This is a genomic window from Streptomyces iakyrus, from assembly GCF_000717055.1.
GTDB lineage: Bacteria > Actinomycetota > Actinomycetes > Streptomycetales > Streptomycetaceae > Streptomyces > Streptomyces iakyrus.
Map to the genome: position 1 here is coordinate 1 of NZ_JNXI01000027.1, position 57,671 is coordinate 57,671.

43 protein-coding genes, 1 rRNA gene and 1 pseudogene (1 of these 45 running past the window's edge) are annotated in these 57,671 nt (G+C 71.6%); 14 read left to right on the plus strand and 31 right to left on the minus strand.

Annotated elements, in window-relative coordinates:
* From OO68_RS33655 to thyX, 4 genes are all read right to left on the minus strand, one after another.
* A 16S ribosomal RNA gene (locus tag OO68_RS33655) occupies positions 1 to 96 on the minus strand; the annotation flags it as partial.
* A gap of 462 nt (positions 97 to 558) precedes the next feature.
* On the minus strand, positions 559 to 2,244 hold the full coding sequence (locus OO68_RS33660) for a ribonuclease J (protein ID WP_033313012.1): 1,686 nt from the start codon (positions 2,242 to 2,244) through the stop codon (positions 559 to 561).
* Between the two features lie 155 nt (positions 2,245 to 2,399).
* A complete protein-coding gene (dapA, locus tag OO68_RS33665) occupies positions 2,400 to 3,299 on the minus strand; it encodes a 4-hydroxy-tetrahydrodipicolinate synthase (RefSeq protein WP_033313014.1) in 900 nt (299 codons plus the stop codon).
* A 217-nt stretch (positions 3,300 to 3,516) separates the two neighbouring features.
* Positions 3,517 to 4,257, minus strand: coding sequence for an FAD-dependent thymidylate synthase (gene thyX, locus OO68_RS33670; protein ID WP_033313015.1), 741 nt, complete (start codon positions 4,255 to 4,257; stop codon positions 3,517 to 3,519).
* A gap of 176 nt (positions 4,258 to 4,433) precedes the next feature.
* Between thyX and OO68_RS33675 the strand changes: the two genes are divergently transcribed.
* Positions 4,434 to 4,673 carry a hypothetical protein gene (locus tag OO68_RS33675; RefSeq protein WP_033313016.1) on the plus strand — a complete coding sequence of 80 codons (240 nt, stop codon included), beginning with the start codon at positions 4,434 to 4,436 and terminating at the stop codon, positions 4,671 to 4,673.
* A gap of 112 nt (positions 4,674 to 4,785) precedes the next feature.
* Positions 4,786 to 5,334, plus strand: a complete 549-nt coding sequence (locus OO68_RS33680) for an SCO5741 family PH domain-containing membrane protein (protein WP_033313017.1) — start codon at positions 4,786 to 4,788, stop codon at positions 5,332 to 5,334.
* Positions 5,335 to 5,395: 61 nt separating this feature from the next.
* On the opposite strand, the gene OO68_RS33685 is transcribed toward OO68_RS33680, so the two are convergent.
* The 5 genes from OO68_RS33685 to rpsO all read right to left on the minus strand — a co-directional run bounded on the left by OO68_RS33685 (position 5,396) and on the right by rpsO (position 10,826).
* On the minus strand, positions 5,396 to 5,851 hold the full coding sequence (locus OO68_RS33685) for a tetratricopeptide repeat protein (RefSeq protein ID WP_033313018.1): 456 nt from the start codon (positions 5,849 to 5,851) through the stop codon (positions 5,396 to 5,398).
* A gap of 13 nt (positions 5,852 to 5,864) precedes the next feature.
* A complete protein-coding gene (dapB, locus tag OO68_RS33690) occupies positions 5,865 to 6,617 on the minus strand; it encodes a 4-hydroxy-tetrahydrodipicolinate reductase (protein ID WP_033313020.1) in 753 nt (250 codons plus the stop codon).
* Positions 6,618 to 6,659: 42 nt separating this feature from the next.
* A complete protein-coding gene (locus OO68_RS33695; protein ID WP_033313022.1) occupies positions 6,660 to 8,039 on the minus strand; it encodes a M16 family metallopeptidase in 1,380 nt (459 codons plus the stop codon).
* Complete coding sequence (locus OO68_RS33700) at positions 8,036 to 10,252, minus strand: polyribonucleotide nucleotidyltransferase (protein WP_033313023.1); 2,217 nt, start codon at positions 10,250 to 10,252, stop codon at positions 8,036 to 8,038. The genes OO68_RS33695 and OO68_RS33700 overlap by 4 nt, the downstream gene beginning before the upstream one ends.
* Before the next feature lie 286 nt (positions 10,253 to 10,538).
* Positions 10,539 to 10,826 (minus strand): 30S ribosomal protein S15, encoded by a 288-nt coding sequence (rpsO, locus tag OO68_RS33705; protein WP_003993372.1) that lies wholly within the window; start codon positions 10,824 to 10,826, stop codon positions 10,539 to 10,541.
* A 268-nt stretch (positions 10,827 to 11,094) separates the two neighbouring features.
* Between rpsO and OO68_RS33710 the strand changes: the two genes are divergently transcribed.
* The 7 genes from OO68_RS33710 (at position 11,095) to OO68_RS33745 (ending at position 21,770) form a co-directional block, all read left to right on the plus strand.
* Positions 11,095 to 11,391, plus strand: a complete 297-nt coding sequence (locus OO68_RS33710) for a DUF397 domain-containing protein (RefSeq protein WP_033313025.1) — start codon at positions 11,095 to 11,097, stop codon at positions 11,389 to 11,391.
* A 456-nt stretch (positions 11,392 to 11,847) separates the two neighbouring features.
* Positions 11,848 to 15,603, plus strand: coding sequence for an SCO5717 family growth-regulating ATPase (locus OO68_RS43225; RefSeq protein ID WP_106974485.1), 3,756 nt, complete (start codon positions 11,848 to 11,850; stop codon positions 15,601 to 15,603).
* Between the two features lie 296 nt (positions 15,604 to 15,899).
* Positions 15,900 to 17,753, plus strand: a complete 1,854-nt coding sequence (locus OO68_RS33725) for an ABC transporter substrate-binding protein (protein WP_033313030.1) — start codon at positions 15,900 to 15,902, stop codon at positions 17,751 to 17,753.
* An 18-nt stretch (positions 17,754 to 17,771) separates the two neighbouring features.
* Entirely contained in the window at positions 17,772 to 18,821 is a 1,050-nt protein-coding gene (locus OO68_RS33730; protein ID WP_033313031.1) for an ABC transporter permease, read from the plus strand.
* Entirely contained in the window at positions 18,818 to 19,729 is a 912-nt protein-coding gene (locus tag OO68_RS33735) for an ABC transporter permease (protein ID WP_033313033.1), read from the plus strand. The genes OO68_RS33730 and OO68_RS33735 overlap by 4 nt, the downstream gene beginning before the upstream one ends.
* Positions 19,726 to 20,745 carry an ABC transporter ATP-binding protein gene (locus tag OO68_RS33740; RefSeq protein WP_033313034.1) on the plus strand — a complete coding sequence of 340 codons (1,020 nt, stop codon included), beginning with the start codon at positions 19,726 to 19,728 and terminating at the stop codon, positions 20,743 to 20,745. Before OO68_RS33735 ends, OO68_RS33740 begins: the two co-directional genes overlap by 4 nt.
* Positions 20,742 to 21,770 (plus strand): oligopeptide/dipeptide ABC transporter ATP-binding protein, encoded by a 1,029-nt coding sequence (locus OO68_RS33745; RefSeq protein ID WP_033313035.1) that lies wholly within the window; start codon positions 20,742 to 20,744, stop codon positions 21,768 to 21,770. The genes OO68_RS33740 and OO68_RS33745 overlap by 4 nt, the downstream gene beginning before the upstream one ends.
* A 66-nt stretch (positions 21,771 to 21,836) precedes the next feature.
* Here the strand turns inward: OO68_RS33745 and OO68_RS33750 are convergent, their stop codons facing one another.
* The 9 genes from OO68_RS33750 to rimP all read right to left on the minus strand — a co-directional run bounded on the left by OO68_RS33750 (position 21,837) and on the right by rimP (position 33,595).
* The gene (locus tag OO68_RS33750; RefSeq protein WP_033313037.1) at positions 21,837 to 22,790 is read right to left on the minus strand and encodes a bifunctional riboflavin kinase/FAD synthetase; all 954 of its coding nucleotides are present in this window, start codon (positions 22,788 to 22,790) and stop codon (positions 21,837 to 21,839) included.
* Between the two features lie 179 nt (positions 22,791 to 22,969).
* On the minus strand, positions 22,970 to 26,377 hold the full coding sequence (locus tag OO68_RS33755; RefSeq protein WP_033313038.1) for a trypsin-like peptidase domain-containing protein: 3,408 nt from the start codon (positions 26,375 to 26,377) through the stop codon (positions 22,970 to 22,972).
* Between the two features lie 261 nt (positions 26,378 to 26,638).
* Positions 26,639 to 27,544, minus strand: a complete 906-nt coding sequence (gene truB / locus OO68_RS33760; RefSeq protein ID WP_033313040.1) for a tRNA pseudouridine(55) synthase TruB — start codon at positions 27,542 to 27,544, stop codon at positions 26,639 to 26,641.
* Entirely contained in the window at positions 27,541 to 27,993 is a 453-nt protein-coding gene (gene rbfA / locus OO68_RS33765) for a 30S ribosome-binding factor RbfA (RefSeq protein ID WP_033313042.1), read from the minus strand. Before rbfA ends, truB begins: the two co-directional genes overlap by 4 nt.
* Before the next feature lie 32 nt (positions 27,994 to 28,025).
* A complete protein-coding gene (locus OO68_RS33770; RefSeq protein ID WP_030853207.1) occupies positions 28,026 to 28,319 on the minus strand; it encodes a DUF503 domain-containing protein in 294 nt (97 codons plus the stop codon).
* 133 nt (positions 28,320 to 28,452) lie between these two features.
* The gene (gene infB / locus OO68_RS44635) at positions 28,453 to 31,548 is read right to left on the minus strand and encodes a translation initiation factor IF-2 (protein WP_078625619.1); all 3,096 of its coding nucleotides are present in this window, start codon (positions 31,546 to 31,548) and stop codon (positions 28,453 to 28,455) included.
* A gap of 145 nt (positions 31,549 to 31,693) precedes the next feature.
* A complete protein-coding gene (locus OO68_RS44640; protein WP_078625620.1) occupies positions 31,694 to 31,990 on the minus strand; it encodes a YlxR family protein in 297 nt (98 codons plus the stop codon).
* Positions 31,991 to 32,093: 103 nt separating this feature from the next.
* Entirely contained in the window at positions 32,094 to 33,092 is a 999-nt protein-coding gene (gene nusA / locus OO68_RS33785; RefSeq protein WP_033313045.1) for a transcription termination factor NusA, read from the minus strand.
* Positions 33,093 to 33,094: 2 nt separating this feature from the next.
* A complete protein-coding gene (rimP, locus tag OO68_RS33790) occupies positions 33,095 to 33,595 on the minus strand; it encodes a ribosome maturation factor RimP (protein ID WP_033313046.1) in 501 nt (166 codons plus the stop codon).
* Between the two features lie 217 nt (positions 33,596 to 33,812).
* On the opposite strand from rimP, the gene OO68_RS33795 reads away from it, so the two are divergent.
* The 3 genes from OO68_RS33795 to OO68_RS33805 are packed head-to-tail and all read left to right on the plus strand — an operon-like array spanning position 33,813 to position 35,754.
* Positions 33,813 to 34,346 carry a hypothetical protein gene (locus OO68_RS33795; RefSeq protein WP_033313048.1) on the plus strand — a complete coding sequence of 178 codons (534 nt, stop codon included), beginning with the start codon at positions 33,813 to 33,815 and terminating at the stop codon, positions 34,344 to 34,346.
* A complete protein-coding gene (locus OO68_RS33800) occupies positions 34,343 to 34,807 on the plus strand; it encodes a ferritin-like domain-containing protein (RefSeq protein ID WP_033313049.1) in 465 nt (154 codons plus the stop codon). Before OO68_RS33795 ends, OO68_RS33800 begins: the two co-directional genes overlap by 4 nt.
* 47 nt (positions 34,808 to 34,854) lie before the next feature.
* A complete protein-coding gene (locus OO68_RS33805; RefSeq protein ID WP_033313050.1) occupies positions 34,855 to 35,754 on the plus strand; it encodes an aminoglycoside phosphotransferase family protein in 900 nt (299 codons plus the stop codon).
* Between the two features lie 83 nt (positions 35,755 to 35,837).
* Here OO68_RS33805 and OO68_RS33810 read toward each other — a convergent pair whose 3' ends face one another.
* The 7 genes and pseudogenes from OO68_RS33810 to OO68_RS33840 form a co-directional block, all read right to left on the minus strand.
* Entirely contained in the window at positions 35,838 to 37,538 is a 1,701-nt protein-coding gene (locus tag OO68_RS33810; protein ID WP_033313052.1) for a proline--tRNA ligase, read from the minus strand.
* A gap of 69 nt (positions 37,539 to 37,607) precedes the next feature.
* Positions 37,608 to 38,138 carry a GNAT family N-acetyltransferase gene (locus tag OO68_RS33815; protein WP_033313053.1) on the minus strand — a complete coding sequence of 177 codons (531 nt, stop codon included), beginning with the start codon at positions 38,136 to 38,138 and terminating at the stop codon, positions 37,608 to 37,610.
* Positions 38,139 to 38,231: 93 nt separating this feature from the next.
* Positions 38,232 to 39,080 carry a GNAT family N-acetyltransferase gene (locus OO68_RS33820; protein WP_033313055.1) on the minus strand — a complete coding sequence of 283 codons (849 nt, stop codon included), beginning with the start codon at positions 39,078 to 39,080 and terminating at the stop codon, positions 38,232 to 38,234.
* Positions 39,081 to 39,257: 177 nt separating this feature from the next.
* A pseudogene (ispG, locus tag OO68_RS42605) lies at positions 39,258 to 40,256 on the minus strand (flavodoxin-dependent (E)-4-hydroxy-3-methylbut-2-enyl-diphosphate synthase); the annotation flags it as partial.
* 161 nt (positions 40,257 to 40,417) lie between these two features.
* Entirely contained in the window at positions 40,418 to 41,722 is a 1,305-nt protein-coding gene (locus OO68_RS33830) for a site-2 protease family protein (RefSeq protein ID WP_033313057.1), read from the minus strand.
* Positions 41,719 to 42,975, minus strand: a complete 1,257-nt coding sequence (dxr, locus tag OO68_RS33835) for a 1-deoxy-D-xylulose-5-phosphate reductoisomerase (RefSeq protein ID WP_033313058.1) — start codon at positions 42,973 to 42,975, stop codon at positions 41,719 to 41,721. The genes OO68_RS33830 and dxr overlap by 4 nt, the downstream gene beginning before the upstream one ends.
* A gap of 96 nt (positions 42,976 to 43,071) precedes the next feature.
* Entirely contained in the window at positions 43,072 to 45,012 is a 1,941-nt protein-coding gene (locus OO68_RS33840) for an acyl-CoA dehydrogenase family protein (RefSeq protein WP_033313060.1), read from the minus strand.
* 348 nt (positions 45,013 to 45,360) lie between these two features.
* Between OO68_RS33840 and OO68_RS33845 the strand changes: the two genes are divergently transcribed.
* Positions 45,361 to 46,374, plus strand: a complete 1,014-nt coding sequence (locus OO68_RS33845) for a LacI family DNA-binding transcriptional regulator (protein WP_033313062.1) — start codon at positions 45,361 to 45,363, stop codon at positions 46,372 to 46,374.
* Positions 46,375 to 46,498: 124 nt separating this feature from the next.
* Positions 46,499 to 48,541, plus strand: coding sequence for a glycoside hydrolase family 31 protein (locus OO68_RS33850; protein WP_033313063.1), 2,043 nt, complete (start codon positions 46,499 to 46,501; stop codon positions 48,539 to 48,541).
* A gap of 130 nt (positions 48,542 to 48,671) precedes the next feature.
* Here OO68_RS33850 and OO68_RS33855 read toward each other — a convergent pair whose 3' ends face one another.
* The 6 genes from OO68_RS33855 to OO68_RS33880 form a co-directional block, all read right to left on the minus strand.
* Complete coding sequence (locus tag OO68_RS33855; protein WP_033313064.1) at positions 48,672 to 49,385, minus strand: glycoside hydrolase family 12 protein; 714 nt, start codon at positions 49,383 to 49,385, stop codon at positions 48,672 to 48,674.
* 36 nt (positions 49,386 to 49,421) lie between these two features.
* The gene (locus OO68_RS33860; RefSeq protein ID WP_033313065.1) at positions 49,422 to 51,611 is read right to left on the minus strand and encodes a glycosyl hydrolase family 95 catalytic domain-containing protein; all 2,190 of its coding nucleotides are present in this window, start codon (positions 51,609 to 51,611) and stop codon (positions 49,422 to 49,424) included.
* Positions 51,608 to 53,575, minus strand: coding sequence for a beta-galactosidase (locus OO68_RS33865; protein WP_033313069.1), 1,968 nt, complete (start codon positions 53,573 to 53,575; stop codon positions 51,608 to 51,610). Before OO68_RS33865 ends, OO68_RS33860 begins: the two co-directional genes overlap by 4 nt.
* Entirely contained in the window at positions 53,575 to 55,779 is a 2,205-nt protein-coding gene (locus tag OO68_RS33870; RefSeq protein ID WP_033313071.1) for a sialidase family protein, read from the minus strand. The genes OO68_RS33865 and OO68_RS33870 overlap by 1 nt, the downstream gene beginning before the upstream one ends.
* 109 nt (positions 55,780 to 55,888) lie before the next feature.
* Positions 55,889 to 56,839, minus strand: coding sequence for a carbohydrate ABC transporter permease (locus tag OO68_RS33875; RefSeq protein WP_033313072.1), 951 nt, complete (start codon positions 56,837 to 56,839; stop codon positions 55,889 to 55,891).
* Positions 56,836 to 57,671, minus strand: the 3' portion of a protein-coding gene (locus OO68_RS33880; protein WP_033313073.1) for an ABC transporter permease. The gene runs 199 nt beyond the window's last position; only the last 836 of its 1,035 coding nucleotides appear in the window; its start codon lies off the right edge, out of view; its stop codon occupies positions 56,836 to 56,838. The genes OO68_RS33875 and OO68_RS33880 overlap by 4 nt, the downstream gene beginning before the upstream one ends.

The following is a 57,671-nucleotide window of genomic DNA, read 5'->3' on the forward strand; positions in this document are numbered from 1 at the left end:
GCCACTAATCCCCACCGAAGTGGTTCATCGTTCGACTTGCATGTGTTAAGCACGCCGCCAGCGTTCGTCCTGAGCCAGGATCAAACTCTCCGTGAATGTGTACCGGTAATCCGGTGCAACACCACGAGAGCGGAACAGTCAGGCGGAATAGGCCCGACCGTTCACAGCGTCCTCGCTGTGTTATTTCAAAGGAACCTCGACCATCGGTTGTCCGATCTGTTGAGTTCTCAAGGAACGGTCGCTTCCTTTGTACTCACCCTCTCAGGCTTTCCTCCGGGCGCTTCCCTTCGGTGTTGCGTTTCCGACTCTATCAGATCTTTCCGACCCGATTTCCTCGGCGCTTTCCAGGTTCCCGCTTTCGCGTTTCCCTTTCCGGCGGTTCCGACTTTATCAGAAGTTCTGAGTCGGATTTCCCGCCCCGGCCGGGCATGGTCCCTGGTGCCTGAGTTGGCCCGGGTGCCCCGTCGGGAGGAGTTGTAAACCTACTGGAGCGGGGCGCCTCGATGCAAATCGAGGCGCCCCGCTCCCAGTTGGCGTCGGCTCAGACCCGACGGGCCGTCAGACCTCCACCACCACAGGCAGGATCATCGGGCGGCGCCGGTAGGTGTCCGAGACCCACTTGCCCAGCGTGCGGCGTACGAGCTGCTGGAGCTGGTGGGGTTCGACCACGCCGTCCTGGGCGGAGCGTTCGAGCACCTCCGTGATCCTGGGGATCACGTCGGCGAAGGCGGAGTCCTCGATGCCGGAGCCTCTGGCCTGGATGTGCGGGCCGCCGGTGATCTTCCCGGTGGAGGAGTCGATGACCAGGAAGACCGAGATGATGCCCTCGTCGCCGAGGATCCTGCGGTCCTTCAGGGCCGGCTCGCCCACGTCACCGACGGAGAGGCCGTCGACGTAGACGTAGCCCGCCTGGACCTTGCCGGAGATCTTGGCCTTGCCCTCGATGAGGTCGACGGCGACGCCGTCCTCGGCGATGACGATGCGGTCGTGCGGGACGCCGGTCAGGGCGCCCAGCTCGGCGTTGGCCCGGAGGTGGCGCCATTCGCCGTGCACCGGCATCAGGTTCTTCGGGCGGCAGATGTTGTAGAAGTACAGCAGCTCGCCCGCGGAGGCGTGGCCGGAGACGTGGACCTTGGCGTTGCCCTTGTGGACGACGTTGGCGCCCCAGCGGGTCAGGCCGTTGATCACGCGGTAGACCGCGTTCTCGTTGCCGGGGATCAGGGACGACGCCAGGATGACCGTGTCGCCCTGGACGATGCGGATCTGGTGGTCGCGGTTGGCCATGCGGGACAGGGCCGCCATCGGTTCGCCCTGGGAGCCCGTGCAGACCAGGACGACCTCGCTGTCCGGGAGGTCGTCGAGCGTCTTTACGTCCACGACCAGGCCCGGGGGGACCCTCAGGTAGCCCAGGTCCCGCGCGATGCCCATGTTGCGGACCATGGAGCGGCCGACGAAGGCGACGCGGCGGCCGTACTCGTGCGCGGCGTCCAGGATCTGCTGGATGCGGTGCACGTGGCTGGCGAAGCTCGCGACGATGATGCGCTTGCGGGCGCCCGCGAAGACCTGGCGCAGGACGTTGGAGATCTCCCGCTCGGGCGGGACGAAGCCCGGTACCTCGGCGTTCGTCGAGTCCGAGAGGAGGAGGTCGATGCCCTCCTCGCTCAGGCGTGCGAATGCGTGGAGGTCCGTGAGCCGGCTGTCCAGCGGGAGCTGGTCCATCTTGAAGTCGCCGGTGTGGACCGCCATGCCCGCGGGGGTGCGGATGGCCACGGCCAGCGCGTCCGGGATGGAGTGGTTGACCGCGATGAACTCGCAGTCGAAGGGGCCGATGCGCTCGCGGTGCCCCTCCGCCACCTCCAGCGTGTAGGGGCGGATGCGGTGCTCCTGGAGCTTGGCCTCGATGAGGGCGAGGGTCAGCTTGGAGCCGATCAGCGGGATGTCCGGCTTCTCGCGCAGGAGGAAGGGGACACCGCCGATGTGGTCCTCGTGGCCGTGCGTGAGCACGATGCCCTCGATGTCGTCGAGGCGGTCCCTGATGGACGAGAAGTCCGGCAGGATCAGGTCGATGCCGGGCTGCTCCTCCTCGGGGAAGAGCACTCCGCAGTCGACGATCAGGAGGCGGCCGCCGAATTCGAAGACCGTCATGTTCCGGCCGATTTCGCCGAGGCCGCCGAGCGGAGTGACGCGCAGGCCGCCCTCGGGGAGCGGCGGGGGCGTACGGAGTTCGGGATGCGGATGACTCAAAAGACTCTCCTCACCACGCACGCCACGTACCGGTGGGGCACGTGGCGCGCGTGACGTTCGTGCAGAAGCAGTTGTCTGTGTGGGGTGTGCGGGCACCGGTGGCCCGCTTATTCAGTTGTGAAGCAGTTGCGCGGGGATCCGCGCGAAGTCTGATGTCAGAGCTGTACCCCGCCGGCGGCAAGATCGATCTTGAGTTGTTCGATCTCCTCGGGCGCGCACTCGACCATGGGGGCGCGCAGCGGCCCGCCGGGCAGCCCCTGGAGGGCGAGTGCCGCCTTGGTCGTCATCACGCCCTGGGTGCGGAACATACCCGTGTACACGGGGAGCAGCTGCTGGTGGATCTCGGTGGCCTTCTGGACGTCGCCCGAGGTGTACGCCTCGACCAGGGCGCGCAGCTCGGGGGTGACGACGTGGCCGACGACGGAGACGAAGCCGACCGCGCCGACCGAGAGCAGGGGCAGGTTCAGCATGTCGTCGCCGGAGTACCAGGCGAGGCCGGAGCGGGCGATGGCCCAGCTGGCGCGGCCGAGGTCGCCCTTGGCGTCCTTGTTGGCGACGATCCGCGGGTGCTCGGAGAGGCGGACGAGCGTCTCGGTGTTGATCGGGACGCCGCTGCGGCCGGGGATGTCGTAGAGCATCACCGGGAGGCCGGTGGTGTCGGCGACCGCCGTGAAGTGCCGGTAGAGGCCCTCCTGCGGGGGCTTGTTGTAATACGGGGTCACGACGAGCAGGCCGTGCGCGCCGATGCGCTCTGCTGCACGGGCGAGTTCCATGCTGTGGTGCGTGTCGTTGGTGCCGACTCCGGCCACCACGTGGGCGCGGTCTCCGACCGCCTCCAGGACGGCCCGCACGAGATCCGCTTTCTCCGCGTCGCTGGTGGTCGGGGACTCGCCGGTGGTGCCGTTGATGATCAGGCCGTCGTTGCCTGCGTCCACCAGGTGGGCGGCGAGCCGCTGCGCGCCGTCGAGGTCGAGTGCGCCGTCCGCCGTGAAGGGCGTGACCATGGCGGTGAGGACCCGCCCGAAGGGGGTCTGCGGAGTCGAGGTCGGAGCCATGGGTTACACGCTACTCGTTGCTCAGGACCGGGTCTGCCCGCGGGGCAGGTGACAAGTCGCGACAAAAGTGGAGCCCGGCACTGCCTGCTCGGGGGTTCAAGCAGTGCCGGACCCGTTTGATCAGGCTAGATGAACTTCTCCAAATGCCGCAATACGGACACTTCGCGCGGCTGAACCGTACATCTGTACCTGGCCGGGGGCCTGGGGCCCCGGCCCGTTACGGCGCCACTCGTCCGTTCGCGTTGAAGGCGGCGTACGTGAGCGGCATGAGCCGGGACCACTCGGCCTCCATCTTCTCGCCGACCATCTCGATCTCGCGCTGCGGGAAGGACGGGACCTTCGCCAGCTCGTGCTGGGTGCGCAGGCCGAGGAAGTGCATCAGCGAGCGGGCGTTGCAGGTGGCGTACATCGACGAGTACAGGCCGACCGGGAGGACCGCCCGGGCCACCTCGCGGGCGACGCCGGCGGCGAGCATCTCCTGGTAGGCCTCGTACGCCTGCCGGTAGGAGTCCTCCATCACACGGCCGACGAGCTCCTGCTGGGCCTGGGTGCCCTCCACGAAGACGTACTTGCCCGGGCGGCCCTCCTGGACCAGTTTGCGGGACTCGTCCGGGACGTAGAAGACGGGCTGGAGCTCGCGGTAACGGCCGCTCTCCTCGTTGTACGACCAGCCGACGCGGTGCCGCATGAACTCGCGGAAGACGAAGATCGGGGCGCTGATGAGAAAGGTCATCGAGTTGTGCTCGAAGGGGCTGCCGTGCCGGTCCCGCATCAGGTAGTTGATCAGGCCCTTGGAACGCTCGGGGTCCTTCTTCAGCTCGTCCAGGGACTGCTCGCCCAGGGTCGAGACGCGGGCGGCGAAGAGGACGTCCGCGTCGGACGCGGTGTGCTTGACCAGCTCGACGGTGACGTCGCTGCGGTAGCTGGGCTTGAGGTCGTCGGCGGGGGTGTCGGTCACGGTTGGCAGGGCCTTCCCATCTCGTCGTGTGGCGACGCCACTCTACGGCCCGGCCAATTCAGTGCGATCGGTGGCGTGCCGCAATGAAGTTGGTGAAACAGGGCACCTCTGAGGGAGTTCGTTCGTCTCTACAGACGAAAGTGATCCGTTCCACCCTTGAAGGAGACGTACCCCTGATGTTCGGTCGGCGTGAACCCGTACCGTTTGCCTTCGTCGCCGAGGCCGACAGGTTCCGCAGCAATGTCACTCCCCCACCGCGCGAGCGGTCGTCCGTCGGTGAGGTGGCCGGCCGCTGGCTGCTGGGGGTCACCCTCGTGGCGGGGCTCGTGGGGTCCCTGCTCATCGGGACTCCCGCGCTGACGCCCGACAAGACGGCTGATCAGCCTCAGCAGTCACAGGCGTCCGAGAGGCGCTGAACCGCACCGCACCGGCGGTGACTCCATCCGGCCCCCCGCCAGTGGTGACCGGGGACACAGATCGGTAGCCTCACCGGGCACAGCCCACGCATGGATCGAGTGAGGACCAGCCGTGCCCCTGCCCTTCCTGACGGCCGACCGCGTTTTCGAGGCGGCGGACGACGTTCCGCTGCCCCACGACGACCGTGACCGCTGGCGGCGGCCGTACCGGCCCGGGCCGTGGCGCGTCGCCGTCGCGGCGCTGGCGCTGCTGCTCGCCTCGTTCGTGCTGTTCGCCGCGGTCATCATCGCCGCGACGGCCGAACCGACGTCGGCCGGGATCGTGTTCGCCCTCGCGCTGCTCGTCATCGCCGCGGCGCTGCGGCTGCTGCGCATGGGCGTGTGGGTCAGCGCCCGCGGGCTGCGGAACGTGGGTTTCCTCACGACACGTACGGCGCCCTGGGCGCAGGTCGTCTCCGTGCGTACGGTGCAGCAGCCGGTGCGCTGGCTGGGGCTGCCGCGGACCGTGCAGGGGCAGGCGCTGCTGCTCGGACGTCAGGGAGCAGGCGGCATGCCGCCCCTGATGACGACGCACAACGCGGACTTCCTGGGCCGCGCGGTGGCTTTCGACCGGGCGGCGGACTCGGTCGAGGCGTGGGCCGAGGAGTACGGCCCGCGCTGACCTCCTCCCTGTCATGGCGGCGGGGCCGGACCGTTTGCACGGTCCGGCCCCGCCGTCATGTTCAGGCCGCTTCCGGCTGCTTGCCGTCGTGCAGGGCGATCGCGCGCTGCATCGCCTTGCGGGCACGGGGGGTGTCGCGGGCGTCATGGTAGGCGACGGCGAGGCGGAACCAGGTGCGCCAGTCGTCGGGGGCGTCCTCCGTCTCGGCCTTGCGCTTGGCGAAGACCTCGTCGGCGGAGTCGCGGTCGATGCGCCCGCTGGGGGTGCGCCGCAGTTCGTCGACGGGCAGACCGCCCTCGGCGTCGAGTTCGGCGGCGAGTTGGCTCGCCTTGCGGGCGAACTGGGTGTTCTTCCACAGGAACCACAGGCCGATGACCGGCAGGATCAGCACCGCGACACCGAAGGTGACGGTGAGGGGCGTGCCGGTCTCGATGAGCAGGACGCCGCGGCTGCCGACCAGGACGAAGTAGACGACCAGGACGGCGGCCGTGAGGGCGTAGGTGAGCTTCGCGCGCATGACGGTCAGAGACTCAGTTCAGGTCCAGGAAGTGTTCCAGGCCAAAGGTCAGGCCCGGGGTGCTCACCACGCGGCGGACGCCGAGCAGGATGCCCGGCATGAAGCTGCTGTGGTGGAGGGAGTCGTGGCGGATGGTGAGCGTCTCGCCCTCGCCGCCCAGGAGGACCTCCTGGTGGGCCAGCAGGCCGCGCAGGCGGACGGAGTGCACGGGAATGCCGTCGACGTCCGCGCCCCGCGCGCCGTCCAGAGCCGTCTCCGTGGCGTCGGGTGCCTGGGCCGCACCCGCCTCGGCACGAGCCGACGCGATGAGCTGGGCCGTGCGCGTGGCGGTGCCCGATGGCGCGTCGACCTTCTTCGGGTGGTGGAGCTCGATGACCTCCACCGACTCGAAGTACGGTGCCGCGATCTGGGCGAACTTCATGTTCAGTACGGCCCCGATGGAGAAGTTCGGCGCGATGAGCACGCCCGTCTCCGGGGAGGTGGACAGCCAGCCGTTCAGCTGCGCGAGGCGCTCGTCGGTCCAGCCGGTGGTGCCGACGACCGTGTGGATGCCGTGGCCGACGCAGAATTCGAGGTTGGCCATGACCGAGTCGGGCGTGGTCAGTTCGACCGCGACCTGGGCGCCCGATTCGGTCAGGGTCTCCAGCTTGTCGCCCCGGCCGAGGGCGGCGACCAGTTCGAGGTCGTCGGCGGCTTCGACGGCTCGTACGGCTTCGGAGCCGATCCGGCCCTTGGCGCCGAGGACCGCCACGCGCAGCTTGCTCATCTCTTGTGCTTCCTTCCCCAGGGATCGGTCAGGAGGGATTGGTCAGGCGACGGCATCGTTCAGGCGGGCCGCCTGTTTGTCCTTCAGCGGGCCGATGACCGACAGGGAGGGCCGCCGTCCCAGGATCTCGCGGGCGACCTCGCGGACGTCGTCCGGGGTGACCGACGTTATCCGGGCCAGCATGTCGTCGACGGACATCTGCTCGCCCCAGCACAGCTCGCTCTTGCCGATACGGTTCATCAGCGCGCCGGTGTCCTCCAGGCCGAGGACCGTGGAGCCCCGGAGCTGGCCGATGGCCCGTGCGATCTCGTCGTCGGAGAGGCCGTGCTCGGCGACGTGGTCGAGTTCGTCGCGGCAGATCTTCAGCACGTCGTGCACCTGCGAGGGCCTGCAGCCGGCGTAGACGCCGAACAGGCCGCAGTCGGCGAAGCCGGAGGTGTACGAGTACACGCTGTAGGCCAGGCCGCGCTTCTCGCGGACCTCCTGGAAGAGGCGGGAGGACATGCCGCCACCGAGGGCGGTGTTCAGCACGCCCAGGGCCCAGCGACGCTCGTCCGTGCGGGACAGGCCGGGCATGCCGAGCACGACGTGCGCCTGCTCGGTCTTGCGGTCGATCAGGTCGACGCGGCCCGCGGTGCGCAGGGCCCGCTTGCCGCTGCGCGGGGCGACGGGGTCGGCGGCGAGGTCCTTGAGGGCACCGGCCTCCTCGAAGGCGGTGCGGACCTGTCGTACGACCTTGGCGTGGTCGATGTTGCCGGCGCAGGCGACGACCAGGTGCGTGGGGTCGTAGTGCTTCTTGTAGAAGCGGCGGATGCGGTCGGCGGTGAGGGCGTTGACCGTGTCGACCGTGCCGAGGACCGGGCGGCCGAGGGGGTTGTCGCCGAACATCGTGTGCGCGAACAGGTCGTGCACGCAGTCGCCCGGGTCGTCCTCGGTCATGGCGATCTCTTCGAGGATCGCGCCGCGCTCGACGTTGACGTCCTCTTCGAGGATGAGGGAGCCCGTGAGCATGTCGCAGACGACATCGATGGCGAGCGGCAGGTCGGTATCGAGCACGCGTGCGTAGTAGCACGTGTACTCCTTCGCCGTGAACGCGTTCATCTCGCCGCCGACCGCGTCGAGCGCGGCGGAGATGTCCAGGGCGGACCTGTGGCCGGTGCCCTTGAAGAGCAGGTGCTCCAGGTAGTGGGTGGCGCCGTTCAGGGCTGGGGTCTCGTCGCGGGAGCCGACGTGCGCCCAGATGCCGAAGGTCGCGGAGCGGACCGAGGGCAGGGTTTCGGTGACGATGCGCAGGCCGCCCGGGAGGGTGGTCTTGCGGACCGTGCCGATGCCGTTCTGGCCCTTGATGAGGGTTTGGGTACGGGCGACGGCCCGCGCCTCCGAAGAGGTGCGGGCCGTCGCCTGGAAGCCGCGGGACGTCACTTGTCGCCGTCGTCCTTCTTCTCGTCGCCTTCTTCGCCCTCGATGACCGGGATCAGGGAGAGCTTGCCGCGGGAGTCGATCTCGGCGATCTCGACCTGGACCTTGTGGCCCACACCGAGGACGTCCTCGACGTTCTCCACGCGCTTGCCGCCGGCGAGCTTGCGGATCTGCGAGATGTGCAGCAGACCGTCCTTGCCCGGGAGCAGCGACACGAACGCGCCGAAGGTGGTCGTCTTCACGACCGTGCCCAGGTAGCGCTCGCCGACCTCCGGCATGGTCGGGTTGGCGATGCCGTTGATCGTGGTGCGGGCGGCCTCGGCGGACGGTCCGTCGACCGCGCCGATGTAGATCGTGCCGTCGTCCTCGATCGTGATGTCGGCGCCGGTGTCCTCCTGGATCTGGTTGATCATCTTGCCCTTGGGGCCGATGACCTCGCCGATCTTGTCCACGGGGATCTTGACGGTGATGATCCGCGGGGCGTTCGGGGACATCTCGTCCGGCGTGTCGATCGCTTCCATCATCACGTCGAGGATGTGGAGGCGGGCGTCACGGGCCTGCTTGAGGGCCGCGGCCAGGACGGAGGCCGGGATGCCGTCCAGCTTGGTGTCGAGCTGGAGGGCGGTCACGAACTCCTTGGTGCCGGCGACCTTGAAGTCCATGTCGCCGAAGGCGTCCTCCGCACCGAGGATGTCGGTGAGGGTGACGTAGTGCGTCTCGCCCTCGATCTCCTGGGAGATCAGGCCCATGGCGATACCGGCGACGGGGGCCTTCAGCGGCACACCGGCGTTCAGCAGCGACATGGTGGAGGCGCAGACCGAGCCCATGGACGTCGAGCCGTTGGAGCTCAGCGCCTCGGAGACCTGGCGGATCGCGTAGGGGAACTCCTCGCGCGTCGGCAGGACCGGCACGAGGGCGCGCTCGGCGAGGGCGCCGTGGCCGATCTCGCGGCGCTTGGGGGAGCCGACGCGGCCCGTCTCACCGGTGGAGTAGGGCGGGAAGTTGTAGTTGTGCATGTAGCGCTTGCGGGTCACCGGGGAGAGGGTGTCCAGCTGCTGCTCCATGCGGAGCATGTTGAGGGTGGTGACGCCCAGGATCTGGGTCTCGCCACGCTCGAACACGGCGGAGCCGTGGACCCGCGGGATGGCCTCGACCTCGGCGGCCAGGGTGCGGATGTCGGTGACACCGCGGCCGTCGATGCGCTTCTTCTCCTTGATGACGCGCTCACGGACCAGGGTCTTGGTCAGCGAGCGGTACGCGGCGGAGATCTCCTTCTCGCGGCCTTCGAACTCCGGCAGGAGCTTCTCGGCGGCGAGCGCCTTGACGCGGTCCAGCTCGGACTCGCGCTCCTGCTTGCCGGCGATGGTCAGCGCGGAGGCGAGCTCCGGCTTGACGGCGGCGGTGAGCGCCTCCAGGACGTCGTCCTGGTAGTCGAGGAAGATCGGGAACTCGCCGGTGGGCTTGGCGGCCTTCGCGGCGAGGTCGGCCTGGGCCTTGCACAGCACCTTGATGAAGGGCTTCGCGGCCTCCAGACCGGCGGCGACGACCTCCTCGGTGGGCGCCTCGGCGCCGCCCTTGACCAGCTGGATGGTCTTCTCGGTGGCCTCGGCCTCGACCATCATGATCGCGACGTCGCCGTCCTCCAGGGTGCGGCCCGCGACGACCATGTCGAAGACGGCGTCCTCGAGCTCGGAGTGCGTCGGGAAGGCCACCCACTGGTTGCTGATCAGCGCGACGCGGACGCCGCCGATCGGGCCGGAGAAGGGCAGGCCGGCCAGCTGCGTGGACGCGGACGCGGCGTTGATCGCGACGACGTCGTACAGGTGGTCGGGGTTGAGCGCCATGATCGTGGCGACGACCTGGATCTCGTTGCGCAGGCCCTTCTTGAAGGACGGGCGCAGCGGGCGGTCGATCAGGCGGCAGGTGAGGATCGCGTCCTCGGAGGGACGGCCCTCACGGCGGAAGAAGCTGCCGGGGATCTTGCCGGCGGCGTACATCCGCTCCTCGACGTCCACCGTGAGGGGGAAGAAGTCGAGCTGGTCCTTGGGGTTCTTGGAGGCGGTGGTGGCCGACAGCACCATGGTGTCGTCGTCCAGGTACGCCACGGCGGAGCCGGCGGCCTGCTTGGCCAGGCGGCCCGTCTCGAAGCGGATGGTGCGGGTGCCGAAGGCGCCGTTGTCGATGACGGCCTCGGCGTAGTGGGTCTCGTTCTCCACTAGTGTTTTCTCCTCGTCCTCGTCGCCCTGCCCGTGTGGCAGGGGGACGGTTGCGGAGAAGCGCGCCGTGCTGTGCGGGCCGGTCTTCGATCGAAGCACCCGGGGTTCACTCTCCCGGGGGCCACTACCGAGGACCGGCGGCGGCTGGGTGCGCCTCTCCTCTTCTTGTCGTGCTGTGTCGTCCGTATTGCGTTGTGCTACCACACTACAAAGCAGTGGTGACACTCCGCACGTACAGCAAAGGGAGCGGCCCCGATTTCCCGGGAACCGCTCCCCTCACGGCGTCTTACTTGGCGCCCGCCGCACCGCGGCGGATGCCGAGGCGGTCGACCAGCGCGCGGAAGCGCTGGATGTCCTTCTTCGCCAGGTACTGGAGAAGGCGGCGGCGCTGACCCACGAGGATCAGCAGACCACGGCGGGAGTGGTGGTCGTGCTTGTGGGTCTTGAGGTGCTCGGTCAGGTCCGAGATGCGGCGCGAGAGCATGGCGACCTGGACCTCGGGGGAGCCGGTGTCGCCCTCCTTCTGGCCGAACTCGGTGATGATCTGCTTCTTCGTAGCGGCGTCGAGCGGCACGCGTACTCCTCGTAGTCTGTGATGGCCACCGAGTGCCCCCGGTCGGTGTCTCGGGGGAGCTTCCATGACTCGGAAGGCGGGGATCCGCTGGGCGCGGCCTCCAGAGCGGTGAGCTCCGGGGGTGCGTACACAAACGGCCGTCGACCAGCGTACCAGGCGGCCGGGGGCCTCTTTGCCCTGGTCCTTCGAACCCCCCAGCCGGAGCGGAGGGGGCCACTAGGGTGAGCAGATTCGGATCGTTCGTACGTCGGGAAGGGGTCGCTGCGGCATGGCGGAGACGGCTGAGGAGATCAAGGCACGCAAGGAGCGGGAGCGGGACGAGCTCTACGCCCTCGACATCTCCGGTGTCGAGTGGCACAGCGCGCCGGGCACCGAGGGGCACGAGGAGCGGGTCGAGATCGCCTACCTGCCCGAGGGGGCCGTGGCGATGCGGTCGTCGCTCGACCCGGACACGGTGCTGCGCTACACGGAGGCGGAGTGGCGGGCGTTCGTGCTGGGGGCCCGGGACGGGGAGTTCGATCTTGAGCCGGGGGCGCGCGACGGAGTGCCTGACGCCGGGCAGTAGGCGTCACGATGGACGACGAGGGGTGAGCCGGTGAACGGCCGCCCCTCTTCGCATGTCTCCTCCGCCGCAAGGCGACTGCTTCCTCATGGCCTCAAGGCGGCTGTTCCGCAAGGCGGTTCACGACTCTTCACATATGTCGTCCCTTTTCTTCACCAAAGTGCGTGCCGTATACGTCACTTCCGGGCACCTTCTGGGCAGGTTGTGACGCGGCGGACGGCTGCTCGGGGGTGGACGGGCCTGCCGTGGCGGGGCTTGTGGTGATTAGGCTGGGACGGGGCGCGCCGTCAGAACCCGTGGTAGGCGTCGGCGTCCCAGGGGGGAAGGCGGGGGAGCCTGTGGAGCGGACGACCTCGGACGACCTCGATACGCCTCAAACGACTTCGCACGACGTCGGACGACAAGCAAGGGTCGCCCCAGCACGGCATGAGGGTGCTCGACCACACCAGGAGGAACACTGTGAGCAGCGATCGGGACGGGATCCGCGGGGGCTGGGCGACACCCGGCGATGACCAGCCCGACGCGGAGTCCGCAGCGGAGGTGACGGGCGAGTTCACCATCGACTACGCGCCGCCCGCCTGGTACACGCAGAACGCCTCGGGCAACGCGAGCTCGGGGCAGGGGGCGGGGGCGTCCGAGGACTCCAGTGCTTCGGGGGCGCCCGGTTCCGGGCCGGGGGGTTCCGGTGTGCCCGGGGGTTCCGGGGCCGGGGCTTCCGGAACTCCGGGGGCCGCCGGGACGCCCGGTGTGCCCGGGAGGCCGAAGGGGCCGGTGCCGCCGCTGCCCGGGCTGACTCCGCCGCCGCACGCCAACCCTTCCGGTGGGCCTTCGTCCCTTCCGACGTCCCTGCCGGGGCAGGCCTCCGCACCGGTTCCGGCGCCGGCTCCCGGGGCGCCCTTCACCCCGCCCGCGCCGGCGCCCGCGCCGGGCGCTCCGTTCACGCCTCCCGCGCCCGCGCCGGGTACGCCCTTCACACCGCCGACGCCGCCCGCGCCTTCTTCGGGGGGTCCCTCGGCCGTGCCCAGGCTTCCGATGGGGAGCGGGTTCGAGCCGCGGGGCTCGCAGCCGGAGGCCTCGCAGCCGGAAGGCCGGCCTCAGGGGCAGACCGAGGCGCCCGCGGGTGGCGCGGCCTCTCCTACGGCTGTGCCGAACATCCCGGTCGCCGGGTACCAGTCGCCGTGGACGCCGTCGGCTCCACCGGAGGCACCGGCCGCTCCCGAGGCTCCGGCGACTCCGCCTGCCGCTCCGGCGACTCCGCCTGCCGCTCCGGAGACTGCGCCTGCCGCTCAGGACGCTCCGGGCGCTCCCGAGGCCGCGGCGGCTCCCGTCGATGCCGCGGAGCCGGAGAACGGCGATCTGGAGAGCGGCGCCACCATGCGTTTCTCCGCCGTCGCCCTGAAGCGCGATATCGAGGAGCGTGCCGCTGCGGAGGCGGCTTCCGCGACCGAGGCGCCCGAGGAGCCCGAGGAGCCCGAAGCCACCGGGGCGGAGGACGCCGACGGGGCCGACGGCGCTGCCCGTGCCGATGCCCCGGAGGACGAGGATCCCGGTGTGGAGGGCGACGACTCCGCGGTTTCGGAGTACGCGCTGGACGCGGACGCCTTCACCGACGTGCCGTCGGCCGAGGAGGCCCGGCCGGAGGACACCCGGCCGGAAGCCGAGGACGTCCCTGAGCCGCAGGTTGCGGCACCCGAGGACACCGAGTCCGACGGCAGCGAGGCCCAGGACGCCGGGCCGGAAGACGCCGCGGCCGACGAGACCGAGGCCGAGCAGGCGCAGCCCGAGGACGCCCTCCTCGACGCCGACGCCCCCTCCGACGAGCCTGCGGACGCGGTGCCGGCCGGGGCCGAGCAGGAGCGCGAGGACTCGGTGGCGCCCGCTGCCGAGCCGGCCGAGGCGCCCCCCGCCGACAGCGCGCCCGCGCAGGACGAGCCGGAGGACGCCGTACCGGCCGCGCCCGATGCCCGGCCGAGCGCGCCGTCCGACTCCACTCCCCCGCCCCCGCAGGGCATGCCGCCGCTGCCGCCGTCGTACCAGCCGGCCGCTCCGGCCCCGGCGAGCGAGTGGCCCGCCCCGCCGCCGCAGCAGCCCCCGGCGCAGCCCTCGGACGCGCACCCGCCCGTTCAGCCGCAGCCGACGGCCGCCCAGGGGCAGCCTCCGGTGCCGCCGCAGCCCTACGTGCCGGCCCAGCAGCCGCCGTTCCAGCCCCAGGCGCCGCAGCCCGCGCCGGCCGCGTGGAACCAGCAGCCCGCACCGACGCCGCCCGCCCAGCCCGTTCCGCAGCCCGGCTACGGCTTCCCGCACCCGGGAGCCCCGGCCCCGGCCGCGCCGAACGCGCAGGGCGGCTACGGCTTCCCGCACCCCGGTGCCCCCGGCCCGGCCGCACAGCCCCCGGCCCAGCAGCCGGACGGCCCGCACATGCCGAACGCCCAGGGCGGCTACGGCTTCCCCCAGCAGGGCGCCCCCGCCCCGGCCGCCCATCAGCCCCCGGCCCAGCACCCCGCGACTCCGCCCGCCCCCGCACCGGCCCCGCAGGACGGCTACGGCTTCCCGCAGCCCGGCGTCCCCGACGCCCAGGGCGGCTACGGCTTCCCCCAGCCGCCGGCCCAGCAGCCACAGCCCCAGGCGCAGCCCGGCGTACCCCCGCAGGCCCAGCCGCAGCCCGAGGCCCGGCCTCCGCACGCCGGGCAGCCCGACCCGTCGGGGCAGCCCCACCCCGGGCAGCAGCCGCCGCAGCAGCCCGTGGATCCCCGTACCGGTGCCGCCTGGCCGCAGCCCATGCAGCACGACCAGCGGCAGCCGACCAACCCGGGGGCGGCACCGCTCGGTTACACCGCTGCCGTGGAGCTGTCGTCCGACCGGCTGCTCAACAGCAAGAAGCAGAAGGCGAAGAGCAGCCGTCCGGCGGCCGGTGGCGGCCGGTTCAAGATCGGCGGAAAGAAGGAGGAGGCCGAGCGGCAGCGGAAGCTGGACCTGATCCGCACGCCCGTGCTGTCCTGCTACCGGATCGCCGTGATCAGCCTCAAGGGCGGTGTCGGCAAGACGACCACGACCACCGCGCTCGGCTCCACGCTCGCCACGGAACGGCAGGACAAGATCCTCGCGATCGACGCCAACCCGGATGCCGGCACCCTCGGGCGCCGCGTGCGGCGCGAGACCGGGGCGACCATCCGGGACCTCGTCCAGGCGATCCCCTACCTCAACTCGTACATGGACATCCGGCGGTTCACGTCCCAGGCGCCCTCCGGTCTGGAGATCATCGCCAACGACGTCGACCCGGCCGTGTCCACGACGTTCAACGACGAGGACTACCGGCGCGCGATCGACGTGCTGGGCAAGCAGTACCCGGTGATCCTCACCGACTCCGGTACCGGTCTGCTGTACAGCGCCATGCGCGGTGTGCTGGACCTCGCCGACCAGCTCATCATCATCTCGACGCCGTCCGTGGACGGGGCGAGCAGTGCGAGCACGACGCTGGACTGGCTGTCCGCGCACGGGTACGCCGACCTCGTCTCGCGGTCCATCACCGTCATCTCCGGGGTGCGCGAGACCGGCAAGATGATCAAGGTCGAGGACATCGTGGCGCACTTCGAGACGCGCTGCCGGGGCGTCGTCGTCGTGCCCTTCGACGAGCACCTGGCCGCCGGCGCCGAGGTCGACCTCGACATGATGCGGCCGAAGGTGCGGGAGGCGTACTTCAACCTCACGGCGATGGTCGCCGAGGACTTCATCCGCCACCAGCAGGCGCACGGCCTGTGGACGTCCGACGGAAACCCGCCGCCGGTCGCGGCCCCGCCGCTGCCCGGCCAGGCCATGCCGGGTCAGCCCGTGCCCGGTCAGCCCTACGCCCAGCCGGGACAGCCGCAGCCGTACCCCGGGCAGCAGCAGCCGGCGCCCGGCCAGCCGGGCCCGTATCCGCAGCAGCCGCAGCCCGGACAGCCGCATCCCCAGCCCGGCCAGCCGTACGCCCAGCCCGGTCAGCCCTACGCCCAGCCGGGGCAGCCGCAGCCGTACCCGCCGCAGGCCGCGGGTCAGCCGCCCTACCCGCAGCCCGGGCAGCCGGGCCATCCGGGGCAGCAGCCCGGGCAACCGGCGGCCCACCCCGGCCAGCCGTACCCGCAGCCGGGGCAGCCCCCGGCCGCTCCCCCGCAGCCCGGCTACGGCTACCCGCAGCCCGACGGGCAGACCCCGCCGCCCCCGCCTCCGACGCAGTAATCGCCTCACCCGATCGGCCCCTTTCCCGGGGCCGATCCCCGCCCGGCCCGCGCCGTTCCGACTCGGCGCGGGCCTCGGTGCGTTCAGGGGCGAATTCCGTTGCCAGGCCCTGGCCAGGAGCGCGTCAGTGGTCTCCACCAATGAGTGCGAAAAGCTCGCCAATTCGTTATTTCCGCAGGCCACAAGGGGTGAACACGCCGTTGACGGGCGGAGACGGCCGCTGGTACACACACATCACGCATCTGACTGCTGATCAACCCGTCCTTCCCGTCCGAGCGATGACGCGAGGTCCGACCATGGGCACGAACGATCAGAAACGCAGCCTCCCGCACGGCCTCCGGCTCGTCGCCCTGGCCGGGGCCGCCGCGCTCACCCTCACCGCCGGTCTCGCGACCCCGCTCGACCCGGCGCCCCAGCAGGCCCGCGCGGCCGACGACGGCAAGAAGGTGCTGACCGTCGCCGTGGCGCAGAGCGTGGACTCGCTCAGCCCGTTCCTGGCGGTCCGGCTGCTCAGCACGAGCATCCACCGGCTCATGTACGAGTACCTGACGAACTACGACCCCAAGGACAACCACGCCATCCCGGGCCTGGCCACCAAGTGGGAGCCGTCGCAGGACAAGCTGAAGTGGACGTACACGATCCGCGACAACTCCACGTGGTCGGACGGGCAGCAGGCCACCGCCGAGGACGCGGCGTGGACCTTCAACAAGATGATGACCGACACCGGCGCGGCCACGGCGAACGGCAGCTACGTCGGCAACTTCAGGAAGGTGACGGCCCCGAGCCCCACCAAGCTGGTCATCGAGCTGAAGAAGCCGCAGGCCACGATGGCCGCACTGGATGTGCCCATCGTGCCGAAGCACGTGTGGGAGAAGGTCTCGGACTTCTCCGAGTTCAACAATGACAAGAGCTTCCCCGTCGTGGGGAACGGGCCGTTCGTGCTGAGCGGCTACAAGGCCGACAGCTATGTCCGGCTCAAGGCCAACAAGAGCTTCTGGCGCGGGTCGCCGAAGTTCGACGAGCTGGTCTTCCGCTACTACAAGGACCAGGACGCCGCGGTCTCCGCGCTGCGCAAGGGCGAGGTGTCCTTCGTCGCCGGGTCCCCGTCCCTGACGCCCGCTCAGGCGGAGTCCCTGAAGGGCGCGGACAACATCCAGGTCAACGACGCCCCCGGCCGCCGCTTCTACGCCCTGGCCACCAACCCGGGAGCGAAGGCGAAGAACGGCGAGAAGTTCGGCGACGGCCACCCCTCGCTGCTGGACCAGCGGGTGCGCAACGCGCTGTTCCGGGCCGTGGACCGCGAGGCCATCATCGACAAGGTCTTCCGGGGCCACGCCGTCGAGGGCGCGGGCTACATCCCGCCGCGCTTCCAGGACTACTTCTGGAAGCCGTCCGCGAACCAGAAGCTGGCCTACGACCCGGCCGAAGCGGCGCGGCTGCTCGACCAGGCCGGGTACAAGAAGAACGGCGACGGCAAGCGCGTCGGCAAGGACGGCAAGCCCATCACCTACCGCGTGCTGTGCCACGCCACCGACCCGAACGACAAGGCGGTCGGCAAGTACCTCCAGGAGTGGTGGGGCAAGCTCGGCATCGGCGTCCGGCTCAACTGCCTGGACAACGTGACCGACCCCTGGCTGGCCGGCAAGTACGACCTGGCGTTCGACGGCTGGTCGGTCAACCCCGACCCGGACTTCGTGCTGTCCATCCACACCTGCGGGGCCCTTCCGGCGACCCCCGAGGAGACCGGCGCGACGGACAACTTCATCTGCGACAAGAAGTACGACGAGCTCTACGCCCGGCAGCTCACCGAGTACGACCCCGCCAAACGGGCGGACATCGTCAAGCAGATGGAGTCGCGGCTGTACGACCTCGGGTACATGAACGTCATGGCGTATCCGAACGCGGTCGAGGCCTTCCGGACGGACCAGATCAAGTCGATCACGACCATGCCGGCGAAGGCGGGCAACATCTACGGCCAGGACGGCTACTGGAGCTGGTGGTCGGCGGTGCCCGCGGACTCCGGCGGGTCCTCGGACAACGCGTCGTCGACGGGAGTCGTGGTCGGGATCGTCGCGGGTGTGGTGATCCTCGGCGGGCTCGGCGCCTTCGCGGCGATGCGGCGGCGGGCCACCGCCGAGGAACGCGAGTGAAGCGGCGAGCGGGTACCCATGACCGCTGACGCGACCCCCGCGCTGGTCGAGGACGAGCAGCGGACGGCGGCCGGGCCACGGGTGCGCAGGGGTTCCGCGTACCCGCGGTACCTGGCGGGCAAGGTGGCCGGCGCCGCCGTGTCGCTGCTGGCCGTCCTCGTGACCAGCTTCTTCCTCTTCCGGCTGATCCCCGGCGACCCGGTGAAGACCATGACGGGCGGCCGTCAGGTGTCGGCGGAGCAGCTGGCCGCCTACCGCGAGGAGTTCGGGCTCGACCTGCCGTTGTGGCGGCAGTTCACGGACTACTGCGGCAAGGCGCTCACGGGTGACTTCGGAACGTCGTACCAGTTCCGCGCCCCGGTCGTCGACAAGATCACCGAGGCGCTGCCGAACACCCTGCTGCTCACCGGGACCGCCTTCGTCCTCTACACCGCGCTGGGCATCTTCCTCGGCACCCGGTCGGCATGGCGGCACGGGAAGCTGGGCGACCGCGTCAACACGGGCCTCGCGCTGACGCTGTACTCCATCCCGTCCTTCTGGCTCGGACTGCTGCTGATCATCGTGCTGTCCGTGGGCATCGGCCCGCTGCCCGGCATGTTCCCGACCGGCGGCATGGAGTCGGGCGGCGAGGAGGGCTTCGCCTACGTGCTCGACGTGGCGCACCACCTGGTGCTTCCGGTGGTGACGCTGGTGGCCGTGGAGTACGGGCAGACGCTGCTGGTCACGCGGTCGGCGCTGCTGGACGAGATGGGGAGCGACTACCTGACGACCGCGCGGGCCAAGGGGCTGCGCGACGACCTCGTCCGCCGTCGGCACGCCGTGCCGAACGCGCTGCTGCCGACCGTGACGCTGATCTTCATCAACCTCGGCCGGACGGTGGCGGGCGTGATCCTCGTGGAGACGGTGTTCTCCTGGCCCGGCCTGGGCGGGCTGTTCTACCAGGCGCTGAGCGTGCCCGATCTGCCGCTCGTGCAGGGGCTGTTCTTCGTGTTCGCCGCCGCGGTGATCCTGATGAACACCCTCGCCGACCTGGTCTATCCGCTGCTGGACCCCCGGGTGGCCCGATGACGACGACCGAGACCGCCCCCAGCCCGCGCGCCCTGGCCCGGCAGCGACGCCGGGCCTCCGTCGCCCGCTTCTGGCGGCAGTACCGCTCCGAACGGGCGGGGCTGTACGGCCTGACCGCGCTCTCCCTGTGCGCGCTGCTGGCGCTGTTCGCACCACTGTTCGTCGGATCCGACGTGAGCAGCGTGACGGACGCGCCGGGGCGTCCGATGCAGAGCCCGAGCACCGAGTTCCCGCTCGGCACCGACCAGTTCGGGCGGGACCTGCTGGGCCTGGTGATCTGGGGCTCGCGGGTGTCGCTGCTGGTGGGGCTGCTCGCGGCCGTGCTGTCGGTCGCGATCGGCACCCTGATCGGGGTGACGGCGGGGCACTTCAAGGGCTGGTACGCGACGGTGATGATGCGGATCACCGACTGGTTCCTGGTCATGCCGACGCTGGTGCTGGCGATCGCCCTGGCGACCGTGATGTCCCGCTCCCTGACCACGACCGTCGTCGCGATCGGCGTCACGACCTGGCCGACCACGGCCCGGCTGGTGCGCGCCCAGACCCTCGCGGTGGAGACCCGGCCGTACATCGAGCGGGCGCAGGCGCTGGGCGGCGGGCACTGGCACATCATGTCCCGGCACGTGCTGCCCAACGTGATGCCGCTGGTCCTGGCCCAGACGACCCTGATCATCTCCTCGGCCATCCTCGCGGAGGCGACCCTCGCCTTCCTCGGCCTGGGCGACCCCACGGTCGTGTCGTGGGGCGGGCTGCTCCAGGACGCGCGCGAGGCGGGCGCGGTCAGTTCCGGGGACTGGTGGTACCTGGTGCCGCCGGGCATCGCCATCGCAGTGGTGGCGCTGGCGTTCACGCTGTGCGGGCGGGCCGTGGAGTCGGTCCTCAACCCCAGGCTGGGGGTGTCGCGTTGAGTCTGCTCGACGTCAGGAACCTGACTGTGACGTACGCGGGTGGGGCGGCCGCCGTGCGCGGGGTCGATCTGCGCCTGGAGGCGGGGCACAAGCTCGGCCTCGCCGGGGAGTCCGGCTGCGGCAAGTCCACGCTGGCGCTGGCCCTGCTGCGGCTGCTGCCGGCCGGGACGCGGATCACCGGGGAGGTGCTCCTCGACGGCGAGGACGTGCTGACCATGAAGTGGGGCCGGGTCCGGGCGGTCCGCTGGGCCGGGGCCTCCGTCGTCTTCCAGGGCGCGATGCACTCCCTCAACGCGGTGCACCGCATCGGCGACCAGATCGCCGAGCCGATCCTGCTGCACAAGAAGGCGACCCCGGCAGGGGCGAAGAGCAAGACCGGCGAGCTGCTGGAGCAGGTCGGGCTGCCCGCCGCCCGCGCCGGCGCCTTCCCGCACGAACTGTCCGGCGGCCAGCGCCAGCGCGTCATGATCGCCATGGCCCTGGCCTGCGATCCCCGGCTGATCATCGCCGACGAGCCGACGACCGCACTCGACGTGATGATCCAGGCCCAGATCCTCCGGCTCATCGAGCAGCTCGTCACGGACCAGGACCTCGGTCTGATCATGATCAGCCATGACTTGGCGGTCCTCGCCGACACCTGCGACCGGCTCGCGGTGATGTACGCGGGCCGGGTGGTCGAGGAGGGCCCGGCCGCCCAGGTGTACGCGGACGCCCGGCACCCGTATGCCCGGGCCCTGTCGGCGGCGTTCCCCCGCATCGGCGACCCGGCGTCCCGGTTCGCGCCGCAGGGGCTGGCGGGCGACCCGCCGGACCCGGCCGCGCTGCCGTCCGGGTGCACGTTCCATCCGCGCTGCCCGGTGGCGCTGGAGTCGTGCCCGGAGGAGGACCCGCTGCTGCGCACCGCGGGGCCGGAACGCCGGGCGGCGTGCGTGCTGGCCGGGCCACCGGCCGATGCGCCCCTCGGCGCCCGAGAGGAACCAGAGCCCCTGGAGGAAGCGAGGCCCGGCACGCCATGACCACATCGCCCACGGCACCCGGGGTCACCACGGCCCCGCTGCTGAGCGCCCAGGGCCTCTACGTCACCTTCCCCGGACGGCATGGCGGCCCCCGGGCCCGCGCGGTGGACGGCGTCGACCTCGACATCCGCCCCGGCGAGATCGTCGCCCTGGTCGGCGAGTCCGGCTGCGGCAAGACGACGCTGGCCCGCAGCCTGCTCGGGCTGGTCGAGCCGACGGCGGGCCGGGTCACCTTCGACGGTCGCCCCCTGGACTACTCCGGCCGGTCCCTCAAGGCCTACCGCAAACGCGTCCAGCTGGTCCTCCAGGACCCGAGCGGCTCGCTCAACCCCCGTCACACGGTGTACGACGCAGTCGCCGAGGGCCTGCGCATCCACGGCTACGGCGGCGACGAACGCACCGCGGTCGCCAAGGCCCTGTCCCGGGCCGGCCTGCGCCCCCCGGAGCGCTTCTTCCTGCGCTACCCGCACGAACTGTCCGGCGGGCAGCGCCAGCGCGTCGTCATCGCCGGGGCGCTCGTCCTGGAACCCGAACTCCTCGTCGCCGACGAGCCGGTGGCCTCCCTCGACGCCTCGGTACGCGGTGAGATCCTCGCCCTGCTGCTCCGGCTGCGCGCCGAACTGGGCCTGTCGGCCCTGGTGGTCACGCACGACCTGGGCCTGGCGTGGAACATCGCCGACCGGGTGGCGGTGATGTACCTGGGCCGGATCGTGGAAACGGGCGCGGTGGAGCAGGTCCTGACGGCCCCGCGGCACCCCTACACGCAGGCGCTGCTGTCGGTCCTCCCGGAGGCCCCGGGCACGCCGGTGGTCCTCACGGGCGAGCCCCCGGACCCGTCCCGAATCCCGTCCGGGTGCCGCTTCCACGTGCGCTGCCAGATCCTGGCGGGCGGAGAGGCGGAGGCAGCGGGAGTGGCGGACGCGTGCAGGGGCCAGGACTTGGCGGTGCTGAGCGGGGGCGGTCAATCACAGGTGGCCTGCCACTGGGCAGCTTCGCATGCGCCCCTCAGGGGCGCGGGGCTGTAACGATGTGCGGCTCCGCCGCGTGGGCGCGACAAGCCCCCACGCACCCGCAGACGGCCCACAAGGAGACTAGGCAGCCCCGTCGGCCGCCACCAACTCCCTGCACTTCTCCACGTCCTGCCCCATCTGAACCAACAGCGCGTCCAGCGTCTCGAACTTCGCCTGCCCCCGCACGAACGCCAAGAAGTCGACCGCGACATGCAACCCGTACAGATCGAGCCCCACCCGGTCGATGGCATACGCCTCCACCGTCCGCTCGGTCCCCTCGAACTGCGGATTCGTCCCCACGGAGATCGCCGCCGGCATCGCCTCACCCTGCGCGTGCAGCCACCCCGCGTACACACCGTCCGCCGGGATGGCCGTGTGCGGCAGCGTCTCGACGTTGGCCGTCGGGAAGCCCAGTTCCCGCCCGCGCTGCGCGCCCCGGACGACGACGCCCTCGACCCGGTGCGGCCGGCCGAGGATCTCCGCCGCGCCCTGGACGTCGCCCTCGGCGACCAGGCGCCGCGTCAGCGTGGAGGAGAACGGCTCCCCGCCGCCCGCCTCACCCGTCACGTACAGGTCGACGACCTCGACCTCGAAGTCGTAGGTCTTGCCCTGCGTGGCGAGGAACTCCACGTTCCCGGCGGCCTTGTGGCCGAAGCGGAAGTTGGGGCCCTCCACGACCGCCTTGGCGTGCAGCTTGTCGACCAGGACCTTGACGACGAAGTCGGCCGGGGACAGCTTCGAGAACTCGGCCGTGAAGGGGAGGATGAGCACCGCGTCCACGCCCAGGTCGGCCATGAGTTCGGCGCGGCGGTGGTGCGGGGCGAGCAGCGGCGGGTGGCTGCCGGGGCGGACGACCTCGCTGGGGTGCGGATCGAAGGTGACGACGACGGCGGGCACGCCCAGCTCCCGGGCGCGGTCCACGGCATGCCGGATGATCAGCTGGTGCCCGCGGTGCACTCCGTCGTAGGAGCCGATGGTGACGACGCTGCGCCCCCAGTCCTGGGGGATGTCCTCCAAGCCACGCCAGCGCTGCACTGTGCCTGCTCCTTGTCGAAAGCTCGTCGAACCCGTGTCCGGTCGGTTGTCCGTGATTGCCTCGTGCGCAGGTCTAAGGGTGCCATGCCGGGTCCCTCCTGCCCGCATCGGCATGGGGGCTGTGACAGGGCGCACGACACCGTACTGCGGCCCGGCGCCCTGAGGGGCCCCAACGCCGGTCACACGGGGACGCCCGCGCCCGCCAGGTTCCCGATCATCCGGTGGGAACTCGGCCCGACCAGCGCCGCCCACTCCTCGGGCGCCTCGGCCAGCCAGGCGGCGGCGCGGGCGGCGAAGCCGGGCACGTGCCGGCCCAGGTCGACCAGGGCGCGGTCGAAGCGGGTGGCGCCCTCCGGGGTGCGCACGAGGCGCAGTCCGATGCGGTGGACGAGGTCGCGCAGGTCGTCCCCGCCGTTGCGGGCGGCGGCGTGCAGGAGCGCGTCCAGGACGTCGGTGTCGTGCTCGCGGGCGAGGAGCGCGTCGCGCAGTTCACGGCGCAGCGGACGCGAGGCGGGGATGCCGGGCGGGGTGAGGACGGCGGCCAGGGCGCAGCGCAGCCGCACCGGGCCGTCCTCCAGCAGGCCCGTGATGAGCGGCAGGAGCACGGGCCGGGCGGCGGGGCCCCGGTCGAGCCGCTGGTCGGCGTACGCGGCCGTGTGCCCGGCGAGTTCCGGGCGCAGCGAGGCCGCCCGGCACACCACTGCGGCGACCCGCCGGGCCAGGCCCGGTGGGGCGGCGTCGGCGAGTGCCCGCAGGGCCTCCTCCCCGTCCGGCCGCTCCAGCCGGGCCGCGAAGGCCACGAGGACCGGCTCGGGGTCGGTCAGGAGGGCTCCGGCCAGCGCGTCCGGTGAGAACCGCGGGTCGCCCGCCGCGAAGTGCTCCAGCGCCCGCGGGAGGTAGCGGGCCCGGGTGTGGGGGTCCTGGACGAGGAGGGCGAGGGCGCCGCCGTGCAGGGCGCGGTCGGCGGGCCGGGCGAGCAGGGTGAGGGCCGCGTAGCGCAGGAGGGCGCGGTCGCCTCCGGTGCTCACGTGCGGCGCGACGCGCAGTCCGTGCGCCACCGCGGCGCTCCGCCGCGCGGGCCGCTCGTCGCGCGCCCACCGGTCGACGGCCCGGCACACCCCTGACGGCTCCTCCTCGGCCAGCACGGCGAGCAGTTCGTCGGCCCGCCGGTGCGCACGGTCGACGAGCACGTCCGTCAGACCGTCCAGGGCGCCGTGGCGGTGGGTGTGGAGGAGCGCCTGGGCGGCCGTGGCCACGGTCGCGTGCGGGGTGGCGGGCAGCGGCTGCTCGTCGTCGAACCAGCGGGCGAGCTGCGGTTGGACGGCTGCGGGGTCGGCGGCGAGGAGTCCGGCGACGGCGTCCAGGAAGCGGGGGCCGGCCTCGCACGGCGGCCCGTCGGCGTGGACCAGCCGCCGCAGCAGGGCGCAGCGCGCCTCCTCCGGGAGCCGTACGCCGGTCCAGAAGGCGGGCCCGAGCCCCTCCGGGACGGGCCGCTCCTGCCGCCGCCAGGCCACGATCCGGTCGGCGAGCAGCCCCAGCACCTCCGTGTACGGCGCCGCGTCGGGCAGGGCCGACAGCGTCCCGGCGAGCAGCCTGGCGGCCCACCAGGAGCGCGGATCGGCGTCCAGGGCGTGCACCAGGTCGGCCAGGCGGGAGGCCAGTTGACCGGGGCCGTGCCGGCGGCCGAGGTACAGCAGGGCCTGCACGACCGGCCCGATGCGGTGGTGCGGCACGGGATCGGAGTACGCATCCCCGCCCTCGGGTTGGTGGACGAGGGCGTGCAGGGCTTCGTCGAGGTCGAGGTGCATGCCCTGGAGCCAGTCGGCGAGCCCTTCGTGCGCGAAGCGGTAGCCGGGGCCGGCGGGCACGAGCAGGCCCTCGGCGAGCACGGCCGACGCCCAGCCGCTGCCGTCGCCGAACCGCTCCGGGGCGCTCCCCCACGGGAACACGGCCGCGAAGGCCTCCGGGTCCAGGTCCCCCGGCCCCGGTCCGAGGCTGCGCCGGGCGGCCTCGTGCACCTGCCCGGCGACCTTCGCGGCCAGGCGGCGTACGGCGGTGCCGTGCAGGCCGTCGCCGGCTGCCAGGCGCTGGGCGATCCGCAGGGACATCAGGTCGAGGTAGGCCGCGAAGACGTCGTTCCGGTCGACCGCTGCCGCCTCGGGGGGCTCGGTGAGGGCCGCCCGGACCTCGGCGAGCAGACCGAGGGTGAGGGGGTGCCGGGCGTCGGCCGGGGCGAGGGCGTGGCCGGCCAGGCCATGGCGCCGGTACGCCTCCCGGGCCTCGCTCTCGGTGAGGTCGCCGAGACTCAGGCACGGCTCCGCGGGGAAGGGCGCCGTCTCCCAGTACTCCGCCCGGCACGCCACCACCAGCCGGGCTCCCGTCTCCCGCAGCCACCGCACGGTCCCGTCCATCCAGTCGGCCGGACGGCGGGCCAGGGCCGGGGGCATCTCCTCGGGGCCGTCGAGCAGGAGCAGCAGCGGGCGGCCCGCGGACCGGGCGAGGTGGGCCAGGCGCTCGGGCGTGATGTCGCCCGGGCCGGCCGGGGCGGAGGCGGCCACGGCGGAGGCGGCCCGGTTCAGCGCCCGGCGTGCCGCGTCCGCCAGGGACGCGTCGCCGTGCCGCAGTTCACTTCCGCGCAGCCAGAGCGTGGGCTGCCCGTCCCGTCGGCGGCGCGCGGCGAGCGCCGCGAGTTCCGTCGTACGACCGCTGCCCGGGGGGCCGACGAGACCGAGCACTGCCGCCGGGCCGCCCGCGAACGCGTTGATCCCGGCCACCACGGCCGCCCGTTCGACCGGTTGCGGGACGCCGGTGCCGCCGGGCGGGCCCTCCAGGGCCACCGAGGCGGCGGTCAGGTCCAGCACCCCGGCCAGATTGAGGTCCGCGCCGTACGCGGGAACCGTCGCCGCGTTCTCCGCGAGCACGTCGGCCAGCGCCTGTGCGGCACCGGCGAGCCGGGAGCGCAGCGGTACGGCGAATCCGACGTCGCGGTGATCGGAGCTGAGGGCGGTGCCCAGCACCCCCACCACGGCGCCGGTCCCGGCGTCGAGCACCGGGCCGCCGGCCGCCCCGCCACCCAGTCGCAGTGCGTCCCGCCCCGCCGTTCCGACCGCCAGTTCCAGCGCGGCGTCGAGGCGGTGGAAGCGGTCCGTGGCGGCGTAGGTCACCGAGGCCGAGCCCAGCAGCCGTGCCTCGCGCCAGCCTCCGGCGGCGATCCGCACATACGTGCCGGTCCTGGCCCCCTCCCGCACGGTGACGGGCAGCGGCGGCACACCGAGCCCCTCGGTCCGTACGAGGGCCAGGTCCAGCTCGGGCAGCGGAGTGACCGCGTCGGCGGACACGACCCGGCGGCGGTCCCCGGCGCCGTGGAGGACGAGCCGGGGCAGGCCGTCGACGGCCTCGTGGCTGGTGATCAGCGTGCCGTGGTGGTCGGCCAGGAAGCCGGTGCCGCGGGGGCGGCCGGCCAGGTCGTGGATGCGGACGAGGGCGTCGCCGGAGACCGCCCCGTCCTCGTGCCGTGCTGGTCCGGGGAGGACTGGGGAGCCTTGTGAGCTGTCGTCCGTCTCCCGGGACCGGTTCCGCGACGCCATCGTCGAGCCTCCCCGCCGTACACCCGTGCCCTCGTGTTCGACAGTAGGGGCGGGATGATCAGCGGGACAGATCGCTCTGCGAAAGCGCCCCCTTCCGCTCCCCCGGTTCACTCCGAGCGCCCGCACGGACGGGTGAAGGAACGGGGGCGGCTGGATACACCCTAGGGGTGGGGGAACCGAGGGGGACCGTGGAGCGGCGGCAGTGGAGGTACCCCGTGGCCGCCGCTCCACGGGCGGAGACCCCGGCCCCGGTTCCTCCCGTCAGGCGAAGACGGCCAGGCTCTTGGCCTTGCCCCGGTGCTCCTCCACGAGCGCGAGGAAGCGGCCCTCCGGGTCGAAGACGGCGACCGGGCCGGAGCCCGCGTACGTCTCGGGCATGTCCAGCCGCACGCCGTTGGTGAGCAGCTTGGCCCGGCGGGTGTCGACGTCCCAGCGGGGGAACGCGGCCGTGGCGGCGTCGGCGATCGGCATCACGGTCAGCTCCTGCTGGAGCTGGTCGAGGGTGCGGGCCGCGTCCAGCTTGTAGGGGCCGACGCGGGTGCGGCGCAGGGCGGTGAGGTGACCGCCGACGCCCAGTCCGGCGCCCAGGTCGCGGGCGAGGGCGCGGATGTAGGTGCCGGAGGAGCAGACGACCGAGACGACCAGGTCGAGGACGGCCGTGCCGTCGTCGGCGACGGCGTCCCGGACGTCGTACACGCCGAAGGAGGAGACCGTCACGGGCCGGGCCGGGATGTCGAACTCCTCGCCCTCCCGGGCCCGCTTGTACGACCGCACGCCGTTGATCTTGATGGCGCTGACCTTGGACGGCACCTGCATGATGTCGCCGGTCAGCGCGGCGATGCCGGCGTCGATCGCGTCGCGGGTGACCTTGGAGGCGTCCGTGGAGGAGGTGATCTCCCCCTCGGCGTCGTCCGTGAGGGTGTTCTGCCCGAGCCGGATGGTGCCCAGGTATTCCTTCTCGGTCAGCGCGAGGTGGCCGAGGAGCTTGGTGGCCTTCTCGACGCCGAGGACGAGGACGCCCGTCGCCATCGGGTCGAGGGTGCCGGCGTGCCCGACGCGTCGCGTTCTGGCGATGCCGCGCATCTTGGCGACGACGTCGTGCGAAGTGAAGCCCGACGGCTTGTCGACGATGACGAGGCCGTCGGGCGTGGTGTGCTTCTGGGTCATTCTGCGCCGGTGTCCGTCTCGTCGTCCTCGTCGGGCTTGCGGTACGGGTCGGCGTCGCCGGCGTACTTCGCGCCCGCGGACGCCTCGCGCACCTTCTCGTCGGACTGGCGCGCCTTGTCGAGGAGGTCCTCGATGGTGCGGGCGTTGTCCGGGAGGGCGTCCATGACGAAGGCCAGGGTCGGCGTGAACTTCACACCGGCGGCCCGGCCGACCTCGGAGCGCAGGATGCCCTTGGCGCTCTCCAGGCCGGCGGCGGCCGCCGCGCGCTCCTCGTCGTCCCCGTACACCGTGTAGAAGACGGTCGCCTCCCTGAGGTCGCCGGTGACCCGGGTGTCCGTGATGGTGACGTGCGAGCCGAGCCGCGGGTCCTTGATCCCGCGCTGCAGCTTCTGGGCCACCACCTCTCGGATGAGGTCCGCCAGCCTCTTGGCACGCGCGTTGTCGGCCACTGGTCCGTCTCCTTAAGTGCTTACTTGTTGCTTCAGTCTTCGTCGCTGTGGAGCCTGCGTCGAACCGAGAGCAGTTCGACTTCGGGCCGCCCGGCGACGAGCCGCTCACAGCGGTCCAGGACGTCGGTGAGGTGTCCCGTCTCCCCTGAGACCACCGCGAGCCCGATCTCGGCCCTGCGGTGGAGGTCCTGATTCCCCGTCTCCGCCGCGCTCACCCCGTACTTGCGCTGGAGTTCGGCCACGATCGGACGGACGAGAGAGCGTTTCTCCTTGAGCGAGTGGACGTCGCCGAGGAGCAGATCGAAGGACAGAGTCCCCACATACATGTGTGTATCCGGATGTCCCGCCGGTTCGGGGTACGGGCGCCACGCTTCGACGCCGATACGGGAACCGTACACGCAACGGCCGGGGCCGATCGACGGAATAAGTCCCGCCGACCGGCCCCGATCGTGACTCAGGTCAGACGCGCGGCTTCTCGCGCATCTCGTACGTCGCGATGACGTCGTCGACCTTGATGTCGTTGAAGTTGCCGAGGTTGATACCGCCCTCGAACCCTTCGCGGATCTCGGTGACGTCGTCCTTGAAGCGACGCAGGCCCTCGATGTTGAGGTTCTCCGCGACCACCTTGCCGTCGCGGATGAGGCGCGCCTTGGTGTTGCGCTTGACCTCGCCGGAGCGGATGAGAACACCCGCGATGTTGCCCAGCTTGGACGACTTGAAGACCTCGCGGATCTCCGCCGTGCCGAGCTCGACCTCCTCGTACTCCGGCTTGAGCATGCCCTTGAGGGCCGCCTCGATCTCCTCGATCGCCTGGTAGATGACCGAGTAGTACCGGACGTCGACACCCTCGCGCTCGGCCATCTGCTGCGCACGCCCGGCGGCGCGCACGTTGAAGCCGATGACGATGGCGTCGGAGCCCATGGCCAGGTCGATGTCGGACTCCGTGACCGCACCGACACCGCGGTGCAGGACGCGGATGTCGACCTCTTCGCCGACGTCCAGCTGGAGCAGCGAGGACTCCAGCGCCTCGACGGATCCGGAAGCGTCACCCTTGATGATCAGGTTCAGCTGCTGGACCTCGCCGGCCTTGAGCACCTTGTCCAGGTCCTCCAGCGAGACGCGGCGCGTGCGCTTGGCGAACGCGGCGTTGCGCTCACGGGCGGCGCGCTTCTCGGCGATCTGACGGGCCGTACGGTCCTCGTCGACCACCAGGAAGTTGTCGCCCGCACCCGGGACGTTGGTCAGGCCCAGGACCTGGACCGGCGTCGACGGGCCGGCCTCGGCCACGCTGTTGCCGTTGTCGTCGTGCATCGCCCGGACGCGGCCGTACGCGTCGCCGACCACCATGGTGTCGCCGACCCGCAGGGTGCCGCGCTGGACGAGGACCGTCGACACGGCACCGCGGCCGCGGTCGAGGCGGGACTCGATCGAGATGCCCTGCGCGTCCTGGTTCGGGTTGGCCCGCAGGTCGAGCGAGGCATCGGCCGTGAGGATCACGGCCTCCAGCAGGGAGTCGATGTGCAGACCCTGCTTGGCGGAGATGTCGACGAACATGGTGTCGCCGCCGTACTCCTCGGCCACCAGGCCGTACTCGGTCAGCTGACCGCGCACCTTGGTCGGGTCGGCACCCTCGACGTCGATCTTGTTGACCGCGACGACGATCGGGACCTCGGCCGCCTTGGCGTGGTTGAGCGCCTCGACCGTCTGCGGCATGACGCCGTCGTTGGCCGCGACGACGAGGATCGCGATGTCCGTCGACCGGGCACCACGGGCACGCATGGCGGTGAACGCCTCGTGACCCGGGGTGTCGATGAAGGTGATCTTGCGCTCTTCTTCGTTGACCTCGGTCGCGACCTGGTAGGCACCGATGTGCTGGGTGATGCCGCCGGCCTCGCCCGCGATGACGTTCGTCTTGCGGATGGCGTCGAGGAGCCGGGTCTTACCGTGGTCGACGTGACCCATGACGGTGACGACGGGCGGGCGGACCATCAGGTCCTCCTCGTCGCCCTCGTCCTCGCCGAACTCGATGTCGAAGGACTCGAGGAGCTCGCGGTCCTCCTCCTCCGGGCTGACGATCTGAACCGTGTAGTTCATCTCGTCGGCGAGGAGCTGCAGCGTCTCGTCGGAGACGGACTGCGTGGCCGTGACCATCTCGCCGAGGTTCATCATGACCGCGACGAGCGACGCCGGGTTGGCGTTGATCTTCTCCGCGAAGTCGGTGAGGGAAGCACCGCGCGACAGGCGAACGGTCTCGCCGTTGCCGCGAGGCAGCATCACACCGCCGACCGACGGGGCCTGCATGGCCTCGTACTCCTGGCGCCTCTGCCGCTTCGACTTGCGGCCACGACGCGCGGGACCACCGGGACGACCGAAGGCACCCTGCGTGCCACCACGGCCACCGGGACCACCGGGACGGCCACCGAAGCCGGGACGGCCACCGCCGCCGGGACCACCCGGACGGCCGGCGAAACCGCCGCCACCGGGACCACCGGGACGACCGGCGAAACCGCCACCGCCGCCACCAGGACGGCCGGCGAAGCCGCCGCCACCCGGACGACCGCCGCCGCCACCGGGACGACCGCCGCCACCGGGACCGCGGCCACCGGGGCCACCGCCGCCGGGACGCGGGCCGGCAGCAGGACGCTGCGGCATCATGCCGGGGTTCGGACGCGGGCCACCGGGACCGCCGCCGGGACGCGGGCCGCCGCCCTGCGGACGGGGCATGCCGCCCGGGGTCGGACGCGCGCCGCCCGGAGCCTGCGGACGAGGACCGCCGCCGGCACCCTGCGGACGGGGGCCGCCCTGGCCCTGCGGACGCGGGGCGCCACCGGGCGCACCGGGGCCGCCGGGACGCGGGGCACCGCCCGGACGGGGCGCCTGCGGGCGCGCCATGCCGGTGGAGCCACCAGAGGTGAACGGGTTGTTGCCCGGACGGGGACCCGCCGGACGGGCACCGGGACGCGGAGCGCCGCCACCCGGACGCGGGGCGCCGGGACGGTCGCCACGGTCACCGCGGCCCTGGCCACCCTGGCCGGGACCGCCCTGGCGCGGAGCACCCGGACGCGGCGTCTGGCCGGCCGGACGCGGGGCGCCCGGACGCGGGCCGGAGCCCTGGCCCTGAGAGGCGGCCGGTGCGGCGGGAGCCGTCGGGGGTGCCGTGAACTCGGGCGTGGTCGGAGCCGGGGACGCCGGGGCGGGCCGCGGCGCGGGCTTCGGGCCCGGGGTGGGACGGGGGCCGGGAGTGGCCGGCGCGGCCGGAGCCGCGGGCTTCTCTGCGGCGGCCGGCTTGGGGGCCGGCGGGCGCGGGGCGGCCGGACGGGCAGCCTGCGCGGGAGAGGGGGCGCCCGGCTTCGCCGGGGCAGCCTTGCGGGCGGGGGCGGGCTTGCCGCCACCGCTGCCCTGCTGGAGGGCGTCCGTCAGCTTGCGTACAACGGGCGCTTCGATCGTCGAAGACGCCGAACGGACGAATTCACCGAGTTCCTGGAGCTTGGCCATGACGACCTTGCTCTCGACGCCGAACTCCTTGGCGAGTTCGTAGACCCGGACCTTAGCCACTTCGCTCCTTTGAGGTCCGGGTTGCGTCCGGACCGTCGCTAGTTCATGGGCGTACTCATCGCGTACTCATCGAGTGCTCATCGCAATCTCGACCTGCTTTCGACTCGCGAGGTACCTAGCCGTACGGGGTTCCGTACGGCACGTCTTACCGTGTTGCCTGCTCGGCAACTGTTGTCTGCTCGACGTATCGGCGCAACGCCTTTGTGTCGAGCGGCCCCGGGACGCGCAGTGCCCGCGGGAACGCCCGGCGGCGTACCGCCTGGTCGAGACAGACCGGTGCGGGGTGAACGTACGCACCCCGGCCGGGCAGCGTACCGCGTGGATCAGGGACGCACTCGTCCTTGATCGCCACGATCCGCAGCAGTTCGGCCTTGGCCGCTCGCTCCCGACACCCCACACAGGTGCGTTCAGGGCATGCGCGGGCGCGCGTCCGGCCAGACACTGTTAAGTCTACCTCCCCGTACGCCCCTCACCCCTTTTGGGGCAGGGATCGAACAGTTGCCGCGCGGGAACCTGTCGTGTTCTGAACGACGCGCGGCTTGGATCTATTCCCCGGAGCTGTTGGCGGCGGGTTCGGTGTCCGGGCGGATGTCGATCCGCCAGCCGGTCAGCCGGGCCGCGAGGCGGGCGTTCTGCCCCTCCTTGCCGATGGCCAGGGACAGCTGGTAGTCGGGCACGGTCACCCGGGCCGACCGGGTCGCCATGTCCACGATCTCCACCTTGGAGACACGGGCCGGCGACAGCGCGTTCGCCACCATGTCGCCCGGGTCCTCCGACCAGTCGACGATGTCGATCTTCTCGCCGTTCAGCTCGCCCATGACGTTGCGCACGCGGCCGCCCATGGGGCCGATGCAGGCGCCCTTGGCATTCAGGCCGGAACGGGTGGACCGTACGGCGATCTTCGTGCGGTGACCGGCCTCACGGGCGATCGCGGCGATCTCCACCGAGCCGTCGGCGATCTCCGGCACCTCCAGGGCGAAGAGCTTCTTCACCAGGTTGGGGTGCGTGCGCGACAGCGTCACGGACGGGCCGCGGACGCCCTTGGCGACCCTGACCACGTAGCTGCGCAGCCGCATGCCGTGCTGGTAGGTCTCCCCCGGCACCTGCTCCTGCACGGGCAGGATGGCCTCCAGCTTGCCGATGTCGACCAGCACGTTCTTCGGGTCGCGGCCCTGCTGGACCACGCCGGTGACGATGTCGCCCTCGCGGCCGGCGTACTCGCCGAGCGTCGCGTCGTCCTCGGCGTCGCGCAGGCGCTGCAGGATGACCTGCTTGGCCGTGGTGGCGGCGATACGGCCGAAACCGGACGGGGTGTCGTCGAACTCGCGGGGCTCCTGCCCCTCCTCGAGGTCGTCGGGGTCCTCCTTCGCCCACACGGTCACATGGCCGGTCTCCCGGTTGAGCTCCACGCGCGCGTGGCGGCGGCTTCCCTCGGTGCGGTGGTAGGCGATGAGGAGGGCCGACTCGATCGCCTCGACCAGCAGGGGAAAGGAGATCTCCTTCTCCCGAACCAAGCCCCGCAGGGCGCTCATGTCGATGTCCACGGCTACGCCTCCTCTTCCTTCTTGTTGTCCTTGCGGCTGAATTCGACCTGGACACGCGCCCGGACGATGTCGTCGAAGGCGAGTCTGCGCGCGGTGGGCTTGCGGCCCTTCACGCCGGGCACCTCCGTGTCGACACCCTCGTCGTCGACCTTCAGGATCCTGGCGACCAGTTCGCCGCCCTCGGCCAGCTGGAACTTCACCAGCCGCTCGGTGGCGCGGACGTAGTGCCGGTGTTCCGTGAGGAGGCGCTCCGCGCCCGGGGTGCCCACTTCGAGGGTGTACTCGCCCTCGCCCATCGCGTCCGTCTCGTCGAGCTTCGCCGAGAGCACGCGGCTCACATCGGCGATCTGGTCCAGGTCGGCGCCGGTGTCCGAGTCGACGACGACGCGCAGCACACGCTTGCGTCCGACGGAGTCCACTTCGATCTCTTCGAGGTCCAGGCCCTGAGAGGTGACGAGCGGCTCCAGCAGTCCTCGCAGCCTCTCGCTCTGGGTGGTGCTCATCCGGGTGACTCCTCGGCCGCGTGTGCTGTTGTGGGATGGGTCGCGTGTCTGGTCAAAGGGTATCCGGTCGCGGGGAGTGTTGCCGTCCACCCGGTCACGAACAGTGCCGCTGAGTGATGTGGGGCGGGGGCCCGGGTACCGTGATCACGGGCGTGCAGCCCCGTGCAGTCCCTTCTTTCTCGAATGTTTCTCGAAACGAGCCCCGAGGACGTCTGACGTGCCGTTCCCCCCATCGCCGCGTGCCCGCTCGGGGCCGCGCAGAAGGAGCCTGCTCGCCGTCGCCCCGGCGGCCCTCGCCCTGACGGGCTGCACCGGCGGGGATTCCGGTGGCCCGGCCGGGGACGGCCAGCCCGCCGCCGACCGGGCACGCGCGCGTGCGGCCCGTGACAGCGAGGCCCTGGTGGAGCGCTACGACGCGGTGATCGCCGCCCGGCCGGGGCTCGCCGGTCGGCTGCGGCCGCTGCGCGAGGAAGTCGTGCGCCACGCGCGGGCCCTCGGTGGTGGCCGGAAAGCGTCGCCCTCGGCGTCCCCTTCGGCATCGGTGTCCTCTTCGGCCTCGCCCTCGGCGTCCGCGGCCGTGCCGGACAACGACAAGGACGCCCTCGCCGGGCTCGCCTCGGCGGAGAAGGAGCTCGCCGACCGGCGGGCCAAGGCGCTGGGCGGGGTGCCGGGTGAGCTGGCGCGGCTGCTGGCGTCGGTGGCGGCGGCCGGAGCGGTGCACGTGTATCTGCTGACGGAGGGGGACGCGTGAGCGAGGAGAAGGACCGGGAGCTGCGGGCTCTTCAGGCCGCGCTGGCGGCCGAGCACGCGGCGGTGTACGGCTACGGCGTCGTCGGCGGGAGGATCGCCGACGGGCGGCGCACCGAGGCGGTCACGGCGTACGACGCGCACCGGGCCCGCCGGGACGCGCTGGTGCGTGAGGTGAAGGACCTGGGCGGCCGGCCGGTGGCCGCGTCCGCCGGTTACGCGCTGCCGTTCCAGGTGCCGGACTCGGCGGCCGCCGTGCGGCTCGCCGCCGAGCTGGAGGACCGGGTGGCCGGGGTGTACGCCGACCTGGTGCGCGCGGCGGGCGGCGGTCGGCGGGCCCTGGCCGCGGAGGCACTGCGGGAAGCGGCGGTACGGGCGGTGCGCTGGCGCGGCGAGAGCGTAGCCTTCCCTGGGCTCGCGGAGCGGGCCGGCACGGCCCCGCCCTCGGCGGCGCCGACGGCGTGACCCGCGCGGGGCACGCACCGAGGACAGTACGAAGGGACGACTCGCTCATGGTTTTCGAACCGCCGAAGCGCCTGGTAAGGGCGCTCGGTGAGACGGCACCGGACGGTGACGACTGGCTGGAGAAGCTGCCCGGAACGGCGCAGCGGGCCGTCGCGCTACGCGAGTTGACCGTGGAGCGGGTGCAGGTGCCCGGCGGGCGCAGCAGCCTGGTCGTGCTGGTGCGGGCGGCGGACGGGACGCCGGCCGTGCTCAAGCTGGCGCCGGGCCGGGCCCGCCCGGAGGCGGAGCGGGCCGCGCTGGCGCACTGGGCCGGGCGGGGTGCCGTACAGCTGCTCGAAACCACCTCGACCGAGGGCGTCCTGCTGTTGGAGCGGCTGCATCCGGACGTGTCGGTGCGGTCGCTGCCGGAGGCGAAGGCCCTGCTGGAGGCGGCGGGGACGCTGCGGCGGCTGTGGGTGGAGCCGCCCGCCGGTTTCTCCTTCGAGACCGTGGCCGAGCGGACCGGGCGGCAGGCGGAGGCGATGCGGGCGCGCGCGCAGGCCGCTCCCGAGGTGGCGCCCCTGGTCGACGTGGCGCTCGCGGCGCGCGAGGAGCTGCTGGCCGCGCCGCCCGAACACCGGCTGCTGCACGGCACGTTCCGGCAGAGCAAGGTGCTCGCCGGGGAGCGGATGCCGTGGCTGGCCGTAGGACCCGACCCGGTGGTCGGCGAGTGCGCCTTCGATCTGGCCCGGCTGGTCCGGGACCGGGTGGAGGACCTGATCGCCCAGCCGTCCGGCGCGGCCACGACCCGGCGCCGGGTAAAGCGGCTCGCCGAGTCCCTGGACGTGGACCAGGAGCGGCTGCGGGGCTGGACGCTGTTCCGGGCCGTGGAGTCGGGCGTGCGGGCGGGGCGGGTCGGACGGCCGCGCGACGCGGAGCTGCTGCTGGAGTTCGCGAGCTGGCTGTAGGGCGCCGGGCCGCACCCGGCCGGGGCCTCGTCGTCGGGTAACCGGGCGGACTGTTTCGGCCAGTCCGCCCGGTCCTGTCCGTGCTACGCCGTGAGGCGGGCGACGGCTTCCTCGACCGTCAGTTCCTCGCGCTCGCCGGTGCGGCGGTCCTTCAGTTCCACCACGCCGTCGGCCGCGCGCCGGCCGGCCACCAGGATCTGCGGGACGCCGATCAGCTCGGAGTCCGTGAACTTGACGCCCGGGGAGACGCCGGGCCGGTCGTCGACCAGGACGCGGACACCGGCGGCGGCCAGCTTCTGGGAGATGTCCAGGGCCAGTTCGGTCTGGAGGGCCTTGCCGGCGGCAACCACGTGGACGTCGGCCGGGGCAACCTCGGCGGGCCAGCACAGGCCCTTGTCGTCGGCGCTCTGCTCGGCCAGGGCGGCGACAGCGCGGGAGACGCCGATGCCGTACGAGCCCATGGTGACGCGGACCGGCTTGCCGTTCTGGCCGAGGACGTCGAGCTTGAGGGCGTCGGCGTACTTGCGGCCCAGCTGGAAGATGTGGCCGATCTCGATGGCGCGGTCGAGGACGAGGCCGGTGCCGCACTTCGGGCAGGGGTCGCCCTCCTGCACGACGACGACGTCCACGTACTCGCCGACCTCGAAGTCGCGGCCCGCGACGACGTTCTTCGTGTGCGTGCCGGCCTTGTTCGCGCCGGTGATCCAGGACGTGCCGGGGGCCACGCGCGGGTCGGCGATGTACGTGACCTTCTCCAGGCCCCGCGGTCCGACGTAGCCGCGGACCAGGTCGGGGCGGGCCGCGAAGTCCGTCTCGGTGACCAGTTCGACGGTGGCCGGGGCGAAGTGCGCCTCGACCTTGTCCATGTCGACCTCGCGGTCCCCGGGGACGCCCACGGCGACGATCTCGCCGTCGACCTTCACGAGGAGGTTCTTCAGCGTGGCCGAGGCCGGGACGCCGAGGGAGGCCGCGAGGGTCTCGATGGTCGGGGTGTCGGGGGTCGGGATGTCCTCGGCGGCCGGCACGTCCGAGCCGTCGACGGGCTTCAACTCGTACGTGATCGCCTCGGTGTTCGCGGCGAAGTCGCAGTTGGGGCAGTCGGCGAAGGTGTCCTCGCCGGCCTCGGCCGGGGCCAGGAACTCCTCGGACTTGGAGCCGCCCATCGCACCGGCGGTCGCGGCGCAGATGCGGTAGTCGAGGCCGAGGCGCGCGAAGATCTTCTGGTAGGCCTCGCGGTGCAGGGCGTAGGACTTGGCGAGGCCCTCGTCCTCGGTGTCGAAGGAGTAGGAGTCCTTCATCAGGAACTCGCGGCCGCGCAGGATGCCGGCGCGGGGGCGGGCCTCGTCGCGGTACTTGTTCTGGATCTGGTAGAGGATGACCGGCAGGTCCTTGTAGGAGGACGCCTGGTCCTTCACCAGGAGGGTGAAGATCTCCTCGTGGGTGGGGCCGAGGAGGTAGTCGCCGCCCTTGCGGTCCTGGAGGCGGAACAGCTCGGGGCCGTACTCCTCCCAGCGGCCGGTGGCCTCGTAGGGCTCGCGCGGCAGGATGGCGGGGAGCAGGACCTCCTGGGCGCCGACGGCGTCCATCTCCTCACGGACGATCCGCTCGACGTTGGCCAGCACCTTCTTGCCCAGCGGCAGCCAGCTCCAGATGCCGGCGGCGGTGCGGCGCACGTAGCCGGCCCGGACGAGGAGCTTGTGGCTGAGGACCTCGGCGTCCGCCGGGTCGTCGCGCAACGTCTTCGCCAACAACTGGGACATGCGCTGGACCGGTACGTTCGCCATGGTTCCTCTGCTCCTGCGTGTAGGTGATGGCAGGAGGTTAGCCGGGGGGTGCGGGGCGGTGGAAATCGGTTAACGGCGGAGGAGCGGGAGCGGGGCTCCCATCACCGCGTACGGCTTCGGGGCGCTCGGGAAGAGGACCCGGCGGGCGAGGTCCTGGTAGCCGAGGGAGCGGTAGAGGGCGCGGGCGGGGCTCTCGGTGTCGATCGCGGAGAGGATCGAGCGGGGTTCTGCGGCGCCGTCGGTGATGGTGGTGATCAGGGAGCGTCCGAGGCCGCGGTTCTGGTACACGGGGTGGACGTGCAGTTCGGTGATCACGAAGCTGTCGTCGAGCCAGTGGTCGTTGTCCTGGGCGCGGAGGTAGGGTTCGACGACGGTGGACCACCAGTGGGTGCGGTCGTTGGGCATGCCGTAGACGAAGCCGACGAGGTTGCCGTCGGCTGTGGCGCCGAGGGCGCGGGCCCCCGGGTACGTCATGTGGCGCAGGACGATCTGGCGGCGGACGGCTACCTCGTCCGGGCCTAGGCCGAAGGCCACGGCCTGGACGGCCAGCGCCTCGTCTACGTGGGCGGAGAGGTCGAGTGGGCCGATCACCAGGTCCATGGCGGGGAGCCTACAGGGGGGTTCCCGTTCGATGCCGGGTGCCGGTTGGATGTGGCTGATCGCGCAGTTCCCCGCGCCCCTTTGAGGGCGCCTTCAGAACAGGACGCTCATGAAAGCTCCCACTTCCTGGAAGCCCACCCTCTGGTAGGCCCTCCTGGCCGCCGTGTTGAAGTCGTTGACGTAGAGGCTGACCACGGGGGCGACGTCGGCCAGGGCGTAGCGCAGTACGGCCGCCATGCCGGGGGCCGCAAGGCCGGTGCCCCGGTACTCGGGGGCCACCCACACGCCCTGGATCTGGCAGGCGCGGTCCGTCGCGGCGCCGATCTCAGCCTTGAAGACGACCTTGCCGTCGGCGTCGAACCGGGCGAAGGCGCGGCCGGAGCCGACGAGTTCGGCGACGCGGGCCTGGTAGAGCAGGCCGCCGTCGCCGGCCAGCGGGGAGACGCCGACCTCCTCGGTGAACATCGCGACGCAGGCCGGCATGATCGTCTCCATCTCGTCCTTGCGGACGCGACGGACGTAGGGGTCCGGGGTGACGCCGGCCGGGAGGCGGTCGGTGATCATGAGCGGCTGGTGCCGGCGGACCTCGCGGGCCGGGCCCCACTGGGGTTCCAGCAGCCGCCACAGGTCGGAGGTGGCGCCGGAGGGGCCGACGATGGAGGAGCAGCGGCGGCCGGCACGGCGGGCGCGGTCGGCGAAGGCGCGGACGGCGCGCGGGCCGGCGCAGATCGGGACCAGATTGGCGCCGGCGTAGCAGAGCGAGGTGAGTATGCCGTCCTCGTACCAGCCCCACATCTCGCCGCCGAGCCGCCACGGGTCCAGTCCGGCGATCTGTACGCGGGACGTCACGAAGGCGTTCGCGACCGGCTCGCGGTCGAGGACGGCGAGCGCCGCGTCCAGGTCGCTCGGTTCGAGGACCCGTGAGGTGGTCTGCGTCAACACGTGCGGGCCTCACGAACTGGGGTTGCTGGTCTCCGCACTATAGCTGCGCTGCTTGGGCGGGGCGCCTGGGAGCCCGGGGCTTCCGGTTGCCGGGCGGGTGCGGGACGTCTGTGGCTTGTCGCGCAGTTCCCCGCGCCCCCGGAAAGGCGGGGCGCGGGTCCCATCGTCGTCGAGTGGTCAGCCCGCGACCGCCACCGACGGCTCGCCCGAGGTCACGCCGTCCTTCTCCATCTGCTCGGCCAGCTTCATGGCCTCTTCGATGAGGGTTTCCACGATCTTGGACTCGGGGACGGTCTTGATGACCTCGCCCTTGACGAAGATCTGGCCCTTGCCGTTGCCGGAGGCGACGCCGAGGTCGGCCTCGCGGGCCTCGCCGGGGCCGTTGACGACGCAGCCCATGACGGCGACGCGGAGCGGGACCTCCATGCCGGTGAGGCCGGCGGTGACCTCTTCGGCCAGCTTGTAGACGTCGACCTGGGCGCGGCCGCAGGAGGGGCAGGAGACGATCTCCAGGCCGCGCTCCTTGAGGTTCAGCGACTCCAGGATCTGGATGCCGACCTTGACCTCCTCGGCGGGGGGCGCCGAGAGCGAGACGCGGATCGTGTCGCCGATGCCCTGGGAGAGGAGCGCGCCGAAGGCGACGGCCGACTTGATGGTGCCCTGGAAGGCCGGGCCCGCCTCCGTGACGCCGAGGTGCAGCGGGTAGTCGCACTGGGCGGCGAGCTGCTTGTACGCCTCGATCATGACGACCGGGTCGTTGTGCTTGACGGAGATCTTGATGTCGCGGAAGTCGTGCTCCTCGAAGAGGGACGCCTCCCACAGGGCCGACTCGACGAGGGCCTCGGGGGTCGCCTTGCCGTACTTCTGGAGCAGGCGGCGGTCCAGGGAGCCGGCGTTGACGCCGATGCGGATCGGGGTGCCGTGGTCCCGGGCCGCCTTGGCGATCTCCTTGACCTTGTCGTCGAACTGCTTGATGTTGCCGGGGTTGACGCGGACCGCCGCGCAGCCGGCCTCGATGGCCGCGAACACGTACTTCGGCTGGAAGTGGATGTCGGCGATGACCGGGATCTGCGACTTGCGGGCGATGGTCGCGAGGGCGTCGGCGGGCTCTTCCGGCGCTCGGCGAGCTTGGTCGGAACGGACGGCATGCCGAGAGAAATCGCAGTCATCTGCTGTGCAACCCCAAGTCGTGGATCAAGGTCCGGTCCCGTGAGCAGCGGGCTCCGAGCTTCGAGATTACGGCACATGCCTCGGGGCGGGCACATCCCACCCACCGTGCCACCCGATGGGAGGCGGCCCGGCGGAAAGCATGCCGGGCCGCCGCGAACGCCGTATGACTAGGAGATTCTCACCGGGTTAACCACGTCGGCGATCAGGACCAGGATGGTGAAGCAGATGAAGATCCCGGCGACGACGTAGGCGACCGGCATGAGCTTCGCCACGTCGAAGGGGCCCGGGTCCGGCCGGCGCAGCAGCTTGGCCGTGTTGCGGCGCAGCGACTCCCACAGGGCGCCCGCGATGTGGCCGCCGTCGAGCGGCAGCAGCGGGAGCATGTTGAACAGGAACAGGGAGAGGTTGAAGCCGGCGACCAGCATGAGGGCCATGGCCAGCTGCTGGGTGGGCGGGATGTCGAGGGTGAAGATCTCGCCGCCGACGCGGGCCGCGCCGACCACGCCCATCGGGGAGTCGGCCTCGCGCTCTGCGCCGTCGAAGGCCGCGTTCCACAGGGCGGGGACCTTGCCCGGCAGGGCGGCGAGGGAGTCGACGGCCTCGCCGATGCGGTCGCCCATCCAGGTCACCGAGTCGCCGAAGTCCTGCTTGACCACGCCGGTGGCGGCGCTGAAGCCGAGGAAGCCGGCCTGGACGTACTGGCCCTCGACGATCTGGCCGGAGGCGTCCTTCTTGGCGACCTGGTTGGTGGCGATCTTCGCGTGCAGGGTGACGTCCTTGCCGTCCCGCTCGACGACGATCGGCACCTCCTTGCCGGGGGTGGCGCGGATGAGGTCGGACAGCTTGTTCCAGTCGTCGGTCTTCACCCCGTTGAAGGAGACGATCTTGTCGCCCGCCTTGAGGCCCGCAGCGGCCGCGGGGGCGGCCGGGTCGCCCTTCTCGCACTTGTCGCGGTTCTCGTTCTGCGCGATGACGCACTGGGAGACCGAGCTGACCGTGGTGGTCTGCTGGGTGATGCCGAAGCCCATCAGGACGGTGAGGAACAGCGCCACCGCCAGGACCAGGTTCATGAAGGGGCCCGCGAACATCACGATCACGCGCTTCCAGGGGGCGCGCGTGTAGAACATGCGGTTCTCGTCGCCCGGCTTGAGCTCCTCGTAGGCGGCGGTGCGGGCGTCCTCGATCATGCCGCGCCAGGGGGAGGTGGAGCGGGCTTCCATCCGGCCGTCGGGGCCGGGCGGGAACATGCCGATCATGCGGATGTAGCCGCCGAACGGGATGGCCTTGATGCCGTACTCCGTCTCGCCCTTGTTGCGCGAGAAGAGAGTGGGGCCGAAGCCGACCATGTACTGCGGCACGCGGATGCCGAAGAGCTTGGCGGTGGACAGGTGCCCCAGCTCGTGCCACGCGATCGAGAACAGCAGGCCGACCGCGAAGAGGAGTATGCCGAGGATGAACATCAGGGTCGTCATGCACGGGCCTCCGCCGTCTGTGCCGCCAGTTGCCGGGCCCGGGTCCGCGCCCAGGTCTCCGCTTCGAGGACGTCCGACACGGTGAGTGAGGTTCCCGTACGCGGGGTGCCGTGCTCCTCGACGACCCGGGTGACGGTGTCCATGATCCCGTTGAACGGCAGTGCGCCCTGACGGAACGCCTCCACGCACTCCTCGTTGGCCGCATTGAACACCGCCGGGGCGGTGCCCGCGAGCTCGCCCACGTGCCGGGCGAGGTTCACCGACGGGAAGGCCTCGTTGTCGAGCGGGAAGAACTCCCAGGTCGAGGCCTTGCTCCAGTCGAAGGTGGGCGCCGCGTCGGGGACGCGCTCGGGCCAGCCGAGGCCGATGGCGATGGGCCCGCGCATGTCGGGCGGGGTCGCCTGGGCCAGTGTCGATCCATCTGTGAACTCAACCATCGAGTGGACATACGACTGGGGATGCACGACGACCTCAATGCGGTCGAAGGGAATGTCGTAGAGGAGGTGTGCCTCGATGACCTCCAGGCCCTTGTTGACGAGGGTCGCGGAGTTGATCGTGATGACCGGGCCCATGGCCCACGTGGGGTGGGCGAGGGCGTCCTCGACGGTGACGTTCGCCAGCTCGGCCTTCGTACGGCCGCGGAACGGGCCGCCGGAGGCGGTGACGACCAGCTTGCGGACGTCGGCGCGGGTGCCGGCGGCCAGGGCCTGGAAGAGGGCGGCGTGCTCGGAGTCGACCGGGATGATCTGCCCGGGCTTGGCGAGGGCCTTGACCAGCGGGCCGCCCACGATGAGCGACTCCTTGTTGGCGAGCGCGAGGGTGCGGCCCGCCTCCAGGGCGGCCAGGGTCGGGGCGAGTCCGATGGAGCCGGTGATGCCGTTCAGGACGGTGTGGCAGTCGGAGGCCGCGACCTGGGACGCCGCGTCCGGGCCGGCGAGGATCTCCGGGAGCGGCTCGCTCGTGCCGTACTGCGCGGTGAGCGCCTCGCGCAGGGCCGGTACGACGTCCTCGCGGGCCACGGCGACCGTCCGCACCCGCAGCCGGTGCGCCTGCTCGGCGAGGAGGGCGACCCGGCCGCCGTTGGCCGAGAGGCCGGTGACCCGGAACCGGCCGGGGTTGCGCAGCACGAGGTCGATGGCCTGGGTGCCGATGGACCCGGTGGAGCCGAGGATCACCACGTCCTTGGGGCCGTCGCCCGCTACGGGGTCGTACACCAGGTGGGGATCGGCGAGGGGGGCTGGACTGTCGCTCATTGCTCCATTGTTGCCGTAAGGCCGGTGTGTGAGGACAGCGCATCCCCATCCCGGGGGCGCGCGCCATCTCTGTGCACGCCCCCAGGCGGGCCGGGCCTAGCGGATCGGCCGGTGGACGTTCTCCTTCTGGCTCGGTCCCGGTGTCGCGTCCGCGATCCAGGGGCCGTCGCCCGACGGGTCGACGATGCCCTGCTCCAGCCACTCGTACGTGCCGGACAGGACGCCCTTGACGACCGTGCGGTCGAGGTCGTCGGTGTTGGTCCACAGGCGGGTGAAGAGCTCCTCGACGCGGATCCTCGCCTGGCGGCAGAAGACGTCGGCGAGCTGGTAGGCCTCGCGGCCGTGGTCGCCCTGGCTGCGCAGCAGTTCGGCCCGCACGCAGGACGCGCTCATGGCGAACAGCTCGGCGCCGATGTCGACGATCCGGCCGAGGAAGCCCTGCTTGGACTCCATGCGGCCCTGCCAGCGGGACATGGCGTAGAAGGTGGAGCGGGCGAGCTTGCGGGCGGTGCGCTCGACGTAGCGCAGGTGCCCGGAGAGGTCCACCTCGTGCTTGAACTCGCCGTAGGAGGCCGGGAGCTGGCCGGGGCCGGCGACCAGTTTCGGCAGCCACTTGGCGTAGAAGACGCCCGCGTTCGCGCCGGCCCTGGCCTTGTCGCCGAGGGACTTCTCGGGGTCGATGAGGTCGCCGGCGACCGAGAGGTGGGCGTCGACGGCCTCGCGCGCGATCAGCAGGTGCATGATCTCGGTGGAGCCCTCGAAGATGCGGTTGATGCGCAGGTCGCGCAGGAGCTGCTCGGCGGGGACGGCGCGCTCACCGCGGGCGCGGAGGGATTCGGCCGTCTCGAAGCCGCGGCCGCCGCGGATCTGGACGAGCTCGTCGGCCATCGTCCAGGCCATCTCGGAGGCGTAGAGCTTGGCGAGGGCGCCTTCGATGCGGATGTCGTTGCGGTCCTCGTCGGCCATCTGCGAGGCCAGGTCCGTCACGGCCTCCAGGGCGAAGGTGGTGGCCGCGATGAAGGAGATCTTGGAGCCGACCGCCTCGTGGTGCGCGACGGGCTTGCCCCACTGCTCGCGGGCTGCGGACCACTCCCGGGCGATCTTCAGGCACCACTTGCCGGCGGCGACACAGGAGGCCGGCAGCGAGAGCCGCCCGGTGTTGAGGGTGGTCAGAGCGATCTTGAGGCCCTGGCCCTCCTCGCCGACGCGGTTGGCGGCGGGCACGCGGACCTGGTGGAAGCGGGTGACGCCGTTCTCGATGCCGCGCAGGCCCATGAAGGCGTTGCGGTTCTCGACGGTGACGCCCGGCGCGTTCGTCTCCACGACGAAGGCGGTGATGCCGCCGCGGTGGCCCTCGCTCTTCGGGACCCGGGCCATGACGACCAGCAGGTCGGCGACGACGCCGTTGGTGGTCCACAGCTTCACGCCGTCGAGGACGTAGTCGTCGCCGTCCGGGATCGCCGTGGTGGCGAGACGGGCCGGGTCGGAGCCGACGTCGGGCTCGGTGAGCAGGAAGGCGCTGATGTCCGTGCGGGCGCAGCGCGGGAGGAAGCGCTCGCGCTGGTCCTGGGTGCCGAACAGCTTCAGCGGCTGGGGCACGCCGATCGACTGGTGCGCGGAGAGCAGCACGCCGATCGCGGGGCTGGCGGAGCCGGCCAGGGTGAGTGCCTTGTTGTAGTACACCTGCCCGAGGCCGAGCCCGCCGTACTTGGTGTCGATCTTCATGCCGAAGGCGCCGAGCTCCTTCAGCCCGTCGATCACCTCGTCGGGGATCCGGGCCTCGCGCTCGATGAGGGCCCCGTCGACCTTCGTCTCGACGAAGTCGCGGAGCTTGGCGAGGAACTCCTCGCCGCGCTGGGCCGCCTCGTCGTCCGGGAGGGGGTGGGGGTGGATGAGGTCGAGCCGGAAGCGGCCGAGGAACAGCTCCTTGGCGAAGCTGGGCTTGCGCCAGTGCTGTTCCCGGGCGGCCTCCGCCACCTCACGGGCCTCCCGCTCGGTGACGGCGGGACGGGAAGAAGGGGTGGTGGAAGCGGACATGAGGGGCACCTCGCCGCAACTAGAAGATGGAGGACCGTTTCGTTACCGACCAGTGCTACTGGATCGTTGGTACCCGAATCCGGACGCTCCCACCAGTCCTCCCGCGTCCGTTCGGCCGAAGGGGGGCACAGCGCCCCGGCACTTGTCGCGCGTCTGACGACGGTGTTGCATCGAGGTGCCGTCCCGGTGGCCGCTCCGGGCTCTGAGAGCGCTCCGAGAAATCCGCGTCGAAGCGCTTCGATAACCTATGGACACCCACTCCTGCTGGGGCTACTGTCGAACCACCCTCACACACCCTTATCAGCTACGCGCACTGTCGAAGCGCTTCACAAAAGCTTGGAGAGCTGGATGGTCACCCTTGCCGAGGTCGCCCAGCACGCCGGAGTCTCGGCGAGCACGGTGAGCTATGTCCTCAGCGGCAAGCGGTCCATCTCCGCGAACACCCGGCAGCGGGTCGAGCGGAGCATCCGCGAGCTCGGGTACCACCCGAACGCCGGGGCGCGTGCCCTGGCCAGCAGCAAGTCGAACATCATCGCGCTGATGGTCCCGCTGCGCACGGACATGTACGTGCCCGTGATGATGGAGATCGCCATCGCCGTGGCGACCTCCGCCCGCGCCCACGGGTACGACGTGCTGCTGCTCACCGGCGAGGAGGGCCCCGACGCCGTGCGCCGCGTGGCGGGCAGCGGGATCGCCGACGGGATGATCCTGATGGACGTGGAACTCGACGACGAGCGGCTGCCGCTGCTCCGCGAGACGGACCAGCCGTCCGTGCTGATCGGACTGCCCGCCGACACCTCGGGGCTGACCTGCGTCGATCTGGACTTCCGGGCGACGGGCGCGCTGTGCGTGGAGCACCTGGCCAAGCAGGGGCACCAGGACATCGCCGTCATCGGGGAGGCTCCGGCCGTCTACGAGCGGCACACCGGCTTCGCCGAACGCACTCTGGACGGACTCAGGTCCCGTTCCCGGGAGCTGGGGGTGCGGCTGCTGCACCGGCCGTGCGAGGGCGGGTACGACGCGATGGCCGTGACGCTCGCCCGGATCCTCGACGAGCGCCCGGGCACCTCGGGGCTCATCGTGCAGAACGAGTCAGCGGTGGAGCCGCTGCTCGCGCTGCTGCGGCAGCAGGGCCGGGCCGTGCCGGAGGACGTGTCGGTGGTCGCGATCTGCCCGGACCAGGTGGCGATGCAGGCCTCGGTGCGGCTCACGTCGGTGGCCATTCCCGCGCAGGAGATGGGACGGCACGCCGTGGACCACCTGGTGGCCAAGCTCGACGGGCGCGGCAGCGACGAGGTCGTGCTGATCGCGCCCGAGCTGACGGTCCGGGGGAGCACGGGGCCGGCGCCGAGCCGGTCGTAGTCGATCACCGCCACCCGCTCCTCCCAGCCGCTGAACAACGCCCCTTCCGGGGCACCCCCATGTCTGCACACCTCTGTCTGCACTCCTCTGTCTGCACACCTCCAGGAGCACAGGAGCCCGCCACGTGAATCAGCCTGCTGAAGCCCAGCCCCAGGTGAGCCTGGCGCAGTCCTCCCCGACCGTCGGCACCTTCCGCGAGCGGGACGGCGCGCTGGAGTGGAGCGGCCGCCAGGAGACCCTCCGGATCGAGCCGTGGGGTCCGGACGCGGTCCGGGTGCGTGCCCGGCTCGGCGGCCCGGTCCTCGACGGGCTCCCGGGCGCCCTGCTCGACGAGGCTCCGGCGACACCGGCCACGGTGAAGACCGAGGACGGACGCGGGCAGCTGACCGTCGGCGCGCTCACCGTCGAGGTGAGCGCCGAGGGTCTGATCCGCTTCCTGCGTACGGAGGACTCCGAGGAGATCCTCGCCGAGGACCGCGCCCACTTCTGGTGGCCCGGCTCCCGCCTCTACACGGCCGTCGGCAACGGACACCACCGCCTGGAGCAGCGCTTCGCCGCCTATGACGACGAGAAGCTGTACGGCCTCGGCCAGCACCAGCACGGGCGCTTCGACCAGAAGGGCCTGGTGCTGGACCTGGTCCAGCGCAATGCCGAGGTCGGCATTCCGGTGCTCAGCTCCAGCCGCGGCTACACCCTGCTGTGGAACAATCCGGCGATCGGCCGGGTGGAGCTGGCGCACAACGGCACCCGGTGGGTGGCCGACTCGGCCCGGCAGATCGATTACTGGATCACCGCGGGCGACCCGGCCGACGGCCAGCGCCGCTACAGCGCGGTGACCGGCCGCAGCCCCATGCTGCCGGAGTGGGCCGCGGGGTTCTGGCAGTGCAAGCTGCGCTACCGCACCCAGGACGAACTCATGGCTGTGGCCCGGGAGTACAAGCGGCGGGGGCTGCCCATCTCGGCGATCGTCTGCGACTTCTTCCACTGGACGCACCTGGGCGACTGGAAGTTCGACCCGAAGGAGTGGCCGGACCCGGCGGCGATGGTGCGGGAGCTGGAGGAGCTCGGCATCAAACTGGTGGTGAGCGTCTGGCCGTCGGTGTCGCCGCTGAGCGAGAACCACCCGGTCATGGAGCAGCGCGGGTACTTCATCGGCACCCAGTACGGGCCGATGGCGCACGCCGACTGGCCCGACAAGGAGGTCGCCTCCACGGTCCAGGTGGCCTTCTACGACGCCACCAACCCGCAGGCCCGGGAGTTCGTGTGGTCGAAGGTGAAGGAGAACTACCTCGACCCGTACGGCATCACGGCGTTCTGGCTGGACGCCTGCGAGCCGGAGCTGAAGCCCGGCTTCCAGGAGAACCTGCGGTACTGGGCGGGCCCGGGCCTGGAGGTCGGCAACGCCTATCCGGCCGAGAACGCCCGGACCTTCTACGAGGGCCTGCTCGCCACCGGCGAGGAGGAGATCGTCACCCTCAACCGCTCGGCGTGGGCGGGCAGTCAGCGCTACGGCGCCGCCCTGTGGTCGGGTGACATCGGCACGGACTTCCCGACCCTGCGCCGCCAGATCGCGGCCGGCCTCAACACGGCCCTGTCGGGCATCCCGTGGTGGAACACCGACATCGGCGGCTTCCACGGCGGCGACCCGGACGACCCGGCGTACCGGGAGGTGATGGTCCGCTGGTTCCAGTTCGGCGCGCTGTCCCCGCTGATGCGGCTGCACGGCTTCCGCGACCCGGGCATGCCGCTGGGCCCGGAGATGACGGGCGGCCCGAACGAGGTGTGGTCGTACGGCGAGGAGGCCGGGGCGATCCTGGAGCGGTATCTGCGGCTGCGCGAGCGGCTGAAGCCATACGTGCTGGACGTGATGCGGGCGGCCCACGACGAGGGCCTGCCGGTGATGCGGCCGCTGTTCCTGGAGTTCCCCGACGACCAGGCGGCCTGGTCGGTCGACGACTCCTACCTGTTCGGCCCCGACCTGCTGGTCGCCCCGGTGCTGACGGCCGGCGCCACCGCCCGTACGGCGTACCTGCCGGCCGGGGCGTCCTGGACGGACGCCTGGACGGGTGAGACGTACGAGGGCGGCCGGGCCGTGACGGTCGACGCCCCGCTGGACCGCATCCCGCTGTTCCTGCGGGACGGGGCACGGCTGCCTGTAGCGGAGTAGCCGTGGGTGTGGGGGCGGCCGGGGCGTGAGTCGCCGGGCGGGTTCCGGCCGTCCCTCACCTTGTCTGCGCGTGCCGCGGGCCGGGGTCGACCGCGTCTGACGGCGCGGCCGGCCCCGGACCCGCGACGGATCAGCTGCTGCTGACCGTCAGGTTGTTGGTGGTGAAGTTCAGCCCGCCGGACGACGAGGTGATCTCGTAGCCGAACTGCACGTCACCGATGGTCTCGTTGCCCATCCACTTCTTGGTGTCCTTGATCCACTTCAGGATCGGCAGGATGTTCACGGTGCCGGAGCTGGAGTTGGAGGTGCGGATGAACGAGAACACCTCGTTGGCTCCGTTGGTGCCCTTGAAGACGTTCCAGGAGTGGCCGCCGAGGCTGACGCTGCCCTGCGAGGTGCCGAGGGGACCGACGGCTCCGGTCTTGTTGACCCAGAGCATGATCTCGTAGTCGTGGTCCGTGTCCCAGATGTCGTACGACGTGTTGTACGCGCCGGACGACGGGACGCTGACGTTGTAGCTGCTGGACAGCGAGGTCAGCGAGGTGATCGACTTGTTGATCGCCTTCGTCTGGTTCGGGTAGGACTTGATGCCGCCGGTGTTGGGGTGGTTGGCCCAGACGCCCCAGTTGGTACCGGAGTTGGCCCAGATGCACTGGCTGCCGGCGCCGGAGCCCCAGATGTTGTTGTAGAGCGTGTAGCCGTTCAGGTTGGTCTGCCCCCACTGGTCGCAGGAGTTCCAGACGGCGGCGGAGGCGGGGGCGGAGGCGAGGCCGATGGTGGCGCCGAGTGCCAGGGCGGGGGCCAGCAGGGCCTTGGTGACCCTGCGCAGCGTGCTTGATGCCATGGTGTCCCTTCCATGGGTGGGGGGGGGTGGGGGGAACTACCACGTCCTCAGGGTGATGACGTGGTCCTCTCCGGCGACCAGGTGGAGGGATGCTGCGCCGGAAGAAGTGCGGAGTTCGACGCGGTGGGTGCGGCCGGGTCTGATGACGGCGGTGGCACCGTCCCGCGTCCAGGTGAGGTCGAGCTCGGCCCCGAACCGGGTGCGCACGCCCCGCAGGGCGCCCTCGGGATAGGCCGCCGGCAGCGCGGGCAGCAGGACCAGCCGGTCGGGGGTCGACTGGACGAGCATCTCGATCAGCACGGCGGGCAGGGTGTGCGCGGCGTCGGCGTTGTAGACGTCGCGCTTCGGGTAGTGGGCGCTCATCAGGGAGGCGTGGAAGAAGTCGCCGTCCAGGACCTGTCCGAGAGCGTGGGCGACGCGGTCCGCGTCCCGGAGCCGGGCGGCGACGAGGGCGTGGTGGAGGTGTCCGTGCGCGGAGTCGTTCTCGGCTCCGCGCAGTTCGAGGGCGCGGTGGGCGGCGGCGGCGAGCCGGGGGCTGTCGTAGGGGGTGATCTCGTCGAGCGGCCAGACGCCGTAGAGGTGGCTGAGGTGGCGGTGGTCGTAGGAGTCGGTGAGGCCGGGCCACGCCCATTCGGCCAGGGCCCCGTCCTCGTTGACCCGGTGCGGCGGGAGCCGGTCGGCGAGGGCGTTCCAGCGGTCGGCGTCGGGGCCAGGGTGGTACGCGGCGGCCGTGCGCAGGGCGTGGCGGGCCGCGGAGAGGTCCATGGCGGCGTTGATCGTGCCCCAGCTCGCGTTGGCGGGGCGGTTCTCCGGTGAGTAGGAGGGCACGACGACGAGGTGGCCGTTCTCGTCTGTCCTGGTGAGGAAGTCCTCGTAGAACAGGGCGACTTCGGCGAGGGCGGCGGCGGTGCGGGGGTCGCGGGTGCCGTGGGTCTCGTCGTGGTCGACGAGTGGTTTGAGCAGCCAGTCGGCGCCGGCGGTCCACAGGTGCAGCGGGTACTCGCGGTTGTAGTGGTAGGAGTGGCCGGACTCGCCGTCGGTGTGGGCGGGGGCGACCGCGCCCCGGGTGCCGAAGATCGCGCGGGCGTTGTCGCGCCAGTCGGGGAGCTGGCGGTGGACCAGGTTGGCGAGGGCCTCGGTGACCTCGGGAAGGGCGGCGGCAGCGGCCGAGGCGGTCTGGAGGTTGAGGTTGGCGTCGTTGGTGAACGCGCCCGACCAGGCCGTGTTCCAGTCGCCGGTCCACAGTCCGGTCAGCCGGGGCGGGAAGAGGCCGCCGGCGGACAGCAGGTGGTAGCGCCCGGCGGCGAAGAGTCGCTCCAGCAGAGCCGCGCTGCGGGGCCTCGTCAGCAACTCGGATCCGGGCAGGGCCCGTTCGGCGGGGTCGGCGGCGAGGTCGAGGGTGACGCGCTCGTAGGCGGTGCGGTGCAGTGCGACGTGGCGGTCGAGGAGCTCGTCGTACGCCGTGGGCAGGTCGCGCAGGGCGCGTCCCTCGGCGACCACGTCGAGCTCCCCGGTGTGCCGGTGCACCCGGGTGAGGAGCAGCACGGACCGGGCGTCCTCGATGCGCACGCCCGGGGGCACCAGGGTGGTCGTGCCGCCGGTGACGGTGACCTGGGTGACGCCGGTGCAGGCCCGGTCGCCGTCCGGGTAGCGGACGCGCACGCTGAGCAGGGCGCCCTCCGGGGTGAGGACGGCCCCGTGGCCGATGCCCAGCCGGGCGGGGGCTCCGGGCAGCCGGGGGTCGAGGTCGATGTCGAGGGTGAGGGCGGGTCCGGTGACGTGCTGGACGATCACGTCGTCGGCGCGGGAGACGAAGACGCGGCCGGCCCACCCGGCGCAGGTCGTGCTCACCACTCCGGTGGTGAAGTCGACGTCCCGCCGGTAGTCGTGGCCGCCGTCCCCGGGCCGGGCCAGCCGGACCTGGAACGCCGGGTGGAAGGGCTGCACCCACTGGAGGGGACGCCCGTCCGTGAAGTCCTCGGCGGCTCGCGTGTCACCGGCCAGGAGGCGGTCCTGAAGCCCGGGCAGGTCGCCGGCGAGCTGCGGGGGCCGCGGGTCCCTGCCGTTCGGCCGCACCAGCGTGTGGTGCGTGACGACGACCCGCTCCGCGTGCGGGTCGCCGAAGACCAGGGCGCCGTGCCGGCCGTTGCCGCTGAGGAAGGCGTCCTCCCAGCGGGCGGCCGGGTGCGGCTCCCAGGTGCCGTGGACGGGGGCGGAGGCGGTCATGGCCGGAGCACCGCCGCCCCGTAGCGGCCGAGGGCGACCCGGTCGGTGACGTCGGTACCGGTCAGCAGGTCGCGGTGGGTGCCGGGCACGTCGACGGTCACCGGCTCGCGGCCGTGGTTGAGCACGAACAGCACCTCGCCCCGGCGTACGGCCTCCACCTGCTCGGGTAGGTCGTCCAGCACCGGCCGGACGCCCACGCCGGCGGCGACCGAGGCCAGCAGGCCGCGCAGCGCCCCGGGCTCGGGGAGGGTGGAGACGTACCAGGCACGGCCCTTGCGCAGGACGGCGGGCAGTCCGTCGAGTTCACCGCCCCGGTAGCGGACGGTCTCCTCGGCGGTGCCGTCCCCCTCCAGTTCCTCGGACCACAGCGTGCCGCTGAAGCCCTCGCAGGCCACGGTCTCCCCCTCGTCCAGGGGCCACCACTCGTGCAGCGTGCGGATGCCGAACAGTGCGCGCAGCCGGGCGTCCATGCCGCCGGGGCGGACCCGGTCGTCCTCGTCGGCGACGCCGGTCTGGAACCCGCAGACGAGGGTGCCGCCCTGCCGTACGTAGGCGAGGAGGTTGTCGGTCGCGGTGTCGGTGAGGGCGTACAGCTGTGGCACGACGACCATCGCGTACGGCGTCAGGTCGTGCTCGGGGTGGGCGAAGTCGGTGGTGAGGTGCGCCTGCCACAGGGCCCGGTGCCAGGCGCGCAGGACGTCCGGGTACTCCACCCGGCTGGACAGGCGGCCGTCCTGGGCGCCGGCCCACCAGGCGTGCCAGTCGTGCAGGACGGCGACGTCGGCGGTGAGGTGCCTGCCGGTCACCTCGGGCGCGATCCGCTCCAGGTCGGCGCCGAGCCGCTGGACCTCCTGGTACGTCCGGCCCTCCTCCCCCGCGTGGCTGACCATGCCGGAGTGGAACTTCTCCGCGCCCTGCCGGGACTGGCGCCACTGGAAGAAGCAGACGGCGTCGGCGCCGCGGGCCACGGCCTGGAGGGACCACAGCCGGTTGAGGCCGCGCGGCTTGGGGTGGTTCACGCCCCGCCAGTTGACCGGCCCGGCCGCCTGCTCCATCAGCATCCAGGGCCCGCGCGCCTGGGAGCGGGTCATGTCCTGGACCAGGGCGCCGTTCTGCGCGCCGAGCGGGTCACGCGGGTCCGGGTAGAGGTCGACGGAGACGACGTCCTCCTCCTCGGCCCAGCGCCACGCGTCCTGCCCGAACCACAGCGGCATGAAGTTGCTGGTGACCGGCAGGTGCGGGGTGTGCCGCCGGACGATGTCCCGCTCGGCGGTGCAACACTCCAGGAGCATGTCGGAGGTGAAGCGGCGGAAGTCCAGGACCTGGCCGGGGTTGCGCAGGTAGTGCGGCAGGCGGGGCGGCAGGATGCCGTCCCAGGTGTCGTAGCCCTGGCTCCAGAAGGCGGTGCCCCAGGCCTCGTTGAGGGCGTCGAGCGTGCGGTACTTCCCGCGCAGCCAGCGGCGGAAGGCGGCGGCCGCCTCGTCGCCGTAGTCGTAGGTGCAGTACTCGTTGTTGATGTGCCACATCGTCAGGGCCGGGTGGCCGCCGTAGCGGGCGGCCAGGTCCTCGGTGATGGCGGCGGCGTAGCGCCGGTAGATGGCGCTGGAGTGCGAGAAGTGCTGCCGGCCGCCCCACCACTCGGTGCGGCCGTCCTCGGTGACGGGCAGGGTGTCGGGGTGCAGCCGGCCCATCCAGGGCGGGGGCGAGGAGGTCGGGGTGGCGAGGACGACCCCGATGCCGTTGTCGTGCATCAGGTCCATCAGCGTGTCCAGCCGGCCGAACTCTCGTGCACCGGGTTCCGGTTCGAGCGTCGACCAGGAGAAGACACCGAGCGTGACGGAGTTGACGCGGGCGGCCTTCATCAGCCGGACGTCCTCGTGCCAGGTCTCCTCGGGCCACTGCTCGGGGTTGTAGTCGCCGCCGAAGAGCAGCCGGCCCCTGGTCACATCGCTCAGGTCCGGCATCAGACGGGCTCCCCGTACTGCACGCCGCGGCCGTTGGTGCCGATGTAGACCCGGCCGTACACCCGCGGGTCGCCGGCGATGCACGCGCCGATCCAGCCCCACTGGTGCCGGTCGTCGTTGATCCGCGTCCAGGTCTTCGCCTCGTCGTCGGAGCGGTACACGGCGGTGACGGTCTCGGTGGAGCCGACCATGTAGACGGCCGGGTACGCAGCGCCCTCGGCGGCCTTGCCGAAACCGAGGGTGTACGAGGCCCAGCAGCTGCTCACCTTGGAGAAGGTCGCGCCGCCGTCCGTCGACCGGTACAGCCCGTTCCCCTTCAGGCTCAGCCACAGGTGACCGGAGCGCCCGGGCGTGACGGCCAGCTGGAACTCGGTGTCCCCCGCGTTCAGGCCGGTGGCCCGCGCGGTGAAGGTCCGGCCGCTGTCGGTGCTGGCGTGGAGTGTGCCCGTGGTGGTGTCGAAGGCGTAGCAGCGGGCCGGGTCGACGGGGTCCGCGACGGGCACGGCACCCTTCGGGAAGGAGGCGACCTCCGCCCAGGTGGCGCCGTTGTCCGTGGAGCGGTAGCCCGGGTTGGCCGTGCCGAAGGACCACAGCAGCACGCTGCCGTCGGCGTTGGTGGCGATCGGGCCGGGCGCGGACTTGGCGACGTCCGGCTGGGCCTCGAAGGGCGCCCAGGTCTTCCCGCCGTCGTCCGACCAGGCGCCGTTGCCGTGGTCGCCCCATCCGGCCCGGACCACGTACGACGGCTTCGCGGCGGCCAGCGACAGGCCCGTCGATGTGCCGAACACGGGGTTCGACGCCATGCCGCGCGACGGGGAGGCGGTGAGCCGCTCGTGGTACATGACGCCGATGTCGCCGGACCCGCTGAGCAGGTGCGCCCTGCCGGTCGGGGGCGAGACCAGCTGCCGTACGGACGCCTCCTCCACACCCCGGATCTGCGGGGCCCAGTGCCTGAGGTCGCGGGTGCCGTAGAGGGTCGCGCCGGTGCCGTAGACGACGTGCCGGGAGTCGTACGGGTCGAGGGCGAGGGCCTGGATCCACCAGCCGAACTTGGGCTTGTCCCCGCCCCAGTTGAGGTACGGCGTCTCGGACACGTCGAAGACGGCCCGGTCCTTCAGGGACGTCCAGGTGCGGCCGGCGTCGGTGGAGCGGAAGACGGTGTCGATGTCGGCCCAGCGGTTGTTCGTCGAGACGACGAGCGTGCCGGGCCGGCGGGCGTCGACGGCGACACCGCCGTAGCCGAAGGAGTCGGCGGAGCCGTCGGCCGTCGTGCCGCCCGGCTTCACCGGGGTGACCTCGCTCCACTTCCCGCCGCTGACGCGCAGCTTGTGCACGCTGCCGTCGGACTGCCCGTTCGGACCGGGGGCGTTGGCGTAGGTCACGTACAGCTCGCGGGTGTGCCGGTCGTACGCGGCCCGGACCGGGACCCGGGCGGCGGCGCCGGACGGCTGCCCCGGGACGGCCTCCCAGGTGGCGCCGTCGGACGTCCGGTACAGGTTGGGCTTGCCCGGGGTGCCGTCGGAGTCGCCCCAGCCGGCGTAGACGCTGCGGTCGGCGGCGACCAGGAGCGTGATGCCCTGGCCGGTGGCGCTCGGCGCGGCCGGGAAGCTCACGGCCTGCCAGGTGGCGCCCCGGTCGGTGGACTTGAGCAGCCCGTCGTGCCGGGTGCCGAGCCACAGGGTGTCGCTGTCCCGGGGATCGACCAGCAGCCGCTCGCCGCAGCCGCGCCCGTCCTCGTTGGCCCCGAGCTTCACGGTGAGGTCGGTGCGCTGCCAGGTCGCTCCGCGGTCCTCAGAGCGCAGCACGGCCCCGTTGGCGGCCCAGGACTGCGCGTACGTGCCGAGGGCGAGGTAGACCCGGTCCGGATGCGCCGGGTCGACGGCCATGGCCTCCACGCCCAGCAGGTTCCAGTCGTCCCAGCCGATGTGGTCGGTCAGCGGGATCCAGCGGTCCCTGCGATCGTCCCAGCGGTAGGCGCCGCCGATGTCGGTGCGGAGGTAGGCGAGCCCCTTGACGGAGGGGTGGAACAGCACCCCGCTGATGAATCCCGTGCCGCCCTGGACGGCGTTGCGCCAGCGGTATCCGCTCTGCGCGGGGATGGCGGCGGCCTGCGCCACCGCTTGTGCCGGAGGAAGGGAGACGGCCGCTGCGGCGGCAGCCGTCCCGGCCAGGACGGCTCTTCTGCTGAGGCGGGACGCGTGCATGACACATACCTCGATCTACGAGAAGGGGCGGGGAGACATATCTCAGGGGCGCGGGGAACTGCGCGATCGGCCACGACGCCGCCGCAGAGACCCTCCGGCCGGAGGGCGTTCAGCCCTTGACGGCCCCCGTGAGCATGCCCTTCTTGAAGTGCTTCTGGACGAACGGCGAGATCACGGCCACCGGCAGCAGCGCCATCACCATCACGGCCATCTGGATCGCCAGCGCGGAGATCTGCCCGGTCTTGATCGCCTGGCTCACGCCGACCGGCGCCTCCTGCTTCTGCACGAGCTGGATCATGACGTTCTGCAGCGGCATCATGCTCTGATCGCTGAGGTAGATCGACGCGTTGAACCAGGCACTCCAGTACCCCACGGCGTAGAACAGCGTGATCACCGCGATGACGGCCCGCGAGAGCGGAATGATGATCTGCCAGAGGATGCGCCAGTCACCCGCCCCGTCGATCCGTGCGCTGTCGACGAGTTCCGGCGAGATGCCCATGAAGAACGCGCGCAGCACCAGGATGTTGAAGACGCTCACCGCGCTCGGCAGGATCAGCGCGAGATACGTGTCGGTCAGCCCGAGAGACTGCACCAGCAGGTACGTCGGGATGAGCCCGGCCCCGAAGAACATCGTCGCGAGCAGGGTCATCAGCAGCCAGCGGTGGCCGAGCGAACCGCTCCTGGACAGCCCGTACGCCGCGAGGACCGACACCGCCATCGAGAACAGGGTGCCGGCCAGCGTGACGCACACGCTGACGATCGCCGCCCGGGTCACCTGCCCGCCGCTCAGCAGCTCCTGGTAGGCGATGAACGTGATGTCCTTCGGGATCAGCACCAGACCGCCGGCCTCGGTGATGGTCTTCTTCGAGGACAGGCTGGTGACGATGACGATCCACAGCGGGAACAGCACTGCGAGACAGGCACCGGCCAGGACGATGCCCTTGCCCGCGACCCCGGCCTTGCTGGGTTCGTCCTCCCAGACGGGCCTCGGCGGAGCCTGCCACCAGCGGGGTTCGCGCGCCGCCTCGTCCAGGGCGGCCTTGTCGATGACGGCGGTCATTTCTTGTACACCCCCTGCTCGCCCATGAAGTGGGCCACCTTGTTCGCGGCGAGCACGAGCGCCACACTCACCAGACCCTTGATGAGGCCGGCCGCCGCGGCGTAGCTGAAGTCCTGGTTGCGGACGCCGTTCCACCACACATAGGTGTCGAGGACCTCCGCCGCCCCTGGTCCGACCGCATCGCGTTGCAGCAGGATCTGCTCGAACCCGACGGTGAGCGCGTCACCGACGCGCAGCACCAGCAGCAGGGCGATCACGGGCCGCAGCGCGGGCAGCGTGACGTGCCACATCCGGCGCCAGCGCCCGGCCCCGTCCATGGCCGCCGCCTCGTACAGGTCGGGGCTCACGGAGGCGAGTGCGGCGAGGAAGACGATGACGCCCCAGCCCGCGTCCTTCCAGACGCCCTCCGCCGTCACCAGGAACTTGAAGATCCCCGGGTCGGTCATGAGGTCGAAGCCCTCGTAACCGTGCCGGCGCAGGGTCTGCGCGATGATGCCCGCGCCGCCGAAGATCTGCTGGAAGACGGTGATCACCAGCACCCAGGAGAAGAAGTGCGGCAGGTAGAGGATCGCCTGCGACACCGCCCGGATCCGGGGCCTGATCACGCTGTTGATGAGCAGCGCGAGCACGATCGGGATGGGGAAGAACAGCACCAGCTGGAGGGAGAACAGCACGAGGGTGTTCTGCACGGCGTCCCAGAACGCCGAGTCCGCGAAGATCCGCTCGAACTGCTCGATGCCCACCCAAGGGCTCTCCAGCATCGCGACGAAGCCGTTTTCGCTGACGTACGGGTCGTACTCCTGGAAGGCGACGACATTGCCGAGGATCGGTA

Bases quoted from the DNA above. Each gene is read 5' to 3' on its own strand.
- dapA (WP_033313014.1), bottom strand. From the start codon at position 3,299: ATGGCTCCGACCTCGACTCCGCAGACCCCCTTCGGGCGGGTCCTCACC.
- OO68_RS33675 (WP_033313016.1), top strand. From the start codon at position 4,434: ATGTTCGGTCGGCGTGAACCCGTACCGTTTGCCTTCGTCGCCGAGGCC.
- OO68_RS33685 (WP_033313018.1), bottom strand. From the start codon at position 5,851: ATGCGCGCGAAGCTCACCTACGCCCTCACGGCCGCCGTCCTGGTCGTC.
- dapB (WP_033313020.1), bottom strand. From the start codon at position 6,617: ATGAGCAAGCTGCGCGTGGCGGTCCTCGGCGCCAAGGGCCGGATCGGC.
- OO68_RS33710 (WP_033313025.1), top strand. From the start codon at position 11,095: ATGGCGGAGACGGCTGAGGAGATCAAGGCACGCAAGGAGCGGGAGCGG.
- OO68_RS33725 (WP_033313030.1), top strand. From the start codon at position 15,900: ATGGGCACGAACGATCAGAAACGCAGCCTCCCGCACGGCCTCCGGCTC.
- OO68_RS33730 (WP_033313031.1), top strand. From the start codon at position 17,772: ATGACCGCTGACGCGACCCCCGCGCTGGTCGAGGACGAGCAGCGGACG.
- OO68_RS33735 (WP_033313033.1), top strand. From the start codon at position 18,818: ATGACGACGACCGAGACCGCCCCCAGCCCGCGCGCCCTGGCCCGGCAG.
- OO68_RS33745 (WP_033313035.1), top strand. From the start codon at position 20,742: ATGACCACATCGCCCACGGCACCCGGGGTCACCACGGCCCCGCTGCTG.
- OO68_RS33755 (WP_033313038.1), bottom strand. From the start codon at position 26,377: ATGGCGTCGCGGAACCGGTCCCGGGAGACGGACGACAGCTCACAAGGC.
- truB (WP_033313040.1), bottom strand. From the start codon at position 27,544: ATGACCCAGAAGCACACCACGCCCGACGGCCTCGTCATCGTCGACAAG.
- OO68_RS33770 (WP_030853207.1), bottom strand. From the start codon at position 28,319: ATGTATGTGGGGACTCTGTCCTTCGATCTGCTCCTCGGCGACGTCCAC.
- rimP (WP_033313046.1), bottom strand. From the start codon at position 33,595: ATGAGCACCACCCAGAGCGAGAGGCTGCGAGGACTGCTGGAGCCGCTC.
- OO68_RS33805 (WP_033313050.1), top strand. From the start codon at position 34,855: ATGGTTTTCGAACCGCCGAAGCGCCTGGTAAGGGCGCTCGGTGAGACG.
- OO68_RS33810 (WP_033313052.1), bottom strand. From the start codon at position 37,538: ATGGCGAACGTACCGGTCCAGCGCATGTCCCAGTTGTTGGCGAAGACG.
- OO68_RS33815 (WP_033313053.1), bottom strand. From the start codon at position 38,138: ATGGACCTGGTGATCGGCCCACTCGACCTCTCCGCCCACGTAGACGAG.
- OO68_RS33830 (WP_033313057.1), bottom strand. From the start codon at position 41,722: ATGACGACCCTGATGTTCATCCTCGGCATACTCCTCTTCGCGGTCGGC.
- dxr (WP_033313058.1), bottom strand. From the start codon at position 42,975: ATGAGCGACAGTCCAGCCCCCCTCGCCGATCCCCACCTGGTGTACGAC.
- OO68_RS33840 (WP_033313060.1), bottom strand. From the start codon at position 45,012: ATGTCCGCTTCCACCACCCCTTCTTCCCGTCCCGCCGTCACCGAGCGG.
- OO68_RS33845 (WP_033313062.1), top strand. From the start codon at position 45,361: ATGGTCACCCTTGCCGAGGTCGCCCAGCACGCCGGAGTCTCGGCGAGC.
- OO68_RS33855 (WP_033313064.1), bottom strand. From the start codon at position 49,385: ATGGCATCAAGCACGCTGCGCAGGGTCACCAAGGCCCTGCTGGCCCCC.
- OO68_RS33860 (WP_033313065.1), bottom strand. From the start codon at position 51,611: ATGACCGCCTCCGCCCCCGTCCACGGCACCTGGGAGCCGCACCCGGCC.
- OO68_RS33865 (WP_033313069.1), bottom strand. From the start codon at position 53,575: ATGCCGGACCTGAGCGATGTGACCAGGGGCCGGCTGCTCTTCGGCGGC.
- OO68_RS33870 (WP_033313071.1), bottom strand. From the start codon at position 55,779: ATGCACGCGTCCCGCCTCAGCAGAAGAGCCGTCCTGGCCGGGACGGCT.
- OO68_RS33875 (WP_033313072.1), bottom strand. From the start codon at position 56,839: ATGACCGCCGTCATCGACAAGGCCGCCCTGGACGAGGCGGCGCGCGAA.